Raw genomic sequence first — 57,671 nt, 5'->3', positions numbered from 1 at the left:
TATGAAAAAAGCGTGAAAATTAAATGTGCGTTTTCTAGAAGCCTTGTGTAAAAGTTCTATGCAACATTTCCACATTCTTTTCTAGAAATGTCTATTATCAACGAATTTTTACAGCAGTCCCTGTGGCAGTAATTAGTAATAAAACTCCAGATTGATCTACATTGATTGTGCCTGTATCAATTTCAATGCCGATAACAGCATCTGCGCCTAAACGTTGCGCTCTTTGTTCTAGTTCTTCTAGTGCTTTGCGTTGTCCTTGTTCAAATAAACGTTCGTAGCTACCAGTGCGTCCACCGACGATATCACGAATACCAGCTAAAAAATCTCGTAGAAAATTGCTACCATAGACGATTTCTGCTGTCACAATACCCAAATAGGAATCAATTACAGCGCCTTGAATTACATCAGTAGTACTTAAAAGCATAGGTTTCCCTTATTAATAGCAATTAACTTGATATATTCTATTTTTGCATTTTTATGATGCCAATTGCAAGAATTGTCGGAACTTTTTGGATGTTCTCGCCATCTTAGTTTTGTGATGCTTCTACAATTCTAAATGTAACGTAGGCGGATGTGAATATTTTTTATGAGGATTAGATAAGAGACAACTATGCTGGAGACAGAGGAGAAGAGGGTTTAAACCGAGTTAATTTTTTCACATGGTTATGTTTCATTGTGCTGACTTACTTATCAATGATTGAATATTTTGTAAATGTGAATAAATACAGTTTTCAAATTTAAAGATTTTTGTTTTAATGTACAAACAAAAACTTAATTAAATTTTCAGGAAATTTACTGTGTACAAACAAACATCATTTTTAGTTACTGTTCTATTATTAGGAAGCTTCGTTACCAGCACTCCTTTGGTGGCTGAGGGTGCGGAAGTATTAGTAGCACAAGCTAGTAATGCCAGGTTAAAGGAACTGCTAGAGGAAGGCCGGAGACTAGTAGATGCGGGGGATTATAATCGAGCGATCGCAGTTTATCAGCAAGCTGCAACTATGGATAACAGAAATGCCAAAATTCATTCTGGGATTGGCTACTTATATGCTCAACAAGGAAATTTCCCATTAGCCTTAGCTGCTTACCGTCGTGCGATCGCCATCGACTCCAATAATAGTGATTTTTATTACGCTGTAGGTTATATCAAAGGTAACTTAGGAGACACCCCTGGAGCGAAGGAAGCCTATCGTCGTGCTATCCAGTTAAACCGGGGTAATCTTAATGCCTATCTAGGTTTAGGTGTCACCCAAACTGCGCTCAAAGACTATGAATCAGCTACATGGGCTTTTGAACAAGCCATTGAACTGAATAAAAACAATGCTCGCACCTATGAGTTAATGGGTTCGATGTTTCAACAACGACGACAAACCCAACAAGCCAGTAACGTATTAAGAAAAGCTCTGAGCTTATATCGCAGTAGCAATGACCCAGAAGGCATGAATCGGGTAGAATCCGTATTACGAGCAATTGGTGGATAACCCAATTGTGGCTTTGAGATTGGGAATGAAAAATATCAAGATCAAAAGCAACGGGTAATGAATTCTACTCATTACCCACTAGTACCGCAAGGCGGAAGTTAAAAGTCAAAACGAATACAGCATACGTTTTTCAGAAATTTGGAATGGTTGGTTTATTTACGCTGTGTTGTACTAGTTTAAACTTGCTCTTTATCCAGGAAATTGTTTGAGTAAATCATTGCCTGGAATAATTGTTGTATAGAAGACATAATTATTATTCGCTACATAACGGCGGTCTTTTTTCACAATCGCCATAAACTCTTTATGTCCGTCTATTCTTCGTCCCACTAGACAACCTGCACTGGCATTTTTGATATCATTGACAGGTGCATCATAGCCCCAGTGTTGATTGACATAAAAATTATTATTTGTGTCCAGTTTATCACCAGTCCGTTTAAAGTCTTTGTTGAAATCTCTACAAACAGTGATATTTCCAACTTGTCTCAATGCTTCATGGGGCTGTGCCGTGCCGTGCAGTCCTACAGCCCAAGCTTTGTATTGCCCAAACTGAATCCTAGCTGCTCCTTTGGGGTTCATGGGATTATAAGTATAGTACTTTCCTGGTTCAGTAGTGGCTTGCCAGTTGTTGACAATTTTGGGAACACCATCAACTACTTCAATGACAATCCGTTGGTCATTAAATTGATTGGGGACATCATTATTAAGAGTCCAATCTCCATCGATTCCTTCTATATAAACGATGTTATATTCTTTAGGATTTGTGAATACTTCATATTGTTTTGCCTGCATATATTTAATAATTCTACTGGCAATATCGTTCCCAAGTTTTAGGGCTGGTTGGGGTATCTCCTCTCTTTTTGTCTCAATCAGTTCTTTGGCTGTGATTGCTCCTAAAAATTCAGCCTCTCCGATCTTCATTAACTCTTGAAATTTTTTGAGTGCTGCTGTAGAAACAGGGCCAAATTGTCCATCGGCTGGGTGTTCAAGTAAACCCAAATCAATTAACCGTAGTTGAATCTGACGTGGTAATTCTGTGTCAAGAGCGATCGCTTCAAAGCCCCATTTTTCATCCGTACCTAAAAAAGCTTGTAGTTTCATTTTGTACCTAATTGTAATTAAGCTAATTCTGTATTCTAATCATGTCCGAATATATACGCTGAACTAGAAAATAGCTGCAAATTTTTACTTATTTTAAAGATTTAAAAAATCCCCATAAATAATGCTGTTTCCTCATATTGATGGAAAACAGCAAAATCTGAAAATTGGCTTGTTGTCTAATCAAAAACTTGTTTCCCCAACTTTCACGGTCACTTTTAAGTGGAAATACTAGTAGAGATACTTGTCTTGTGGTGAGAATTATTCACAGCCACCCAGTTAATTTTACTAGCAATAGGCATTCGCCAACCAGTACCAAAAGCGCGGTCAGTGATTTTCAGTCCGGGAGGTGCTTGTCGCCGCTTAAATTCAGACCGTGCTACCATTTGCAACACTCGGTTGACAACTTCTGCATCATGACCTGCTGCAACTATCTGTTCTGCTGATTGGTGGTCGTGAATTAAACGGCTTAAAATATCATCTAGGATATCGTATGCGGGTAAAGAATCTTGGTCAACTTGACCCGGTTTCAGTTCCGCGCTGGGTGCTTTAGTGATGATATTTTCGGGAATAATTTCCGTCTGGGTATGAACATTTAACCACTGACACAGAGAATAGACGCGGGTTTTAGGCACATCTGCAATCACCGCTAAACCGCCATTCATATCGCCGTAAAGAGTGCAGTAACCAACAGCCATTTCCGACTTATTCCCAGTAGACAGAAGCAAATGACCGAACTTATTAGCGATCGCCATCAATAAATTACCACGAATCCGCGATTGAATATTCTCCTCAGCAATCCCAAACTCAGTCCCGGTAAATAAATCAGCTAAAGTATGATCAAAACCTTGCATCAATTCCCCAATGGCTAAAAGATGAGTTTTAATTCCCAAATTTTCACCTAAAGCCAAAGCATCACTAATAGAATGTGGGGAACTATAAGGAGAAGGCATTAACACACCAAGAACATTTTCCTTACCCAGTGCAGCAGTAGCAATTGCCGCTACCAAAGCCGAATCAATCCCACCACTTAAACCCAAAACCACTTGAGAAAAATGACATTTCTGAATATAATCTTTCACACCCAAAATCAAAGCGTGCCAAATTTCCTCATCTTCTGATTCATAGACAGATGCAACCGCACCAAACTGTAAATCGCGTTTTATTTCATCAAAATCAACAACTAATAAATCAGCTTCAAAACCCCTAGCGCGACAGACGATTTCACCTTGACGATTTAAAGCAAAACTACGTCCGTCAAAAATCAAATCATCATTACCACCAACTTGATTCGTATAAATTACTGGCTGTTGAAAATTAACTGCACTATGTTGCAGCATCGCTTCTCGTAACTTTTGCTTACCGACAGTATAAGGTGAAGCAGATAAATTCACAATTAAATCAACACCTAAAGACGATAAATCAGCAATAGGATTAACCGGATAACTACGTTTACCCCAAAATTCCTCATCATTCCATAAATCTTCGCAAATAGTTACGCCAATCTTGATATCATCTAAATTGAAATAACTAGGTTTTAACCCTGGTTCAAAATAACGATGTTCATCAAAAACATCATAAGTTGGTAAAAGTCGTTTATGAAAAAATTGCTGAACCTTACCTGCTTCCAATAAAGCAATACTATTAAATAAACTTTTTCCCCCAGTAATCTGCGCGTCAGTATTTTTAACAACAGTTCCTACCAACACAGCTAAATTAGCAGGTAAATCCTGAGCTAATTGTTGTAAAGTAATATCCATAGCTTCCACAAAACTAGGATTTAGTAATAAATCCCTGGGTGGATAACCACACAAAGAAAGTTCTGGTGTCAACAGCAAACGCACACCTGAAGACACTACATTTTCAGCAGCATCAAGAATTTGTTTAGCATTTCCAGACAAGTCACCAATGATTGGATTAAGTTGAGCAATCGCTATTTTCATATTGGTAATTGGAATATTATAAATAATGACTTTCTTCTTCTCTTCCTTCTTCTTTCTTTCTTCGCGTCCTTCGCGCCTTCGCGGTTCATTTAATCCATATTCAAATCAAATAAACACCAAAGGCTTATCTTTAAAAGGTGCAAAAGCCTGAGCATCAAACTTATACAAACTAGCCGGACGACCAGCACCCCTAGAAACCTTAATTCCCGTATCGCACAAAAAACCCAACTTCAGTAAACGCGCCCGAAAATTAGAATAATCCGAGAAATTTTCCCCCAAAACAGTAGTATACAACTGATATAAATCATTCAAAGTAAACGTATCTGGCAAAACATCAAAAGCCACCGGACTATATTCCAACTTATTTTTTAATCGTCTGTGTCCATAGGTAATAATTTCATTGTGATCAAATGCTAACTGGGGTATTTGTTTAACCGGATACCAAGCAATCCCAGCCACCTTATCAGCAATTAATTCTGCTTCCTCAAATCGAACTAAAGCAAAATAACTAACAGATAAATAACGCACACCATAGCTATCAATTTGTTCCCTGGGGTCACGATTTGGCCCCCCAAAAGTATAAAGTTGTTCCAGATAAAGATTATTGACTTTTATTTTTTCTGCCATAATCCGATAAGCTGCATCCTCTAAAGATTCTCCTTGACGTACCAAAGTACCAGGAAGACTCCAAGAATTTAAAAATGGTTCTTGCTGTCGCATTACTAACAGCACTAGTAGCCGATTTTGAGCAGTATCTACAGAAAAAATGACATTATCTACACCGACTTTGAAATCAGCCAAAGGTTGTTGATTGATCTGATTTGGACTCTTTTTATGGTTGCGTTCTGGCATTTAAACGTACAAATGCTGTTGATGAATATAAGCAACGACGTGGGGTGTGAGGGTGTCGGGATCTTTTTGTTCACGAAAAGCTGTGGAAGAGACATCTAAACCGGTTAGACTAGCGATCGCAATTTTACCTCCTAACTGTTCAACTCCCTCTAAGCTAGAATTATCTATGACATAACCAGGACGAGGAATTACAAGCAGTCTGACTTGCTGTAATAAATCTTCAATATGATACCACCGTGGTAACTGATGCAATAAATCTGAACCAATTATCAAAGTATATTCAGCATCATCACCCCAACGCGATTTTGCTTTTTCTACTGTTTCCAGAGTTCTCCAGCTACTCAATTCTTGTTCTAAAGTAATATTCTGCCTGGGTGCATCTATATCTGTAATTAACAATTGTAACATAGCTGCCCGGTGAGGTAAAGGCGTTTGCTGAGACTTAAAAGGATTATCCGCAGCCCAAACTGCTACCCAATCATAACTCTCAGATAACCACTTGAGAATTTTTTGATGTCCCGCAGTTGGAGGATCTGCACTAGTACCAAATAAAGCGATTTGCATAAAAAAGGAGTTCAGAAGTTCAGGAGTTCAGAAGAATGAGGAAGAAGGAGTATGATATCAGGAGTGAGAATTAAGAATAGATTGTGAATAGCCAATTAGCAATCTACTAACTTCTTCTAGCTGGGAGATTAGGTATGTACTATCTCCATAATTGAGGTCTCTAGTAAGAATGAAGTAGTAACGACATTCTTCTAAAGACCCTTCTGCTATATTAAAAAACCTTAATTTATCGGCATAAGTTTTCTTTTTAAACCCTTCAGCTATATTGGCTGGGACAGAAACAATAGCCCTCCTTAATTGAGATGTTAGTCCATACATTTCAGATTTAGGAAAATTGTTACTGAAGTAATAGGTTTCCAAGACTAACTGATGTGCCTTTTGCCAAACAATCAAATCTTGAAAACTTTTAGCTGGTTCTCTTGTCATTTTTAACTCCTCCAACACCTTTTAGTCTCTTCTGTCAGCTTTTGCAATTCTTTAGATATTTCCACTTTTACAGAAACTGGATTTTCTAAACGTCTTGTTTCCTCTGGTAAACTGGCAACTGAAATGGAAGTTCGTTGACGAATTGTGGCTAAATTTTCATGCGGTTGTAATTGCTGACCTTGTTTCATTACTAACTGTAATAAAGGTTGTGAAGAAACTAGATTTTCATTAAATAATCCTAGTTTATCTGCCTGTAACTTACCTCCTACCAATGAGCGATAAATTTGCTTTCTGCCTGGATAAGTAAACTTACCACTAGACTCTTTCATCACAGGAATACCATCAATATCGACGAGTTTATAAACTCCATTCACGGGTGAACCTGTGACTAATTTGGTTCCTAGTCCATAACCATCAATTTCTGCACCTGCTTTGATTAATCTAGCTATTTTCCATTCATCTAAATCACCACTAGCGAAAATTGATATATCTGGTAAGAGCGATCGCACTGTTTTTGATAAACTAACTAAATCCCCAGAATCTAACCTGACTCCACTTAAAGTCATTTCTCCAGAATTTACCCTTTCAGCTAATCTTTGCGCCGCAGCAACCGTATCATAGGTATCAATTAATAATGGCGCACCAGGAAAATATTGATGAAATGCAGTAAACGCCTGTTCTTCACTTCCTTCCAAAGCCGACAAAGCCATAACTAAAGCGTGTGCCATTGTCCCACTAGGTTTTTCCCCTAGTTGTAGTGCTGCTAACACATTAGAAGTGGCATCTAAACCACCAGCCAAAGCTGCCCGTGCTGCCCACAAAGAGGCTTGAGGACTAAAAGCTCTCCTTGCCCCAAATTCTAAAAGTGTTGCCTTCTCCCCCGCAATATCACGCAATCTTGCGGCTCTAGTTGCTATTAAAGTTTGGTAATTAAGGGTATTTAAAAGATAGGTTTCTACTAACTGCGCTTGCCATAAAGGTGCTTCTACTCTTAATAATGGCTCATTGGCAAATACTGCTGTTCCTTCTGGAACTGCCCAGACATCACCCGTAAAAGCGCCTTTAGTTAATAATGACCAAAAACGCTCAGGTGCATGGGCAAAAATTCCCGTTGCCTGTAAAGCAGAAATTTGTGCGGAATTAAAGCGGAATTTAGTCAAATATTCTAAAACTTGCGCCAAACCCATCGCTATTAAATAACCAAAACCTTCAGGTAAGCGTCTCACAAATAATTCAAAGCTGGCCTGTTTTTGTTCTATACCTTCACCTGTGTAACAAGCTGCCATTGTTAGCTGGTAAAGGTCAGTTAGCAAGCTGTAATCCTCTACACTGAGATTTAATTCTGGGTTTTGGTAGCTTTTCTGTCCATAATCCATATGTGGAAAGGTTGTCATTTGAGAGCTTCCCCAAGTGCTGCTTTTATTATGGTAAGTTCTACCATAATTAATGTCAAGTATCTAATGGATATAGAGTAAAAAATGCCCGAAATCCCTACTTTTACAAGGAGAGTAATCTATAACTGGCTATTAATTCACATTTATTAATGGTGATTGTAGCAACTATCAGATATTTTTGGAGGTATATTCCAATAGGTTATTACCATAGATATATCCCATTGACTTGTTTGCAGTTATAATTAGAATTAAGGGGATTATTTTGACTATTAGATAAGATAAAGTATTGCAAATATATCTAAAAAATCATTGCATAACTTGTCAATATATTGCAAGTATGAGCAATTAGATAATAACAGAACTAAAGTATAGTTATCGCAGTTTATAGCGAATAAAAAAGGAGTTTCAATATTATGGCTATCTCTAGAATACTTGCTAGTATGGCTCAGTTTATATCTGAAGCAGCAATGCGGATTTTTTCTCCTAATGATGATGCCTATCCTGTGATTGGTTTCCAAGCTTTTACAGGTGATCCTTTTAAAAAGGGGAGAGCAGAATCTTGGTAGGTATCGTTTTGTTATGCGATCGCTTTCAGAAAGATATGATTAAGGCATCACCGTAGTTGGGTAGCAATATAGACCTGCAACCTGAATACGGTCATGCCTATCTATTCCAAGTAATTTACAAACCCATTGAGTATAAAATTAACTGATCATGCAAATGATCGGGCAAAATATACTTCAGTATCGCTCCGATTTTGGCATCTTTACCAACAAGATAGCGTGTCTTTGGCTGCTTTGCAGTCAGCGCATGGACAACAGCCTGAGCGACAATATCCGCAGAAATTCCCCCAGATGCGAGCATCTGCATTTTTTTGCGGACAATATTCATGGACTGACCATAGAGATTTTGTGCCGATTGCGGTAGATTTTGCTGTGCTATTTCCGATTGACTTAGAGACTTTTCCCAAATTGGAGTAGCGATCGCACCAGGTTCAATAATGGAAACCGAGATTCCCCAAGGTCGTAATTCCATCCGCATCACATCAGTGAGTGCGACCAGGGCAAATTTTGAAGCATTGTAAGCTCCCAAGTACGGAGTCGGACTTCTACCAGCAATAGAACCTATATTGATAATTCGACCGCGACTTTGACGTAATAGACCGAGGAATGCTTGTGTTACTGCTAATTGACCGGTAACATTAACCAGCATTTGTTGTTGAAATTCTGCGATTGGTAATAATTCCAAAGGTCCAGGGACGGCAATTCCGGCATTATTCACTAAACCTAAAATACCCGCACCACCTACTGCATTTGTGACTGTATCAACCGCAGATGCGATTGACTCTGCATCAGTCACATCTAAAAAAAATGGCATGAGCTTTTGAGATCCTTTCTGTTTAAGTATTTGAGCATCCATCTCTTGACGCACGCCAGCAAAAACAGAGAAACCCAACTGGTCTAAAAGCAAAGCACAGGCTTGACCAATTCCTGTTGAAGCTCCTGTAACTACTACTGTATTTTGATTTTCTGCAACCATGATTTTTTTTGATGATGAGAAACGAACCACAGAGGCACAGAGGACACGGAGAAATGAGTGTTTGAGAGATTTTTCAGGTGGTTGAGTATTTTTTTATTTGGTGATCCCTTCGACGTTGCTGATCAGATGGCTTCCTACTAACTTATGCAGATGAAAGCTCGAAAAACCGGACGGAAAAACAACAGTATCTTTAACAAGATTTATAGTAAGAAGCCTTCCCTGTCATTCTCTTTGTTTGGAAAAAGTATTGATAATGTTCTAATAATTTTTACTTTTTGTTCTCTTAACCAAACTGGGTAAACCTACTAGATAGGATACTAACCAATTATTTTGATGTGATTTCTTAAAATCGCAAGGAAGATTTGAATTATGGCAATTACTGCGGGCAATATCGCCTTTGTTGGGTTTAACGCAGATGGTAATGACAATATTGCTTTTGTGGCATTAGTTGACATTAATCTTAACGAAGTAATTATTTTTGAGGATAATGAGTGGAACGGTACTGCTTGGAATGATACAAATGAAGGTGCATTTAGCTGGACATCTAACAGTTTAATTTCCGCAGGAACTATTATCCGTATTGATAATATTGGTTCAGGAGAGATTATCGCCAGCACAGGAACAATTACCCAACCTGTAGGAGAACGAGGCAATAATAGAGGACTGAGCGCCAGTGGTGAAGTGCTTTATGCTTATCAGGGAGATGCAAGTTCACCCACATTTATTACAGCGATCGCAGGGGGTGGTTTTAGTGAAAGCAATGGAACACTCACCAATACAGGCTTAACGGCTGGAGAAACCGCTCTCGATTTATCATCTTTAGTAACTAATGGCGCGGATGTTGCTGCTTTTAATAGCGATAGAACAGGTGCAGCTAATTTTACTGACTATTTACCGATTATCAATAATCCTAGCAATTGGATTGCTCAAGATGGTTCTGGCGATCAGAGTATTGATACTATTGCCCCAGATGTACCTTTTAGTGACACAGCCTTTACATTAGCAACTACTGCATCTATTCAAATCACAGAATATCTTTATTCTGGGGGTGATGGTGAATTTGTGGAGTTGACTAACATCAGTGAAAATCCAGTTGATTTGACAGGTTGGAGTTACTCAGATAGCGATCGCACTCCTGGTACATTTTCCCTCAGTGACTTTGGTACGGTACAACCGGGAGAATCAGTTATTTTCACCGAAACTGCTGATGTAACTGCATTCCGCACAGCTTGGGGTCTGGATTCCACAGTTAAAGTGATTGGAAATTCTGCGCCAGGACTAGGACGCGGTGATGAAATTAATATCTACGACAATAACAATCAACTCGTAGATCGGCTTACCTATAATGATCAAGTGATTGGAGGGGTGCGAACTCAAAATGTCAGCGGTTGGACAGCAGTAGAGAATCTAGGTATTAATGACGCGACAAAATGGCAGTTGTCTACTATTGCCGATCTTCAAGGTTCTGTTGTTTCCACTGCTAATGATATTGGTAATCCTGGAAGCTATGCAACTGAAGTTGTCCCGACTATCATCCTCACTCAAACTGAGGGTAATACATCTGTCACAGAAAACGGTGCAATTGATACCTATACCCTGGCACTAACTACCGTTCCCGCCGCCGCAGTTAATATCAATATTGTCGTCTCTGATGGACAGACTCTCCTGAGTGCAGACGGGATTAACTTCTCTGCTAATCTGGCTTTAAACCTGAGTGATACTACACCCCAGACAATTACCGTCCAAGCTGTAGATGATGGTATTTTTGAAACTAAACCTCATAGTGGTGCGATCGCTCATAGCATTTCCAGCACTGATCCTATTTACAACAGTCTAACAATTCCTAACCTCACAGTTAGCATCACCGATAACGACACCGCACCAAATTCACCCGCAATTAGAATTACAGAATATCAAGACGGTGGTAATGGCAGCGAATTTTTTGAAATTACCAACATTGGCGATAATGCCATTGATTTAAACGGTTGGAGTTATGACGATGATTCCCGCATTGCTGGTACAGTTTCCCTCAGTGCTTTTGGCATAGTTGGCGCTGGTGAGTCGGTAATTGTCACAGAAAATAACGCTGACAGTTTCCGCACAGATTGGGGTTTATCCTCATCAGTAAAAATAATTGGAGAACTCACAGTTAACTTAGGTCGTGAAGATGAAATCAATATTTTTGATAGCAGCAATCAACTCATTGATAGTTTCTCCTATGGAGATACCACCAAATTTCCCGGTACATCAAGAGCAAATGGTGTCAGTGCTTGGACAGCAGCCGCAAATTTGGGTAAAAATGATGCGACTCAATGGACACTTTCAACCCTGGGAGATGGTTTAAATTCCTTTAATTCTCTCAGTGGTGGACTTGGCAACCCTGGCAGTTATAGCAGTGCAGCCGTTCCCAGTCCTGCGGTTTTAATCAGCCAGTCTGATGGAAATACAGCAGTAACAGAAGGTGGTGCAACTGATACCTATACGGTTGTATTGAGAAGTCAACCAACGGCAGATGTAGAAATTGCCATTAATCCAGATTCCCAATTGACTGTCAATAGCAATACTTTGACTTTCACCTCTGCAAATTGGAATATTGCCCAAACTGTAACCGTAGCCGCCGTTGATGATGCCTTATCAGAAGGAGATCACACAGGGTCAATTTCCCATTCTGCCACCAGTGCAGATGCTGGTTATAACGGAATTACAGTTCCCACAATTGCCACAGTTAATATTAGTGATAACGATGCAGCGGTAGGGGCAGTTCCCACAATTACAGAAAACACAACTTCACCTTTAATTAATCTCCCCGCTACAGGTTCAGGATTTTTAAGTGGTGCAATTGATGATCCCACAGATCCAGCTAGGACATTGGGTGTTGATTTAGTAATTACTGATGCTGATACACCTGTGGAAAATCTCACAGTTACAGTTACTAGCAACAATCAATCAGTTGTCCCCAATGCCAATTTAAACCTGACAGGCAGTGGTGGCACACGCAACTTGAAAATTAATCCCACTGGAGTTGGATTTGCAGATATCACCATATCAGTCAGCGATGGTGAGAATGTTGTGGAATACATGATCAACTATGGGGCTTCTGCTGCTTCCGTTGTTCCTGATACCACCCGCTTCCACTATGGAACAAGTGACGCTTCCACAGCGATAGCCATTGATGCTGATTATATGTTGGTAGCTGATGATGAAGACCAAATCATTCGTCTTTACGATCGCAATCAGTCAGGATCACCAATTACCAGTTTTGATTTCTCCACTTTCCCTGGTTTAGATGGGGAAGTAGACCTGGAAGGTTCAGTACAAATTGGCAATACAATTTACTGGATTGGTTCTCACGGTAACAACTCTAGCAACAATGACGCTCCTAATCGAGAACGGATTTTTGCGACTACAGTTTCTGGAACAGGTATCAATACAACCCTGGACTTTGCCGGATCTTACAGATTTCTCGAAGATGATTTAATTGCTTGGGATAACAATAATGGTCATGGACTCGGTGCTGGTTTCCTTGGTTTAGCAGCCAGTGCAGCAGGAGGGGTTTCTGTCAGTTCTAGCAATGGCTTTAATATTGAAGGTTTAACCGCTAGTCCCGATGGTAACAGTTTGTATATTGCTTTCCGTACACCACTAGAACCCACCAGTAACCGCACTCAAGCCTTAATTGTACCCGTTACTAATTTCTCCTCAATTCTCGATAATGCAGGTGGGACAACAGGTTCAGCTACCTTTGGCGCACCCATTCAGCTAGATTTAGGCGATCGCGGTATTCGCAGTATCGAACGCAATAATACAGGGGAATATGTGATTATTGCCGGTTCAGTGGGAGCAGCAACTGATACCGCTCCTAATGATTTCCGTCTTTATACCTGGACTGGTAATGCTGGAGATGCACCAGTATTGAGAACAGCAGATTTAACTGCTTTAAACACCAATGGTAGTTTTGAGGGCATTGTTACCGTTCCAGATAATCTCACAGGTAATACCAAGATTCAATTGTTAGTAGATAATGGTGACACCTTCTGGTACAACAACAGCACAGCATCTAAAGACCTAGATCAAGACAATTTCCAGAAATTCCGTACTGAAGAAATTACCCTTGATGCTATCAAAATTCATACTATTCAAGGAGCAGGTCACACATCACCGTTAATTGGGCAAATTGTTACGGATGTCCCCGGTATTGTTACTGCTGTTGACTCCAATGGTTTTTATCTCCAAGATCCCAACCCTGATGACAATATCGCCACATCCGAAGCCATTTTTGTCTTTACCGGTAGCGCCCCTACAGTGAGCGTTGGTGACTCTATCATTATTACAGGTACAGTCAGTGAATTTACCCCCGGTGGAGCTAGTACAGGCAACCTTTCCACTACCCAAATAGGTGGCAATCCCACAATCACCATCCTCTCCAGTGGTAATGCTTTACCCAGTGCGGTGATTCTTGGTGCGGGCGGTCGAGTGCCTCCATCCCAGGTCATTGACGACGATGGACTCACATCTTTTGACCCCACTACTGACGGGATTGATTTCTGGGAATCTGTGGAAGGAATGAGAGTCACAGCTACAGATTTAGTTGCTGTTAGTCCTACCAACAGTTTTGGGGAAATCTACACTGTTGTTGATAATGGCACGGGAGCAACTGGTCTGAGTCAGCGCGGCACAATCAATATTGCACCTAATGACTTTAACCCCGAACGCATCCAGATTGACGCAGATAATGGTGTGTTTGATTTTGCCTTCCCCAATGTCAATGTCGGCGATAGGTTGGGTGATGTCACTGGTGTAGTCGGTTATAACTTTGGCAACTTTGAGGTAATTCCCACGGAAGATTTTGTCAGTAATATTCAATTTGCTAATTTGCAACCTGAAGTTACTACTTTGAATCAGGATAGTGATACTTTAGCGATCGCAACTTACAATGTTCTTAACCTTGATCCTAATGATGGTGATGGTGATCAAGATATTGCTGATGGTCGTTTTCATGCGATCGCTAATCAAATTGTCAATAATCTCAAAAGTCCTGATATCATCGGTTTACAAGAGATTCAAGACAATAGTGGCAGTACCAATGATGGAGTTTTCAGTGCCAGCCTCACCTTACAAACTCTAATTGATGCCATAGTTGCCGCAGGTGGTCCCACTTACCAATTCATTGATAACACCTTCATTAGCAATAACAACAGTGGTGGACAGCCCGGTGCAAACATCCGTACAGCCTTCCTATACAATGACAGCCGCGTTGATTTGGTAGATGGTTCTGTTAAAACTGTTCCCTCTTCTGCCTTTCCTGCTTTCACTGACACCCGCTTACCACTAATAGCCAACTTCGCTTTCAATGGTGAAGAGATCACAGTAGTTAACAATCACTTCTCATCTAAAGGTGGTAGCAGTCCATTATTTGGTCAAAATCAACCTTCCGTTGGCGGTGAATCTGTTGGTAATGGACAGGAAGATATTACTATCAATGGATCTTTAGACCAGCGTCGCGCTCAAGCTCAAGCAGTAAATGATTTTGTAGATGGGATTTTGGCAACTAATCCTAATTCTAAAGTTGTTGTGGTTGGTGACTTGAACGAATTTGAGTTTATTTCCCCCTTGAGTATTCTGGCAGGTGGTAATAGTCCTGTTCTTACCAACCTCACCAATACCTTGCCAGAAAATGAGCGATATACCTACAACTTTGATGGTAACTCTCAATCCTTGGATCATATTTTAGTCAGCAATAACTTGAGCAATTCTGCCCAAATTGACATTGTTCATATCAATAGCGAGTTTGTAGATAATGCTGAACGGGCAAGTGACCACGACCCAATTTTAGTAACCCTGACAATAACCGATAGTACCCCTAGTACCCCTAACGTAACTTCCTTTGGTACACCTGGTAATGATGATATCTTCCCGGTTCAAGGTAGCAGCTTTGATGGGATACAAGATATTCTATTTACCGGAGCAGGAAATGACACTGTAGATATGCAAACTGTAGCTGCTTCTGTAAATGCCGGAAATAACCGCATTTATCTCGGCAGTGGTGAGGATATTATCGATCTCAATCGCAATGATCGCGCTTTCGGTAGCAGTGGCAATGATAAATTTGATGCTACTGATGCTCAAGGTGGAAATCGGATGTCCGGTGGTGCTGGCGATGATATCTTCTATTTGGGAAGCAATGACCGCGCTTTAGGTGGTGATGGTAATGATCAGTTCTTTGTGCAAGCAGGTGGTGGTAACTTGCTTTCTGGTGGTGCTGGTAATGATCAATTTTTAATTGTGAATGTTGAACTACCACAAGCTGCTAATACCATTGTTGACTTCCAAATTGGTGCTGATGTGATTGGTATTAATGGTGCTGTTAACTTAGGTATTACTACCTCAACACTCCAGTTAAATCAAGTAGGTGCTGATACTCAGATTAACTTTAACAATCAAACTCTCGCAGTTCTGACTGGCATTCAAGCTGTGAGTTTGGATGTGACCAACTCTAACCAGTTCGTATTGGTGTAATATTTGATTCTTGTATCCCTTCCGGGAGACAGAGCTATCAAGATACGTAGGGTGCGTTACGCTATCACTCTCAGGGTAGCCCGCACCCTAAACTTGATTAATGGTAATGGTGCGTCAATACTTGTCGGTTAAGCTAAAAACATTAAATTAGGTAGGTTGGGTTGACGCTAGGAAACCCAACATTTACGGACTTTTGTTGGGTTGCGCTGTCGCTACAAAAACTCTTAACTGAACAGTATTGAATGGTGTATCACCTTCCTATCCCTGTTTAAAAGGAAATTGTTAAAATCTAATTCAGAAAGTGCCTGATATCTTAGATGGATGGTACAAAATATGGTACAAGAGATAAACTTGTAAAATTAAGCACTTTGATATTCTCAAATTATGAAAGCATCTGCTAAGTTCGACTTTGAAGACGAAAAATTTAACGCCCCTCCTTCCCAAGTCCTTCCTTGGGGGTTGATGATCAATCCTCGCTATGGTACTGATGGTTTACAAAGCTATGGTTTAGCAATTGGCCAGGATAATGCCCAAGCTGTTGGTTTTAAACCAGATGAAAATTGGCAACAGGTGGAACATGAATTTAGTTCGGGAATGGAAACTGTTTTTATTAGCACTACTCCCAGATTAGTAATTGTCCGTCGGGGTCCATTATCTGTTAAAGATAGAGAAACTGGGATGAAATTGGGTACTTTTAAAGATAATTATGATGCTTTTTTAGCTGATAAAGTTAAATTTAAAACTTTTACTCGCCATCTGATTTTTTTAATAGGTGAAGATAAAAAGTTTTTACATGAATCACCTCTGCAATTAACTCTTAGTGGTTCAGCAGGAGCAAGTTTTGGTAAAAATTATTCTGAATATCAACAAGGTAGACCTATCGGTGGTTTTGTCGCGGAATTAGAAAAGGCTTATGCTGCCTTCCAAAAGAAACCTGTAACCCCAAAGGGTCCTTTATTCCATGCTCATGGAATTTTCTGCCCAATTATTGAATGTGAAGAAAGAGGAATTGAGCCAAATACGGCTTTGGTGGCTTCAACTGTGGATTACAAACATCCCACGGTTTCAACTTTAACTGATTATATGATTGCCTCAGATTCTCCTGAGTCGGCAATTATTTGTAAGGCTTTTGAAGAACACAAGGATTTTGGGAAGGAAGTTATTAAACCAGAAGTTTCTAAGGTGGAAATGGCTGGTGTTACCAATTCTTATGTGTATGCAGATGATGATGAATTTGGTTATCCACCATATTAGGGACTGTTAAGAGGAAAGGGAGCAGGGTGCAGGGAGAATAATATTTATCTTTTTTCTGACTCCTGACTCCTGACTCCTGCCTCCTATTATTTAAGTAGTAAATAATACAGTGAACCGTTGCCGCCTGTAATGCCGGCGCGATCGCCTGCTAGTTTACCAGTTCCCATAAAATAATCTACTCTTCCTGGCCCTTTAATCGCACTGCCTGTATCTTGATCTAAGACAAAACGACTAACTCTCCGAGGTTCCAATTTTCCTCTACCGGTAGGATAAGGAAATGAGTTGTTAATTAGTGCTAGTGCGCCAGGAGGCATGAGAGACTTATCTGTGGCAATGGAACGTTCTGCTGTTACAGGGACATTCAGACTACCTGTTGCTGCATCACCGTTAGTTTCCTGAAAGAACACAAATCTTTCCCAGCGTGGTAGATAATTATTCATCTCCCTGGGATTTTGACGGAAATAACTCAGTAACTTGGGCATTGTTAAGCCGCTAAGTGGCAATTTACCATCTTTCGCTAGTTCTCCTCCGATGCTAGTCCAAGGATAATCTGTTCCTCCAGCAAAGCCTACAGAGGTTCTTTTGCCGTTTGTTAATTTAATTTGGGCAGAACCTTGGATATGGATCATGTATGCATCCATGCGATCGCGGAACCAAAGCATTTCTAACCCACGTAACTTGCTCTTATTTCCTTGTAAACCATCTTTACCTTCCAAATCAACTCGTTTTGGATGAGGTTTAGCCCATTCTTTAAAGTTTGCTGGTGCTTTATACAAGGGATATTTATATGTTGAAGTTCTCACGCGGCTGGCGGTATACTCCGGCTCATAATAAGCTGTGAACTTAACAGTACCCTTGCCATCGTTGCCCACAGACTGATAAAAAACAAACTCCCGACTCACAGCGGCTTGTAGTTCGGCCGCTGACTTGGAACTAACAACAAGTTGCCGGAAGCGTAACAAACTCCGACGGACACGATCTAGGGTAATCTCTTTAATTGGATAATTTTGATAAATAGCGATCGCTTTACTCGTTCCCAAGTAACGCAAACTATGATCAATGGAAGTTAACAGTGCTTGTCTATCTCCTTGTTGACCCCAAAGTTGCTCATCCCAACCCAAGCAATTTTGGGTGTTACAAGCATTTTCCACATTTACAGGTTGGAGTGGTGGTAAGACTTCTGGAGTAGTCGGTATTGGTATCGGCAGTGTAGTTGGAACTTGAGCAACAACTGACCAAAGTGGATTTACAAGAGCAATTCCCAGACTCAAAGACAGCAAAGCAAAGGTTTTTCTCATCATCTTTCAATACTAGAGCTAAAAATCGGTTCTACCCGAATACCAACAATCCGGGATGGACGTACCACCATATATTCGCCTTGAATATTTTTAATCGGTACGCTAATAAAATCATTAGAAGCTGACTTTGGCACAAGCTCCCCACTATACCACTTCTGAAACTCTTGAATCGTAGGAAAACGCACTTCTTCCCGATGTCCGCTATCCAAAAGAAGGAAAACGGCATATTCGTTTGGAGTTCTAGGCATAAATTCACATCATTTTAAATACATCCAACCTATTGTTAACTACCTCAGTCCTAATGAAAAGGGTAAGCACACGGGAAAAGTATCAGATGTATCAAAATCAGCAAAGTTCTGAACTTTTACTTTCGCCTCACGACGCTTGCTTCCCCAGAAATGGTTCCCAAAAAGTTGGAGATTGGGCGGAAGAGGCAGAAGAGGCAGGGGGCGGGGTGCAGGGAGCAGGGTGCAGGGGGCAGGGAGCGGGGTGCAGGGGGAAAGATAAATACTCTCTAGTCCCTAAAATAATTTAAATCGTGCTAACTGGGTTTCAATAGCCCCTGTGAGGATTTTATTTAATTCTGCACTGTCTTGAAATTGTAAAATTTGCTGCAACGGTAAATCAAAGGGAAATTGCCCTTCTAATTCTGGACGTTGCATTTGTGCTAATAAAATTTGTTCAGCCCGTTTAGTTGCGATCGCATAGCCAATTTCTACGCAGACATTGGGACTAGGAATTAATTGATGGGTTTCTTTGCTATCAATGCTTGTAATAGGTGTGGTATCGGCAATAAATAATAAACTCTTACGAATTTTCCGCATCATGGCACGGTTCAGCCGCAGAGGTGCATTGCTAGGGCGAGATGATTCTATTAATGTTAAGGGCAAACGCGATTGTAAGTTTAAAGTTTTCAAACTTGCTTGCAGTTCTTCTCTGAGCAAATCACTTGCTGAGGCATACTCTGTTTGATAGCAGAAAAAAATCGTTGGTTCTAACTGAGCTAACAACGCTTGCTTAGTAAAATAAATTTCATGACTAATCAAATCAATGTTAGCTACACAATAACCACCGCTACCCTCAATATAAAATTCAGTGTTTTCACCTTCCAAATAGCGCCTAAACCAAGTTGAAGATTTTACTTCATCACTCTCTTCCAAAAAATCCGCACGCAGTCCGGTTTTGAGTAAACTTTTTTTACTCAAACGAATGTCCGGGGGACGTTTTTCCAATTCTGTAATTGGCTCATAATCTTGTAGATACCACGCTCTGAGCGCAATAATTGACATAAGGCGCTATTTTAAGTGTCTGTTGCTATTCAATTGTAGTACAAACTTACGCCTAAGGCTGGGGACTGATACCGTTTCACTTTAAAGTTGATACAAATAGGGGGCAGGGGGCAGGGAGCAGGGAGCAGGGAGCAGGGGGGAAAGAATTAAACACCAATGATTTGTATCCGGCTTTTCGTGAAATGGTGTGAAAAGATAGGATTGAAGCTCTTTGGGCTAAAGCCTCTTTTTTCTTGCCTTTTGCTTATTCCCTGTTATACACAACAACACCCAACATCTACTAACTTGATTTTCCCTACTCATTACTTCTAAATAATATCTAGGGATGTATTACCTTTCATCACTTTGATAAAAAAGGAATGAAAACCACATACATTGCCCCCTGATTTTAAACTTTTGAGGGAATATTAGCGTTCGCGTTGGGTGTTGTGTTGTTTTGACGAGACAGATAAGAATTTAACAGCGGTTTTGACCTCTTTTTATTTTTCAACTCTAGCTGTTTGATCTGCCAGGGAAGCTAGTTCCTTTTGCTTCTATATTTAGAGTAGCACCTGTAGATAGAGATGCTAATTTTCTTCATTAAACTTTACTTTTTAAGCAAATATATTATTGATTGAAATAAGATGATCTACCATTTTTTTCCTTCTGACTCCTGACTCCTGACCTAATTAACTATTTACGTAAGTTGCTAGTTAGGGAAAATGTCTGATATGGCTAACGTTCCCGTAAGGGATACAGGATATCCAGGATTTAAGGATTTACAGGATTAAAACAGAAAATTATTCACTAATGACCAATGACCAATGACCCATTACCGTTCTCAACTAGATAACTAGCAACTTGAGTTATTTTTTTCTCTTGTTAATTTCAGGGGAATTTCAATCCAGAATTCTGTACCTTTGCCTGGTGCTGAGATACACTCCATTAGTCCACCATGTTTTTCGACAACGATTTGGTAACTAATTGCTAATCCTAGTCCTGTACCCTTGCCTACAGGCTTAGTCGTAAAAAATGGGTCAAATATCCGCTTTTTTACTTCTTCATTCATGCCGGGTCCATTATCTGCAATGCTAATTAACAGATAGGAATTTTGTGCTGAGACTCTGGTGGAAATACGAATAGCGGGTAAAGGTTGAATTTCGGCGGATTTTGGACTTTCTTCTATTTGATCAGTTAAGACATCAATAGCATTGTTAATCACATTCATAAATACCTGATTCATTTGTCCGGCATAGCATTCTACCTTGGGTAAGTCACCATAGTCTTTTACGACTTCAATGCCAGGAAAATGACTGTGTGGTTTAAGTCGATGTTGCAAAATCAGTAAGGTGTTATCAATGCCTTCGTGCAAATCAACACGCTTGTTTTCAGCTTCATCAAGACGGGAAAAGTTGCGTAATGATAGGACTATGGAACGGATGCGATCTGAACCTAGTTTCATTGATGACATGATTTTTGGCAGGTCTTGGATCACAAAGTTAAAGTCTATGGCTTCCATCGTGTCACGAATCTCACTTCCAGGGTCAGGATAGTGGGATTGGTAGAGTTGTAAAAGCTTGAGTATATCTTCTGTGTAATTACTGGCATGACAGAGGTTGCCGTAGATAAAGTTAACAGGGTTATTGATTTCGTGGGCTATACCTGCAACTAACTGTCCTAAACCGGACATTTTTTCTGTTTGAATTAATTTGGATTGGGTTTCTTGGAGTTGATGCAGTGTATGCTCTAGTTGTGCAGCTTTAGCGATCGCTTCAGCTTCGGCGCTACAGCTTTGTTGGTAGAGTTGGGCTTGGTGAATTGCGATCGCAGCTTGGTCTGCTAACTGTTGTAATAAATCAATTTCTGCATCTTGCCAATTTCTAGGATATTCACACTGATGGGCAACGAGTAAACCCCAGAGTTGGGTTTCCATTTTGATAGGTACAATTAAATTGGCTTGGACTTGTATACTTTCCAAGAATTCTCGATGACAAGGACTTAATACATCTGTAAATATATTGTCTATTGCTCTGACTCTGCCTCGTAAGTAGAGACGGGACAATTCTTCAGAAAAGCATTCTGATGGAAACTTTATACCCAAAACCGATGGCCAATTACCATTGGCTTCTTCGACGATTACTTCACCATTACCTTCATCTAGTAATTGATAAATCAGCACTCGGTCAGAATTGAGTAGAGGACGAACTTCTTGGACAATGGTTTGTAGGGTTGTATTCAAGTCCAAAGTTCTCCGAATCTGATCTGTAACTAACTTGAGTGCTTTAGTCAGCAGTAGGGTTTTTTCTATTTCCGCAGTTTGTTCTTTCACTCTCACTTCTAGGTTAGTATTCAGCAAATGTAGTTCTTGGTATGTTTGCTGCTGCTGAATCGCCATGGCAAAGTTATGAGACAAAGCTTGTCCTAGTGCTATTTCTTCCGGTTTCCATGCAGGTGCTTGTCCTTTTTTTTCCTCTCGCCAAAGTTCAAAGGAAAGACGCGGTAATTCTTGATGCTTATTGGGGTCTAATTTTCCAGCCCAGAGAACTTCACTATCGAATTCTGGGCGAAAAATGCTGAGTACACCAATGAAGTTTTCGCGGTAGTGGAGGGGAATGATCATTAGTCCCCGAATCCGAGTGGACTTAAAGGCTAAAGCTAAAACTCTTAAATGAGGTTGTTTATAAAGGTCAGAAATTGCCCAAATTTGACCGGGTTTGTACTCAGTTATTAAGTTTTGCCAGACAGGATGTTGTTCAATGGCAATATTTTCTAGTTCGTAAGTTAGTTGTGGTTGTTCACCACAGATATATATTTCTTTACTCTGTTCAATATAAAGCCTGCCACCAATACTATTAAAGGATGTAATTGTTGCTTCTAGTGCTTCTTGTAGTTGGATTGTTGGCAGTTGATGTAAGAGAGTTGTAACTTGATTAATGATGGCTTCTTGCTTTTGCTTGGCTCTAGATTCGCTGAGGAGGTTACTTTGGGAAATAGCGATCGCGACTTGATCGGCAACTTGGGTTACTACTTTGAGTTCTTGGTTTAAAATCGTTCGCGTTTGACTGTTGTGGGATACCAGCAATCCCCACAGTTTTGGTTGTGTCGATTGTCCTGTGGGATCGTATTCTAAAATTGGGACTGCAAAGGAAGATTTTACACCCATGGCCTTTAAATATTGAAGATGACATGGGTCTGCTTGTCGATAGTTAATATTCTCTGTAGGTAATGGTTTACCATTTTTTGCTGATTTTAGCGGAGATAAGCCAATTGTTCCCGCATTTACATCTACTATTGAGCGTTGTCTTGTTAATAAGAACATCTCTTTAGCTGATGCTGGAATGTCAGTAGCAGGAAAATGAAGTCCTAATAATGATGGTAGGCAATTGTTATGAATAGATTCAGCAATGACTTCACCGCTACCATCAGTATCAAACCGATATATCTTGACTCGATCTGTTCGCAAGAATAAACGCACTTCTGTAACAGTTGAGGTTAAAATTTCTTGGAGATCCAGCGATCGCCGAATCTGCTTCATCATTTTGTGCAATAAATTTTCTTGCTGCGAACCATCTGGCTGATCTTCACTAAAAGTCATTACTAATATTCACCTTCTCAAAAATATATTTTTCCCAAATTTTCCCCTGATGTAAAGTTATGGCTGAAATCTTTGTAGATTTATTACCTTTTTTTACCAAACTTTATCTTAATCTACATAGTATAACTAAGAAATTTCAAATCTAAATTTTTCTATAATATTCCGTAATATCACTTAAATTATTCTGGCTTTTAAAGTGGTGATAGACAAAAGGTAAGAATTTAGGATACAGAATATTTGATATAGCAGGGAATAGGGAACAAAAGAGAAAAACATTCTTCTTCTTTCTTCCTCCTCCTAACTCCTGAATTCTTACATTTAAAAAACTCATATAGCTAACTTTTTGTGTAAAACTACTTGTTTTAATTCCTACTTAGTTCATAAAAGGTCTATTACTTATTAAGTTGTGTATTGCCAAGTTGTGTATTGAGTTTTCAATAAATTAAGATTTTTATAGCACTTACGCAAAAAACCGTTCGACTGAAACTTTGGTGTGAGATCAGTCAAGGGAAGCCTTTCAAACCCACATTTTGCACCCTGACGGAAAGTTTAATGTCCTCTCAGGGTTGTCAGTGATTAGTTGTTTCTAAATCTTGTTGTAATAAGCTTATAAATATTTCAACAGTAAGGTTGATGCTATTTCCGTAAACTGCAACCCCATGATAATTGTAAATCTTTTTACTTATGAATTGGTGATAACTGGCAAAGATAATAATTGACGGATTTCTTCACGTACACTCATGAGAATTATCCCCAGATGATTTTGACCAGTTTTATCGGCACCACAGCCCCAAAAATAATCTGTGGGTGAATTTTCCACCAAAATTTCATCACCTGTTACCAAAAGAACTTTCCGAATCTCCGGATGATTAGTAAACTTTTTGAGTACAGCTAATCGCATCACATCAATTTTGACTATTTCCCAGTCTGGACGAAGTTTACGAGTGCGGCAACGCCCCAAGGCAGCTGCTTCTTCAGGGGTAGCAGATGCATGGATTAATGGTATAATCACCTCATCTTTACTGCCAATAAACTTTTGTGCTTGATAATAATGCTCAACTGTTGGCCAGTGAGTATCTTGCACTTCGATAGGGTGGGGAGAGAAGTTAGAAAAACAGCCATATGGCTGCCAAACCTTGTAAAAGTAAATGGTCATATCAAAAGCAACCTTAGCAACCGGGAAGCGTCCCAATAGCGATCATCGCACAACTGCTGCTATTGCTGATCTATCTATCAGAGTATGAAAGGCTGCTGTTAAATGCCAGAAATGGGTAGATCAGCCCACACCTATTTATTACTGGTAAATTTGCGTAGCTTTGAGCATATGATAAGTAATAATTAACTGTGTAAGTGCGAGGGGATAACTTTGCAAAGTTTCTCCGGTTGTTCCTGCAATTTTTCCAAGTTCTGGATTAATTTCGCGATCGCATATATTTTTTAAGTAAGGCATATCCGAACACATAATATGCTCTATCTTCGTCACCTGTTCCAAGGTAGCATGACCATCAACTTCCAACACATCCACCGGTTTACCCATATCTCTGTCTAACCCCAAACGAATCGCTGATTGAGAATCACCATTACCAGTGTCAAGAATTTGGGTAAAATCGGGATGGGGAATAGATGGACGTAGTACTAACCGCACATTTAAATGACCATTGGTTCCATCTTCATTTTCGTTAGCAGGATAAAAACTCACCACAATATCCGACCATTGACGCTGGGGACGGATAAAAGCTTCTGAATCGGGTTCCCGTTTTTCTAATTCTGCTAATACTTGTTCTGCGGTATAACCGCGTTTTTGCGTATCTCGCTTAACTTTCCAATCAGCACGGAGTGATTCAGGCGGTGCTAGGTAAACTTTTACATCATAAGCATCACGAGCAGCACGGGTAGAATAACCCAATAAGCCCTCAATAATTACGAATTTATTCGGTTTGATATATTGTGGTGCTTCAAATGTCCCAGTTTTGTGGCTGTAAACTGGTTTGAGAATAGGCTGTCCTGTGCGTAGCAACGATAGATGCTGCTGCATAATATCTAAATAGTTGCAGTCAGGATGGATAGCAGTTATGCCAATTTCTGCCCGTTGTTGGCGATCATAACGATGGTAGTCATCCGTACAGATGAGGGTAACATTCTCTGGGCCAAGTACCTGAGCAATTCCTCTAGTCAGTGTCGTTTTACCTGCTGCGCTGTCACCAACAATACCAAGAATAATCGGACGGCTCATTTATCTCCCCCTCTGCCAACAGCTATATTTCCACAGATTAAGCTTTTATTTTAGAAGGGAAATTGACAATTAATTCAGGCCGGGACTATGGATGAAACATCTCTACACAATCACAACAGCCGTGAGAACAACGAAAGTTCTCGTTATACTAAAACGGAGTGGGGTTTAAAAGCAGAACTAATCAAGCAAAATAAATTATGGGAAAGCAAACAATTGGCTTAGAACAAGATGTGTATAATTATTTACTATCAGTTTCTTTGCGAGAACCGGAAGTTTTAACTCAACTGCGTCAGGAAACTGCCCAACTGCCAATGGCTATCATGCAGATTTCGCCGGAACAGGGACAGTTTATGGCGTTGTTGGTGAAAATTTTAGGAGCTAAAAAGACTTTAGATATAGGCGTATTTACTGGTTATAGTTCTTTGGTGGTGGCGTTAGCATTACCAGCAGATGGGAAAATTGTCGCCTGTGATGTGAGTGAAGAATATACAAGCATTGGTAGACGTTATTGGCAACAAGCAGGGGTAGCAGATAAAATTGACCTGCATATTGCTCCAGCTTTGGAAACTTTAGATCAGTTGCTGGCAGCAGGGGAAGGGGAAACCTTTGATTTTGCGTTTATTGATGCTGATAAGGGCAACTATGAGAACTATTATGAGCGATCGCTCCAATTAATTCGACCAGGTGGAATAATTGCCGTTGATAATGTCCTCTGGTCTGGAAAAGTCGCAGATCCCGAAATTCAAGATAATCAAACTCAGAAGATTCGCGCCTTTAATCAAAAGCTACATCAAGACTCGCGGGTTGATCTTAGTTTAGTACCTATCGCTGATGGTTTGACTTTGGCTAGGAAGATTTAAACGCAGAGGCACGCGGAGGTTAGCGCAGAGGAAGAGGAGGGAGGTTGCGTGAGCTTGTCGAAGTGCTGACTCCTGCTCTATCAATTATTTCATTTTGAATTTTCTAATTTGTAATGTTTCCATTTTTGTTGCAGTCGCTTTCTTTTTTCTGGAGTTATGCTATCAAAACAGTGGAAACAAGAAATGCCTTCTTCATATTTGGGTGAGGTTTTGTCGTCTTCAGAAAGAGGATGACCACAACAGAAACATAATTCATAAGTTCCCTCTTCTAAGCCATGACGAACAGCTACGCGGTCATCAAAAACGAAGCATTCCCCTTCCCATAAACTTTCTTCGCTGGGGACTTCTTCTAAATATTTGAGAATGCCGCCTTTAAGGTGATAAACTTCCTCAAATCCTTGGGAAAGTAGATAAGATGAGGCTTTTTCGCAGCGAATACCACCGGTACAAAATAAAGCAACTTTTTTGTGTTTACCGGAGTCAAGTTCTTTACTCACATATTCCGGGAATTCTCTGAATGTTTTCGTTTGCGGATTTTCTGCCCTTTTAAAACTCCCCATTGTCACTTCATAATCATTGCGAGTATCAATTACTGTCACTTCTGGGTTAGAAATCAAATCATTCCACTCATGAGGACTGACGTAAGTACCAACTTTTTCATTTGGGTCAACTTCTGGTAGTCCTAAAGTTACAATTTCTCTTCTTAACCGCACTTTCATCTTTTCAAAAGGTGGGGTGTCGGTGTAAGATTCTTTATGTTCTAAATCTGCTAAACGCGGGTCGGTACGGAGAAACGCCAGAACAGCATCAATTTCTTGACGTGAACCAGCAATAGTACCGTTAATGCCTTCCTGAGCAAGCAAAATTGTTCCTTTAACGCCTTGTTCCTGACAAAAAGACAGTAGCGGTGCTTGCATTTCGGCAAAATCGGGTAAACTAACAAATTTATACAGTGCAGCAACAACTAAAATATTTTCTGGTGTCATCGGTTCGAGTCTGCTAATCTGCATTAATTACGTCGGAAAACTAGTGATAGGTTATTTGCTGGCATTTGATAAGTTTTGTGTAAGGTCAAATTTTGGGTGTTCGCTACTGCGATCGCATCTTCTAAATTACGGACTCCCCATTCTGGATTTTGTGCCTGTAATGACTCATCAAAAGCTTCATTACTCGGTGCAGTATGTTTACCATTTTGTTTGTAAGGCCCGTATAAATAAAGAACACCACCTGATGGTAGAATCCGCCCAGCACCAGCCATGAGTCCTAAACAGGCTGACCAAGGGGAAATATGAATCATATTAATATTGACAATGGCAGTAATTGGTAAGTCTGGTATTTGATCTTTCTCCACTGGCCAAATTGGCTGACTAGCATCAAGTTCCAAAGGTGGGTGAAGATTATCACTCTTAGATTCTTCTGACCAAGCAATAATACTGTCGCGTAATATCTGGTTAGGGTCAGAAGGTAGCCATTGACGAGGTTTGAGACTAGGCGCAAAAAATACAGCGTGTTCTCCTGTGCCGCTGGCAACTTCCAAAATAGTCCCAGTTGCAGGTAATACTTGTAAAAGTACCTCTAGGATGGCTTGGCGATTACGTTCGGTTGCTGGTGCAAATTGTTTTTGGTTTGGTGATGTGTTCATCATAAGTTTCTAAACAATGTCAAAATCAAGTAAAGTCATATTCTTCACTACATCCTAGGGAGAAAAAATTGCCTAAATCAATTCATTCCATCCAACCACCACTCAAATTCATTCCTCAACGTTTTCACCCCTTAATACTCAAGATTACCTCTTGGGTTCTTCCCTTCGTTCTCCGAGTCAGAACTAGACCTTGGCTAACTGCTGGTATTGTGAAAATTGAAGCCAAAAATGCGGAGGGATTAGCTAAATTATACCAAGAATTTCAAGGGGGAAAAATTCGATTTTTGATTGCATTTCGTCATCCAGAAGTGGAAGATCCTCTCTCTATGTTATATCTACTATCACGGATAGTTCCCCAGGCGGCTCGAAAAAATGGGATTTCTCTACAGTACCCAGTACACAGTCATTTTATGTATGAACGAGGAATGACGCTATGGGCAGGGAAGTGGTTAGGTTGGTTATTCTCTGGACTGGGTGGTGTACCTGTTCGCCGAGGGAGACGAGTAGATAGAAACTCTATTCAAATGGCGCGGGATTTATTTGCTAATGCTCAGTTTCCGATTGCGATCGCACCTGAGGGTGGTACAAATGGTCATAGTGGTATAGTCAGCCCCCTCGAACCAGGTGTAGCACAGTTGGGTTTTTGGTGTGTGGAAGATTTACAAAAAGCTAACAGAGAAGAAACAGTTTTTATTATTCCTATAGGTATTAAATATAGTTACGTTAATCCACCTTGGCAAAAAATAGATTGGCTGTTATCTAAATTAGAAGCTGATAGTGGTTTACCAGTTACAGGAATTAGTCAAACTGAAAATCAATCAACAGAAATATTATATCAACGTCTTTGTAATTTAGCTGCATATTTAATTGCAGAAATGGAAGAATTTTATCGCCGTTTTTATCATCGGGATTTACCAGAAATTATCCCTGAACCAACAGCAACTCCTAATCAAGTCTTAATTACTAGATTACACCGTTTAATGGATACGGCTTTACAAATTACAGAACAATATTTTAATATTCAAGCGCATGGTAACTTTATTGATAGATGTCGCCGTTTAGAAGAAGCGGGTTGGAATTATATTTATAGAGATGATATCGCTGATATTCAAAGTTTATCTGCTTTTAAACGTGGTTTGGCTGACTGGGTAGCAGAAGAAGCCGATTTGAGAATGCAACACATGAGAATTGCTGAGAGTTTTGTGGCTGTGACTGCTAATTATATTCAAGAAAAACCGACTGCGGAAAGGTTTGCAGAGACGGCATTATTAATGTTTGATATGTTGTCTCGGATTCAAGATTCTACTTTACCAGGCAGACCGCGTTTAGGTTTAAAACAAGCCATGATTATTGTTGGTAAACCCATTTCTGTCAGTGAACATTGGCAAAGTTGTCAGGGAAATAAACAAGCCTTACGAAAGGGTGTAAGTGATTTAACAAAAAATTTGCAGGTCGCTTTAGAGGAATTAATTAAGGACTAAAAAGTAGATCATAGCCCTCTCCTAGCTTGCGGGGAGGGGGTTGGGGGAGGGATTCTTGCATTTCACTCAAACAAAAAATGCTATATTAATGCTGCCAAACAATCGCCAATTCCCTTAATTCAAATTAGCACTCTCAGCCAGCAAGTGCTAATTTATGAATAAATTTTAAAACCGATAATTGATGTTGTAATTCTATATTTTTGTGGTTATACTTGAATGTAGTAGACCAATATTACCGTAGTAATTTCTTCCTAAAATTCAGATTTCTGTGCCATTAAACAACACGTTTGGAGCGCTGAAATGACATATTCTTTTGACATTGTAGGGGTATCTCCAGTTTTGTACTTTTTCAATCATCAACAGCAGAGTTGGGAACAAACCCAGCCGGCAGGTGTGGAATATTTGGGAACCCAAGTTTGTACACTAGATGCGTTTCTAAAATCTGTCGAATCGGTTCCACCAAATGAGAGTTGGAATTTATCTCAAGTGCTAGATACTGTGATTCAGTTTTGGGTGAATAATGCAGAAAGTATTCAATATTGGCAAGCAAGGTTAAAAGATGCAGGGAGAGATAATATAATCGTTGCTAGAGTTGCAGATATCAAAGCTTTACAAGCTGAATTTGAATCTCTACTGCGTAAGAATTGGTGAACTTATGCCAAGTTAATATGAAGCTGCATAGAATAGAATATCCAGAATAATTAAACGCAGATAGACGCGGATAAAGATGGATTAATCAAGGGATTTTATAGTCATTTTTTGTAGGTTGGGTTGAGGCACGAAACCCAACGTATTTAATACATTTGTTGGTTTTCGTGCTACCCCTTGCCTTATCCCAACGATAATTTCTAGCGCCTTGTTATACTAATCATTTTCCAAGGCTTGGAGAACTTTTAAATATAAGTTTTCTACTTTTTTGGCTTGCATTTCACCACTAGCAGCATAATTAGATAATCCCGGAGAACCATTTACTTCCAGCAGTGTATAATCTACTATTGGCTGTGTTATGTCACTAGTAATGATATCCACACCGGCTAATCTTAGTCCCATATCTTTGGTTATATTGATAGATAATTGTTGAAAGTCTGGGTGGATAGTTTCAGTGCAATCTATTGATTCACCACCACTTGATAAATTAGCGTTATCTAAGAGATATACAATTTTGTTTTGTGGGATAATGCTGTCAAAGCTTAAATTCTGTTTTTGCAATTTTTGATGAATGCGAAAATCATTAAAATCAATGATTTTTCTTCTGCCATCTTTGACAAATTTTTCTTGTTTATGGTGAATAAGTTCTAGAATATTAGATTTACCATCTCCGGTGATAGATAAAGGAATTCTTTGATAAGCTGCCATGATTTCATGATCTAAGACTACAACTCGATAGTCATTGCCACTACAAAATCTTTCAACAATTAATCCTGAGTTTTTTGCTAATATCTTTTCAGCTACTTCATAGTATTCTACTTGATTATCAATCTTGGTGACTAATATTCCTTGACTGAGATTTAGTGGTTTGACAATTAGTGGAAATCCTAGTTTTTGAGCATAGTTAAAGCCATCATCAATATTTCTAGGGTTTGATAATTTATTACATATTTGCTCATTAAAAAATGTTTGTCCTTCTGGAACATTATATCCAAATTGCCTGAGAAAAAAGTTAGAGAATGCTTTGTCTTTAGCTAGAGATGCTGAACCGAAGCCATTAATATTTAATTTTGTGGTACTAAAGCATGATTTTTTGCCATTTTTAAATGTAATATGTCCAACTAATTCATATTCTGGTTCTACTAAGATTACTGCTTCTATTTGAGATGCGACTTTTTGCAGTATTGATGTGATTAATGGCATTTTCAATGACCAAATTTATGAGTATCTAGTTATTTTACACAGAAATTATCCTAATTTTTCACGTCATTACAAACGAAACGTTCACGAAGTGTGCCGAAGGCATAGTGGAGTGGATTTTTCGCGCAAAGAAGAAACCCGTGCGATAATTAAGTAGGGCTATAACTAAAAACAATCTTTTATATTGTCGGTTTTTTTGCGCCTTTCTACTTAATAGACAATAAACAGGTACTAAAAATAAAATGCCAAAAACAAACATTATTAATCCAGATCAGTCTTATACTTTCGCTGATTATTTTAAACTTAACTTTGCTCCACAAGATATCTTAGCTTATTTTAATGTTTCTGTTCAACGTCGCTCTTTAAAATTACCCCAATCTACTCATACTTTTGATCGTTTGACTGATCTCAAAGCACGTATTGAAGAAATTTTACCTCGTCTTAGTCTAACTAGTGAAATGGCGCGAAGAGAATTTCTGATTGCTCCAGTTTTAACGGATGTGCTGCACTATACTCAAGCTACGCTTAATATTGAATATCCTATTGTTGTTAATCATCAATTAAAGGGTTCTTTAGATTATTTAATGCAAAATTGCCAAGTTTTTCTAGTTGTTGAAGCTAAAAATGAAGATTTAGAAAAAGGTTTTTTACAATTAGCAATTGAATTAATTGCTCTTGATCAATGGATTGAATCAGGCAATAATATTTTATACGGTGCAGTTTCTACAGGCAATATTTGGCAGTTTGGAAAATTTGATCGTCAGTCTCGGACAGTAACTCAAGACCTTGATTTATATCGTGTTCCGGCTGACTTGGAGGATTTATTGCGAATTTTAGTGGAGATTTTGGAATCTGAATGATATTTATATTACTTGACTTAAAATTTCATTGTGATGTGAGGTCGTTGATTCTTTCTTCACGGACAAATGAAACCCAATCAATATCCGGTAAAGAACCTTGTGCTTTAATTACCATGAAGCCATCAATGCAATTTAACAGGTTTTCATCTGTTTCAGTGATTGAGGAAGATAATTGTGGTTGAAGTTGGAGAAGATGTAAAAAATTGAGTAATTGTGAAACTACATTTTCTGGTACTTGCTCAATTTCATGAATCAACTGCTCTTTTATAGTCATATACTTTCCTCCTGTTATTTTCAGATTAACACTTTGTCTAAAATAATAAGCTAATGAGATATTAAACAGTTTTTATGTATTTATTGTTATCGGATGCTGATTGAATAATTGTCTGAATCAGGATATCCAGGATTTAAGGATGTACAGGATTTTATCTCGACTTACTTCGACAAGCTCAGTACAAGTCCCTCGATAACCACCTGATTCGGACAACGTTAGGACTTACGCACTATACAAATTGGAAATGATATGAATCAACGATAATTGGTTATTTCAGGCTTTTAGGACAAAATATGATTAAGGTGCGTCAGATGTAGAAAATCGGTTAATTGTGCCAAATTATCGAGTTTGACGCACCCTACAAGAGACTGAAACCCATACTCTATATTTAGAGTATTCTGTCAATGCGTAAGTCCTATAATAATTAAATGCCAAAATAAATATCCTATTTCAGGAGAAGGCCCTATGTCTCTGACTATCAAAGAACTAGAAGAAATACAGGTAGCTTATCCCGACTATCGCATGGAATTAGTAGATGGGAGCATTATTATTATGAGTCCTTCCGGGTATGAATCAGAAGAGGTTGGTACTGAGTTTGCAGCTATATTAAGAAATTGGGTGAGGCCACGAAAACTTGGACGTATAGTTGGTTCAAGTGCAGGTTTCAAATTGCCAAATTCTGATTTACGTGCGCCTGATGTCTCTTTTGTCCGGGCTGATAGACTCAAACAATCAACAGAAGATTATGCAGAATTAGTTCCTGATTTGGTAGTTGAAGTAAAATCTAAAACTGATTCTTTAGAAAAACTGCGGAAAAAGATTCAAGAATTTATTAGCTTAGGTTCACAAGTAGGAATTTTAATTAATCCGAAAACGAGAACTTTAGAAGTTTATCGTTCTGGGAAAAAAAAGATATTTAAAGATGGTGATATTTTAACTCTTCCTGATTTATTACCTGGTTTGGAAGTGGCAATTTCTGAAATTTGGTCGCCTGTGTTTGAATAATTTATATCCTGATATCAATTTTGCATAAAGATGCGTTCAATTTGAAGATAAATACAGCAGGAGTCAGGAGGAAGAAGGAAGAAGGAAGAAGGAAGAAGAATATTTTTCTCTTCTGTTCCCTGTTCCCTGCCATATCAAATATTCTGTATTCTGAATCCTTATCAAACTGCTGTATATAGCAATTCCCATTCAAGTGAGGTACAAGCAGTAATAATTAAACGCAGATGGACGCAGATAAACGCAGATGATTTTGTACTTCACTAGACTGATAAAGGCTATATCCTTAGAAAAAGTTAAAAAAGGTGCGTCAAAGATTAAACATCTGTTTGTTTGCAGGATTGATAAAGTTTGACGCACCGTACTTCAGTTGCGTAAGTCCTGATTATGTTTCTGTATCCTGACAATTCTCTAAATTTCATTCTTCTCAGTTTTGTTGCTTAATACTCAGTCATGTTGTTGCACTAAGTATTGACAATTAAAAAATTATGTAATAACAAGGTGGCATCGACAATTAATTAAAGGCGCTAGTCCTATCCCCCCTAAGAGAAGTACTAACGCCAGTCACTCAATTTCATACGGATAATATAATAATGCCACAAAACACAGATTACAAAGATACCAAATCAGAAAATCAGGCTATTACTTACAAAAATCGTTTGAATGGTTGGGCTATAGCTCGTTTGGCGGCAGATCAACCGCGAGTAATTGTGTCCAGATTCCGTAGTCGTTCAGATGCTGACGGTTATATTCGTCACTTACGTGAACTTTCACCTCATGCTTCTTTTGAGATTGTTTTTGATTCCCAACGTGACGAAGTTGTGATTTAAGCTTTGAGTTCTTGATACCGTTGGCGAGTTCAGAAAGGCTTGATATTTAGTCGATGAAGTCGGTTGATATACTAAAAACGGGTTAAAAGTGTCATTCTGTAGCTTGCTTCCCGTAGGGTACGAAGTGAAGAATCTCCGAGATACTAGAGCCTACGGCACGCTACGCGAACGCTGCACTACGTTACGCTCAGTATGACATAAGTCCAAATTTCACCCGTTGGCAGTATAGTAATGACAACATCAGGCTTTGAGACTTTTTAGATATTCGTCAACGGTGTTAACAGAGTAGTAATTTCACGCAGTGACTAAACGGGAAGCTATTTTTTCTAAGACGTTGAGTGCTTGTAAGGAACCGCGAATCAGTCGAGTGGCTGCTAGGGGTTGGCGGATTAATGCCCAGGTGAGGGGCAAGGGTTTGAGGGAACCATCTTCGGAGAAGGCTGATGTGAGGTTGGGTATGTCATGGAGACAATCGTCGCTGACGACTCGTATCATGGCTACTGATGCACCCAGTGGTAGGAGAAATTCTAATGCGGTTGATCCTTCCATATCGACAACATCAGCTTTTTGGTTTAGGTGACGTTTTTCTGCTGCTAGGCAAATTATACGATCGCTTGTTAGTCCTTTTACAAAAGATATTTTACCCTTAATTTGGCTATGTATCTCTCTCGTGTAGGTAAAGTCGCACTTGCGGATTATATTTTCTTGATCAACACAATCTCGATAACCAACAACATCACCAACTCTGTAAAGCTCATTGAGACTGCCACATAAACCCATCAGCAGCACTCTCTGATTGAGATGTTGACAGTTCTTTTCTAAAAATTGCCGTAGTGGTTGCATCCCCATTGGAATTGCGATCGCTTGAGGTGGAGAACCAGTCACACGACTTAAACCGCGACAAACGGCTTGGTATTCTGCTCCTTGGGGTACTAAAATTGTGTGAATCAAGTGCATATTTTCAATTATCGGGAAAAAGGTAAATCTATATCCGATGCTATTTAATTTTTTTAAACCGCCTAAATCTGCTATTTCAGATGTAGAAATAAAGTCTAGTTGGTGTGTAGGATGGGGCAGGTTAGAGAGTTTAACAGAAGATGTAATTTGGCAAGATAAGCAATTTGCAGTTATTTCTGCACCAGCACACTTTGCAATTAGTCCGACAAAAAGATTTGTAGTAGTTGGGGATGTGTGGTTAAGTAACCGGGGTGAATTACTGCGAAAATTGGGAATTGAGATTAATGATCATTGCAGTAATCAACAACTGGTTGCTCAACTGTGGGAAAAATACGGTTCTCAGTGCTTAACTCTATTGGTGGGGATGTTTGGGCTAGTAATTTGGGATTGTGAACAACAGATATTGTGGTTAGGGCGCGATCGCATCGGCAGCCGCACTCTATATTACACTACCACCGGTTTAACTCGCTGGATAGCCCCAAAATTAAGAACTTTAAACCCCTTTCACTCCCATGATTTAGATTTAGTAGCATTACGAGATTATCTCTGTTGCGCCTTCGTTCCCGGAGAAAGAACACTTTGGCAAAATGTCCGAGAAATGCGTCCCGGAACCTTATTGCAAATGCCAACAGAGCGAATTTATCATTATTGGCAACTACAAGAACAGATAACAGATAGCAATCAACCTTTAGAATGGTATAGCACAAAACTGCGTTCTTTACTTGAGCAAGTTGTACAAGAATATTTACCACAAAATGAACCTGTAGGAGTATTTTTGTCAGGTGGTTTAGATTCAAGTAGCATTACTGCATTAGCCGCAAAACTTCATACTGCACCAGTTCATACTTATTCAATTCATTTCGGTACAGAAACTGCAAATGAATTAGAATTTTCTAATTTAGTCGCTCAACATTGCCAAACCCAACACCACATTTTAGAAATCACCTTCCAGGATATGTGGGAACGTCTACCGGAAACAATGGCTTATTTAGATGATCCTATCGGTGATCCTTTAACAGTGCCAAACCTATTATTAGGAATAATGGCAAGAGAAAATGTACAGATTACCCTCAATGGAGAAGGTGGAGATCCTTGCTTTGGTGGACCCAAAAATCAGCCAATGTTAATTAATAGTTTATACGGTTCTATTAATCAGCAAGATTCTTTGCAAGCATATTTATTTTCCTTTCAAAAATGTGCATTAGATTTATCACAACTTTTAAAACCAAAATTTTGGCAAAGTCTCAAAAATGAACCATCTATATTTTCTGCTGACTTAAATTCCAATGCAAACTACTTGAACAGATTAATGGCATTGAATATTAAATTTAAAGGTGCAGATCTGATTTTAACAAAAGTCAATAACTTAACTCAAGCCGCAGATTTACAAGCATTATCACCATTATTTGATCAGCGAGTAGTAGAATTAAGTATGCAAATTCCCCCTGAATATAAACTTTCAGGAGTAGAAGAAAAAGCCGTACTCAAAAAAGCCGTTAGCGATATTTTACCAGATACCATTATTCATCGTCCTAAAAGCGGCATGATGGTTCCAGTACAACTAGGATTTAAAAAATATTGGCAACGGGAAGCTAGACAATTATTGTTAAATAGAAATAGTGAAATTTCACCTTATATTAATCGGGATATTTTGCGTAACTGGTTAGATTTTAAAGGTGATGTTTGGGGAAGATATGGTGTTAAATTATGGTTATTAGTAAGTTTAGAAATTTGGTTACAGGTAAATAAATCTACATTAAAGAAGTAGTTAAATGCTAAAAGAACTTCATTTAAGGTCTGTAAGACCATCACCTAAAATTTCGGGGTAAATTTTGAAAATATACTGTTACATCTGAACAATAAAATCCACGCGCAAAATAAATCTTGGAATCCTGGTGGTGCTGTGGATTCGATGTGGGGGAATGTTAGGGCTAGGTTTTGTTATCTGTGCGGTATGCCTCCGGCACGCTACGCGAACGTATTCATAAATAATCCTTTCAAACACAAGTATCCCCAAAATTAACCCAACCACAACGAAAATGCTACAATTCCATTCATGCTAGGGGTGCTTGAGAAACCAAGCTGAGATCAAACCCTTAACACCTGAGTCTGGGTAATACCAGCGGAGGGAAGCTGTTTATTTAAGGAATGTAATATGCGTACAGAATGGGTAGCCAAGCGACGTGGACAAGATAACGTATCGCAAATGCACTACGCCCGTCAGGGTGTCATCACCGAGGAAATGCAATACGTAGCCAAGCGGGAAAATCTGCCAGATGAACTTATTCGCGCAGAAGTGGCACGGGGAAGAATGATTATCCCTGCGAATATTAATCACACTAACTTAGAACCGATGGCCATTGGTATCGCTTCTAAATGCAAAGTTAATGCCAATATCGGTGCTTCTCCCAACTCCTCCAACTTGCAAGAAGAAGTTGATAAACTCAATCTGGCGGTAAAATACGGTGCTGATACCGTCATGGATTTGTCCACAGGTGGCGGTAATTTAGATGAAATTCGTACCGCAATTATCAACGCTTCACCTGTTCCCATTGGCACAGTTCCAGTTTACCAAGCTTTAGAAAGCGTTCACGGCACAATTGAAAATCTTACCGCTGATGACTTTCTCCACATCATCGAAAAACACGCCCAGCAAGGGGTAGATTATCAAACTATCCATGCGGGGATTTTGATTGAACATTTACCTTTAGTCAGAAACCGAATTACAGGTATTGTCTCTCGTGGTGGTGGAATTTTGGCACGGTGGATGTTGCATCACCACAAACAAAACCCCTTATATACCCATTTCAACGACATCATTGAGATTTTTAAAAGATATGATGTTTCTTTCAGTTTAGGCGACTCCCTGCGCCCAGGATGTACCCATGATGCCTCCGATGAAGCCCAATTAGCGGAACTGAAAACTCTGGGAAATCTTACCCGCAAGGCTTGGGAACATGATATCCAAGTGATGGTAGAAGGGCCAGGCCACGTACCTATGGATCAAATTGAGTTCAATGTCCGCAAGCAAATGGAAGAGTGTTCGGAAGCACCTTTCTATGTTCTCGGTCCTTTGGTTACAGATATTGCTCCTGGTTACGACCATATTACCTCAGCGATTGGCGCGGCTATGGCGGGTTGGTATGGAACAGCAATGTTGTGTTATGTGACTCCTAAAGAACATTTAGGTTTACCTAATGCTGAAGATGTGCGTAATGGCTTAATTGCTTATAAAATTGCGGCTCATGCTGCGGATATTGCTAGACATCGCCCTGGTGCTAGAGACAGAGATGATGAACTGTCTGCGGCTCGCTATAATTTCGACTGGAATCGTCAATTTGAGTTATCTTTAGACCCAGAAAGAGCGAAGGAATATCACGACGAAACTTTACCCGCAGATATCTATAAAACGGCTGAGTTTTGTTCCATGTGTGGACCTAAATTCTGTCCAATGCAGACTAAGGTTGATGCTGATGCTTTGACTGAATTGGAGAAGTTTTTGGCAAAAGAACCTGTAGCACAAAGCTAACATAATTATCGTTAAACATCGTTACTGGGTTGAACCTGGTAACGATGTTATAGCGATTTTTATGAACCATATTTTTATATCTCACGCAAAGGCGCAAAGGCGCAAAGGAAGAAAGAAGATAAGATTATGAGAGTTATTTAAGCTCAAGTAATTATTTACCGACTATTACTAATTTCCACAATTATTTCTCCTTGCTGTAATTGTTGCAAAGCATTAGGTAAAGTAATTGTCAGAAGTTGACGCAAATTACGATTCGTCACATTTTCACAAGTCAGCCAAAGAATTTGAGGAGGGATTCCTAACCGACAAACCAAATCAACGAAATCACTGTCTTTCGTCATGATGATGACATTAGCGATTTTTGCAGCTTCAAAAATTTCTATATCTTTAGCATCACGTAACCCAATATCTCTTAATGAAAATGCTTCTATAGCAAAAGTATCTGTTATCCAGCTTGCCAATGTCGGGGGTAACTGTGCATCAATCCAAATTTTCATGCTGTCAATCGTACAAAATCAGTCCGTCGTGCAGCAAACACAAGACAAGCTTGAATATCTTCCGGTTCTAAATCGGGAAAGTCTTCTAAAATTTCGCTAACGCTGACATTTTCGGCTAACATTTCTAAAATGTCACTAACTCTAATTCTCATTCCGCGAATACAAGGACGACCCCCACATTGACCAGGTATTTGTGTAATACGAGTTAATAGTTCGTTCATTTAGTTAATAAATGATAGGCATAAAGAGTATTGTAACATAATTTTTGATATAATAAAATGACTCGACAATCTCATGATCAATTCGCCAAAGAATATCTAGAGGAATTATTAACACCTCTAGGAACAATTAAAAAAAGCGAAAAGGTAAAAAGTGAAGTTCAAGAAATTGATGTTTGGTTTGAACCATTTTCTTCTCAACCTCAAGAAAATCTACCTTTGGGTTTATTAGGGAAGATGGCGAAAACTCAATGTTTAATTGAGCCTTTTCGCAACCCACCATCAGAAACAGAAATTCGCAGTTGTTTACTCAAATTATATGCTGTTCATGGTGATGTAGTTAGGAAAGCGAAACGAGAAAACAGAAATATTGCAGAATCAGATTTACCGATTTTATGGATTTTAACACCAACTTTTTCATCTCGGATGATTGCGGGTTTAGGTGCAGTTGAAATTGCAGAAGATTGGGTTCAAGGTGTTTATTTTCTACCGAATATTCTGAAAACAGCAATAGTTGTGATTCATCAGTTACCTGAAAATGAGGATACCTTATGGTTGAGAGTTTTGGGAAAAGGAGGAACACAAAAAAGAGCAGTGGAGGAGTTAACTGAGTTACCAGAAAATAACCCTTTTCGCGAGAATTTGTTAGAAATTTTAGCGGACTGGCGCAAGAATTTAGAATTGAGAGATAATTTAAGTATGGAAGAAAAGGAAGTAATTATGAACTTATCACCGGCTTATTTACAACAAATAGAAGACTGGAAGCAAGAAGGACAAGTTTATTTGATAACTTCTCTTCTGGAAGGGCGTTTTGGTAGTTTGGATGCTGAGTTATCTGGTTTGGTGGAAAAGATTGCTAATATTCCTATTTCTGAACGCACTCAGTTACTTCTTTCTTTGGGTAATTTATCCCGTGAGGAATTGTTGCAAAGATTGGGGAATGAGTAAGTTTAGGATATATTGGTCAAGGGATTTTTGATATAGTCCTCAGATTATAAATCTGGGGCTATACAGACAGAGCCTACTTGTATAGGCTATTTTTATTGATAATTTTTATTAGATTAATCTTTAAAATATCTTGCTTTAATTTCTGGATGTTCTGCTAAGAAGCGTTCTATTTCTAAATATGACCATTTTTCTATCTCAATAGCAGTTTTCTCCTTCATATTATCTAGCTTGTCATGTAAAGTAGCGTCAATTATACCACTTGTCATCACACAGAAGCCACCTGCATTATATTCATCCAACATATCCCGAATATTATCAACTTTTTTTCCTGTAAGAGACTTTCCATTTCGGATTAATTTACACTGTACTATCCATTTCACAGGATTATTATTAATACCTATAGATTTGTAAAATACAATATCTCTACCACCATCACGGGAGCGAGATTTACCGATTTTATGTATCTCAATTGGATTATGTTTTTCTTTAATAAGATCGTAGCAAAGTTCCTCAAATTGCTCATCATCAAGTTGAGTCCAAGGACATGATATATCATATGTTGAAAATTTGGCTCTTTCCTTCTTAGTGGAGGTTAGGTCTACTTTTTGTAAATTCCCGCAAGGAAACAACGTAATATTTTTATCTTCACAACCAGCAGCTAAAGTTTCACCATTTGGGCTAAACACAACAGAATACACTGAACCATCAAGTCCTGTAAAAGTAGAGATTGCTTGACGGTTGTTCAAATTCCATAATTTTACGGTTTTATCTTTACTACTACTGGCTAAAATTTGACCATTGGGACTGAAAGCCACAGAACAAACATCATCGGAATGTCCAGTTAGAGTATATATTTCTTTACCTGTTTCTAATTTCCATAACTTTACTGTTTTATCTTTACTACCACTAGCTAAAATATTACCATCTGGACTAAAAGCAAGAGAATTAATTCTCGCAAACCAATCAGAATGTCCAGTTAATGTCTGCACTTTTTTTTCAGCTAAATACCAAATTTTAATAGTTTTATCATTCCCACCACCACCACTAGCTAAGATTTTACCATTTGGGCTAAAAGCAACGCATAAAACATCATCTAAATGTCCCTTAAATGAGGATATTTCCTTTCCTAATGGAATCGACCAAAACTTGATTGTTTTATCTTTACTAGCACTAGCTAAAATCTTACCGTCTGGACTAAAAGCAACACAGTAAACCTTTTCTTCATGCCCTGTAAAAGTCTCAATTTCTTGTTTAGTGTTTACATCCCACAATTTAATAGTTTTGTCATCACTAGCACTTGCTAATATCTTACCGTCTGGACTGAACGCAACGGAATTAACACCTCCAAACCAAGACGATTCACCATGTCCTTCGAGAGTATAAGATTCCTTGGTAACTAAATTCCAAATTTTAACGGTTTTGTCATCACTAGCACTCGCTAATATCTTTCCATCAGGACTAAAAACAACAGATAGAACCTTATTTGAATGTCCTTTAAAAGTGCGTACAGATACCAATTCTTGCATCTTGTTTTAAAATAGATATGTATTTATAACTAATATAGCAAGACATATTAGGTAATTGCTACTCAGCATAGTTTTTTCTATATTTCTCCTGTTTAAATCAGAATGGACATAGACACAATACGAAGCTTGTGAGTGGTGCGCCGTAGGAATCGCTTATAGGGTGATTTTGGGAAGTGCGATAGCGAAGCGCACCAAAGGTATCGCCTATAGTGTGATTTTGATGAGAGCGATCGCTGTAAAATAAAGAGATAAAATAGAATAATCCCCATTCTTGCTACCAAAACGAGGTACAGATGACTTATTTAGAACTACATCAAAAGATTGAACAACAGATATCCCAACTACCACCAGAACAGCTTTCCTTAGTTAGTGATTTCCTTGACTCTATCCAGGAAAAAAGCACCGCAAATCAACGCCCCTTACGTCGCATTTCCCCCATTAAGCGAGGTAAAAAAGCAGGTGATTTACTACATTATGCCGGAACTTGGCATGGTGATGATCTTGAAGATTGTCTGCGTTTAGTTGAAGAAAACCGTTCCATAAAGCCATAACTCATACTAAAATTTAACTAATAGTCTTTGTTAAAATAACCTATATGTCCCTACAAGAACTGAAAGAGCAAGCCTTTCAACTACCTGAAAGCGATCGCTTAGAACTCGTCCGTGCAATCATCGCACCCTTTCCGACAGGAATCGCTATAAAATAGAATACAACGAGGTGAAAAGGGCTTGACTACCGTGGATATAACTTCTCTTCAAAAGTTGGCACGGACGTTTGCAGTTTTAATTGAAGATTGATATGAAGTGGTAGAAGACTAGAGTATAGCAGGTTAATAACCTCTTCCTCTATTCCTAGTCACCAATCACCAGTCCGCAATCTAGTGCGATCGCTGACGGTATTAGGGACGGTGGCGCGATAAAATTCTAAAACAATAAATTGTGATAAAGGTCTAAATGGCAGAAACACTATTTTTTAACGCCCTGCGGGAAGCCATTGATGAAGAAATGGCACGCGATCCTAGTGTATTTGTTCTGGGTGAAGACGTAGGACAGTACGGTGGCTCCTATAAAGTTACCAAAGACCTATACGAAAAGTATGGTGAACTGCGAGTTTTAGATACCCCCATTGCCGAAAATAGCTTTACTGGTATAGCTGTAGGGGCAGCGATGACGGGGCTAAGACCTATTATTGAAGGCATGAACATGGGCTTTTTGCTCTTGGCTTTCAATCAAATCTCTAACAACGCCGGGATGTTGCGCTACACTTCCGGTGGTAACTTCAAAATCCCAATGGTGATTCGTGGCCCTGGTGGTGTGGGTAGACAGTTGGGTGCAGAACATTCTCAACGACTAGAAGCTTATTTCCAAGCTGTTCCAGGTTTGAAAATTGTGGCCTGTTCCACACCATATAACGCCAAAGGACTACTCAAAGCAGCAATCCGCGATGATAACCCGGTGTTATTTTTTGAACACGTTTTGCTTTATAACTTAAAAGAAAATCTGCCAGAAACAGAATATGTACTACCACTGGATAAAGCTGAAGTAGTACGTCAAGGCAAAGACGTGACAATTCTTACCTATTCCCGGATGCGGTATCACGTCCTGCAAGCCCTCAAAACTCTTGAAAAAGAAGGATATGATCCAGAAGTTATTGACCTAATATCTCTCAAACCCTTAGATTTTGATACTATTGGTGCATCCGTGCGTAAGACCCACCGTGTAATTATCGTCGAAGAGTGTATGAGAACTGGGGGTATTGGTGCAGAATTAACAGCTTCTATTAATGACAGGTTGTTTGATGAATTAGATGCACCTGTGTTAAGACTTTCTTCCCAAGATATTCCCACACCTTATAACGGTAATTTGGAGCGGTTGACAATTATCCAACCAGAGCAAATCGTGGAAGCAGTCCAAAAAATGGTAGCTTTGCGAGTTTAGTTGACAGGTGACAGTTGACAGTGAAAAGAGAATAGGGCAAAAGGTAAAAATTGACTTCTGACTCCTGACTCCTGACTCCTGACTCCTGACTCCTGACTCCTGAACTCCTGAACTCCTGAACTCCTGACTCCTGTTAAAACTTCTACTCACAGCTGGCTAAAAGAACGCTATTATAGCCTTTGTCAGTTGTGAGTGATGGTATGCAAAGACAGCGATCGCTATTAGCATTAATTATAGTTTTGGTAATCGCCGCAATTGCGGTGATTGCTAATATTCCCGTACCCTTGGGACTGGACTTGCGAGGAGGCTCACAGCTTACAATTCAGGTGAAACCGACAGAAGATATTAAGGTAATCACCGACCGCGAATTGGAAGCCGTGAAGAAAGTTGTAGAAGGTCGGATTAACGGACTCGGCGTTTCTGAGCCAATAATTCAAACTGTGGGTACAGATAAAATCTTAGTCCAACTGCCGGGAGTAAATGACCCAGAGCAAGCAGAAAGGGTACTAGGAGGTACAGCGCAATTAGAATTTAAGACTCAAAAGCCGAATACAGAAACTCAACTATTTGCTCTGCAAGTATCACGAACAGAACTAAAAACCAAGCAGGGAGAGTTGAGAACTGCCAAAGACCAAGCTGCAATTGCTAAAAATCAGGAACAGTTGCAAAATAATCATCAAGCAATTTCAGAATTATTTGAAAGCACCAAACCACCACTCACAGGTAAATACCTCAAGGATGCCTACGGTGAACCCACTCAAGGCAACAATTGGAACGTTGCTATTCGCTTCGATCAAAAAGGTGGTGAACTATTTGCCGACTTGACCAAAACACTGGCCGGAACAGGACGCGGCATTGGTATTTTTCTTGACAATGAACTGATTAGTTCCCCCACAGTAGGAGTAGAATTTGCCGCTGCTGGGATTACTGGAGGTTCTGCTGTCATTACAGGTCGCTTTCAAGCTGAAGAAGCCAATAATTTAGGTGTGCAATTACGTGGTGGCGCGTTACCCGTACCTGTAGAAATTGCTGAAAGACGAACAGTAGGGGCAACCTTAGGTAAAGATAGTATTCAAAGCAGCATTTACGCTGGTATTGGTGGTCTGATTTTAGTATTAATCTTTATGGTAATCTACTATAGACTACCAGGAGTTATTGCTGATTTTTCACTAGTGATTTACTCCCTTCTCACCTGGGCTACCTTTTGTTTGTTAGGCGTTACTCTCACACTACCAGGAATTGCCGGTTTTATTCTCAGTATCGGCATGGCTGTGGATGCTAACGTATTGATTTTTGAACGCACAAGGGAAGAATTGCAAGCGGGTAAATCTTTATATCGTTCCGTAGAGTCTGGTTTTTACCGGGCATTTTCCAGCATTTTAGATAGTAATGTCACTACATGGATTGCTTGTGCTGCCCTATTTTGGTTAGGTTCTGGGTTGGTTAAAGGTTTTGCCTTAACTCTGGCTTTAGGAGTAGCAGTGAGTATGTTTACCGCAATTACCTGTAGTCGCACTTTGATGTTTTTGGCTATTTCCATTCCCTCCTTGCGGAAAACAGAATTTTACTCTCCCAATGTAGGAGCAGCAAATAAGGCAGAGGTTGCTAAATGAAACTAAGTATTAATAAATCGCGGAGTCTTTGGTGGGCTATTTCCGCTGCTATCATCCTCAGTGGTATCATCTCAATGGTGATTTCTTGGCAAACACCAGGTATTAAAGCACCCCTACGTCCCAGTTTAGATTTTATTGGTGGGACAAGATTGCAGCTAGTTAGGGACTGTAGCCTACCTAATAATTGTGACCAACCCATAGATATCAACGCCGTAAGAGAAGTCGCTAAAGAACAGGGACTTGGAGATAGCAGCATTCAATTAATCTCCGAAGATGGTAAAGAAAATGGCATTACCATTCGCACAAAAAACTTAGAAACCGACCAGCGTAGCAAGTTGCAAAACGCCTTAAGCGAAAAAATTGGTACTTTCGACCCGCAAAAAAATCAAATTGATTCAGTAGGCCCCACACTAGGACGAGAACTATTTACATCTGGAGTCTTAGCTCTGGTAGTTTCCTTCGTGCTAATTACTGTCTACATGACCTTCCGCTTTCAGTTAGACTTTGCACTGTTTGCGATCGTTGCTCTGTTCCATGATATCTTAGTCACAGTGGGGGCATTCTCAATTTTAGGCTTAGTTGCAGGTATAGAAGTTGATAGCCTCTTTATTGTTGCTTTGCTGACTATTACAGGTTTCTCTGTTAACGATACGGTAGTAATTTATGACCGCATTCGGGAAACTCTCAAAATTAATCCAGAGAAACCAATTGCAGAAATTGTTGATGATGCTGTCAACCAAACCTTATCCAGGTCAATCAACACTACTTTAACAACGCTGTTGACATTAACTGCCATTTTCCTCTTTGGTGGAGAAACGCTGCATTATTTCTCTTTGGCTCTAATTATCGGCTTTCTTATGGGGGCATATTCAAGTATTTTTATTGCCAGTACACTTCTAACTTGGTGGCGAGAACGCACAGAAAAATCCACACTTTCAGCAATTGATACTTCTGTGAGTTCCCAGGATAGTTAGGTTAGAGATTAGTCCAAAATGGGATTAAAGCATCTTGTCAAATTTTGAATTGCTTTTCCCATATATTGTAATTTTATTTTCCTATGGCTCAACAGGAAGAACCACCAATTAATGACTCAAGCTTTGACAACTCTGATGCTTCTTTTATTCACCAAGTACAGAGGTTACACCAGCTAACAGTATATGGCAGATGGTTATTTTCTGGCTGTCTGTGGCTCCTGATTGCGCCTATTTGTATGTGGGATTTACGTACAGAAATTGCATTATGGAAACAATATTTTACCTGGGTAGCGGTGCGATATGGACTATTTTTTCATCCACTAGCTACTCTAGGTTTAGCTTTTTGTATTGGAATGACTGTTTCTGTTTTAGTTTGGCAAAGTCGAAATATTTTAATAGGACTACCGGAACCGGAAAAGCAACGTTTAGAAAAGCAGGTTTATCGCATACGTCAACAGGGTCCTAGTCATCCTTTGTGGAAGTGGGTTTGTCATTAATTCTTTGTCTGAATCAGGATTTACAGGATTTAAGGATTTACAGAATTTTGTCAGAATTCAGGAGTCAGGAGGAAAAAGAAGAAAGAAGAAAGAAGAAAGAAGAAAGAAGAATATTTTTCTCTTCTGTTCCCTGCTATATCAAATATCCTAAATCCTTACAGAATTTTTATTGATTGATTATGAAAAAATAGTCAGATTTTTATGATCAGAATTAGACAAAATTTTCAACAATTTTGTTACACTAAAAACACCTTGTGTATAGGATTCAGGAAAAATGACAACGGCAATTACTCAATCCCTGACCCTAGAAGAATTTCTCAAACTGCCAGAAAAAAAACCTGTCAATGAATATATTAATGGTGAAATTATTACCAAGCCAATGCCAAAAGGGAAGCATAGCCGATTACAGTTAAGACTATGTAATAGTATTAATGATATCACGGAAAGCGAAAAAATAGCTTATGCTTTTCCTGAGTTGCGTTGTAGTTTTGGTATCCGTTCAGTAGTACCTGATATAGCGGTTTTTAATTGGTCACATATTCCCTTGACTGCTGATGAGGAAGTCTATAATGATTTCCTTCTTCCTCCAGATTGGACAATTGAAATTCTTTCTCCAGAACAAAGTTCAATTCGAGTGATAGATAATATTTTATATTGCTTAAATCATGGTTGTTTATTAGGTTGGTTAATAGACCCAGATGACCGTTCTATTTTGATTTTTCGTCCCCATCAGCAACCGGAACTTTTACGAGGTGATCAGCATTTACCAGTGTTAGCGGGGATAAATTTGCAGTTAACAGTTACTCAAATATTTGGTTGGCTGAAAATGAGTGGTTAGAGGATGTATAAATTTTGTCTGAATCAGGATTTACAGGATTTAAGGTTTTTCAGGATGTTTTCTGAATCAGGATTTGCGGGATTTAAGGTTTTTCAGGATTTTGTCTGAATCAGGATTTACAGGATTTAAGGATTTGCCGGATTTTGTCTGAATCAGGATTTGCGGAATTTAAGGTTTTTCAGGATGTTGATGATGAATATTGAAAATTGGGAGTTTCACTCATTAACGGCATGAATAATTACACAAAAAATCTTGTTAATCCTCTAATCCTGTAAATCCTGATATGGCTTGCGCCACGCTACGCTATCAGACATTTAAAATTTAAATGTTTAGTTGCATACATAGCATATATATACATTTACAGTAATTTCCAGAAAAATATGGCATAACAGAAGCGAAGATACTGCCACAATTGGGTGTCTATACATGAACTATTCTCATATTCATTTTAGGGAATGCTATGCGGAAATTGATCTTTACCAACTCCAGAATCTATTTAATATTGCTGCTTTTTGGGCGCAAGGACGTAGTATAAAAGATTTAGGCATAGCTATTGCTAATAGTGACCCTGTGATTTCTGTCTGGGATGGAGAGAAGCTGATTGGCTTTGCTAGAGCCAATTCTGATGGGATCTATCGCGCTACGATTTGGGATGTTGTTATTCACCCGGAGTATCAAGGTAACGGACTGGGAATCAAGTTAGTAGAAACTGTTTTAAGTCATCCTCGGATGCAGGTAGAACGTGTTTACTTGATGACTACTAACCAACAAGCCTTTTACGAAAAAATTGGTTTTCAAGTTAATAGTACAACGACAATGGTTTTATACAATCAATCTAATCTGGGTTCGCTTCCGGCTGGAGAAATTCAGCTTCAGGAGTCGCTAGGGGCATAGATATTTGCAATCTGGTGGAATCTGTGGTGGGAGAGGGTAAAATCTCTAGCTTTCCTCCCATTACTGCTAATAACGTTTGATTAAGTAATAACTTCATTCCTGATGATAGATCGGTATTTTCTTGATTTGTCGTCTGTTCAGATGCAATCAAGTCTACTGGTTCACTGGATATGACAGCATGAGTGGGGACATCTAGCCAGATATGAATAGTATTATTTGTAGATACAATACTAGTAGCGATGCAAATACTGCCTTCTTCTATTTGAGAGATTGTGGTGTCTACTAAATTTACCAATATTTGGCGTAACCAGCGCATATCTGCAAGAACATAAATTTCTGGTTTGGGAAGTGAGACGGTAAAGGGATAATTCCGATTTGCCGCTAACATATAAGTTAGTTGATGAACTTCGTGTAAAACTTGGGTGAGTTGTAGAGGCTGAATATTTAATTTATTCGTACCGTGTTCTGTTCTGGAGACGCTGAGGATTTCATCTATCATTTTTAGCAGTTTTAGCGATCGCTCATATGCTTGGGCGACAAATTCCCTCTCTTCTGCTGGATTTTCACACAAGTCGTGCAAAATTAACTGATGTAGTCCGATTAAACCATTGAGGGGCGATCGCAATTCGTGGGTAATCCGTGCCAAAAAACCCGCTTTAAACTGGCTCATTTCCTGTGCCATTTGGTAGGCCAGTTGGCTTTGCTTCACCTGTTCTTGTAAAAGTAGGGGGATATCTTGTATTTCGGTTTCTGGGTTTGCAGGTGTTAATAACCGCGCTAATAAAGAGCCTATAAGCAATCCTAGTACTATTCCTATTCCCAAATATAGCCAGTTATCTAAATTCATATTGCGGCAGTGTTTCACCTGTACAGTTAAGTACCTGAATTATCTAACTTAATGCCACCTTGTCGCAAAATTTGCCAATTCAGCCCTGTCCATTTAGCAACAGTGGAAGGTACACTCAGCCCTTGATATGCAGTCGATTCTAGAGTTATCACCCCTGGAAAGGCAGCTTGAATTGCGGCTACTGTTTGTAATGGTGGCTGACCTGATAAATTGGCGCTAGTAGTAGCTAGTGGTCCGGTTTGCGCCAAAATATTTTGAGCGATCGCATTATTTGGTACTCTAATCCCAATGGTTGTGGGGTCAACAGGATTCATAACTGTAGGAACTTTGTCACTGGCTGGTAATACTAAAGTCAACCCACCAGGCCAATATTTAGCAACTACCTCTTGCCAGATTTGATGTTCTATCTCGCTACCTTGCACATAAGCCCACAAATCATCAGCCCTAGCAGCCATCAAAATTAAAGGTTTATCTAAACTGCGTTGTTTAGCCGCATAAATCAACTCTGCTTTTTCTGGGATAGTAGCTAATGCGGGAACTGTGTCTGTCGGAAAACTCACTAAATTCCCACTTCTAGCACCATTTATCAAGATTTCTAGACAAATATTCATAAATTTATGATTGAGACTTTTTCTATTCCCACCAGCTGTCTATTATAAATTGAGTAAGATTAGTCATGCCTTCTGCCTTTTTAAGCATCTACCTGGGAATATAAAAGCTACCCACCTGCGGACAGATATTTTTTGATATATTTTTATGAAAAAACTGTACTGGCTGTTACAATCTTGTTAATAAAAGTTGCCCGTTACAATTTGGGAACGCGCAATTTGGTTTTGACTCTATTGAGAAGACAACGCGAACAACATTTTTTTTAGCAAGACTAGCTGTGGGAGGCTAGTCTTTTTCTGTTAGGATCTACAACGAAAACTTTCAAACTCTTATTTAGCTGTGGTTAGGTTTTCCCTAAAAACCTTTGTAGAGACGTTCCGTAGAAAGTCTCTACCCTTAAATTTTTTGTGATCTTGGAACTTAGAAACTGAAGGTGGTTCTCAGCGCCCCAATGAACACATCATCATTATTATTGTTGTGATCTGGTGCTGTTAGCCAAATCACACCTGGGGTAATGGTGATATTGTCGCTAATTTTGTATTGATAAAATGCCTCAATATGATATGAGGTATCGCTATCTTCTACTCCAAAGCTGGAACTTGTAACTTTCGGTTCCATACCGACTATCACACCAGCCAAGTTACCTTTTTTGCCCAAGTCGGGGAAACCGAGAGTAACAGCATAGTTCCAAATGTCAATATCTCCCTTTGTACCTGTTAAGACCTGACTCTTGGTATATCCAGCCCAACCACCTAAAACAAATTTTTCACTAATACCTACAGATGCTTGCACACCGTAAGAATTACTGGAAAATGCTTCTGAATTGCCATCTAGATTTGTATCCAAGTCTTGGAAGGTTGCCAGATTACTACCTGTGACTAATGGCTGTTTGTAGGAATTGATGTATGTTAGACCAAGGGAAATGCGATCGCTTGGTTTAAATGTCAACTGCGCCAAAGCACCATAGGGACCATCAAATAAACCATTTCCCGCACTAGGGTCATTAGCATTACTACTCAAATAGGCTAAACTTAGTAATGCTTTCTTGCTAAACTGGTGATTTATTCCCAGTCCTTTACTACCTAGTTGTCCATAAATCGGGTTGCGTGTACCAAAAGTGGACAAAGCACCAAACGCCCCATCACCATCAAAGATATTAATTGTATTGGTAACATCGTCAGCTGCACCACCTTCAGCAATAGCTATTACCTGTGTCTTTTCACCTATGGGGAATTTGTACCAAAGTGTACCTAAGTAAGCATTGGTATCACCATTAGGACCTTGAAAAAACAAATTGCCCTCTGGTGTATTAATATTAGGGCTGTTAATATTATTGGCCTCAATTCTGGTAAACAGCGTATCTTTACCAGTAAAACTGCTGACAAACTCAATCCGCGCCCTGACACCCAGAGTTGTATTTTTGTCTGTAGTTGATCCGTTAACATTGTCACCAGCAAAAACATCGCTAATAACTCCGACAACTTGCCCTTGCAATTTACTAGTAGTAGAAAATTGATTAGCTTCTAACTCACTAGCCCTCGCTTCTAGTGCATCTACACGACCTCTTAAGGTTGCTAATTCAGCAGCAAAATCTTCTTGCAGTTTTTGAATTGTCGCTAAATCTTGTTTTGTCGCCCCATCAGCAGTTGCTGTAGCAATTAGTTCATTCACCCGATCTAAACAAGCATTCAAACCGGCTGCAAATTCATACCTTGTCATGGCACGATTACCACGATAAGTACCGTTGGGATACCCTGCAATACAACCATAACGCTCAACCAAAGATTGTAAAGCTTGGAATGCCCAATCTGTGGGTTGTACGTCCGATAGCTGGGATACGGAGGTAACTTGGGACATTAAATCTTGTTGAGAAGATTTATTAACTTCTTTTTCTAAACTAGAAACGGCTAATGCTTCACTAGGTTCTGTTGTTACTGGTGCTTCTCCAGCCCAAACAGATGTATTCACACATAGCATTACACCGCAAATCGCTGGACTAGCAAGATTATTCAATATTTTATGCATTTTTCCACACACCCATTTACATTTCACATCAGTATCAAATTGATCTAAAACCCCAACGCCATAGAGAATATTAAGAGTTGTGTCAAGATGGTTGGCAACAAGACACAAAGCATCTTTTTCTCTCTCGTTTCCCTATGGGTTACTTAGCACTCCTGAACAAAAACGATTTTAAGTATATTAGCAGAGACAAGCAAAGTTTTTAACTTTGTAGTAAAAAAACTCCTAGCACTTAAGAAACGTACTATAAAGTAGTATGCCTGGAAAAAATGTATTTTAGATTACTTAAAATTAAGGCATTTTGCAAATTTTGCATCATAGTGATTGTCAGTATTGAATGATAATGATTATTATTCTAATTATAATGTATAATGAGTAGGATTTTTAATCAAAACTATTGATACAAATGCGTCAAATATCCTTGATACCGACAAGCAAAATGACTAATACTGGTATAAAATTTAGAGGAAGTAGCCCAAAAAGGCAAATTCTGCTTATAATCACGCTATTTATATTATCAATTGCCTCTGGTTGTAGCCAAGCACGGACTAATACAGATAAACGCGCTGAAGAGTTGGCAGTAAAACAGTCAGAAAAAACCAAAGTTGTGGCAACATTTTTACCTGTGTATTTGTTTACTAAAGCAATTGCTGGGGATGTGGCAGATGTAGCAATTTTAGTACCACCGGGGACTGATATACATGATTATCAGGCCACACCGGATAATGTAAAAGCGATCGCAACTGCTAATGTGTTGGTAAAAAATGGCTTAGGGTTGGAGACATTTCTCACAGATACAGTTAAAAATGCCCAAAATCCTCAATTAGTTGAAATTGATGCCAGTAAAAGTATTAAAGTTATAAATGAAATTTCTCCAGTAGAGGAAATAAAAGATCAAGACCATGACCACGATGACAAACATGACCACGCAAAAGGTAATCCTCATGTTTGGTTAGATCCAGTTTTGGCTAAACAGCAGGTAATTAATATTCGAGATGGATTAATTACTGCTGATCCTGGAAATAAAGAAGCTTACCAAACCAATGCTGCGGCTTATATTCAGGAATTAGACAACTTAAATAATGAATTTCAGCAGACTTTACAACAAACTCCTAATTGCACCTTTATCACTTTTCATGATGCCTTTCCTTACTTAGCCACACGCTATAATCTTAAGCAAGTAGCAGTTGTAGAAATTCCTGAAGACCAACTTTCACCAGCGGATGTGCAGAAAGCTATCAATGCAGTGAAAAAATATCAGGTGAAAGCCTTATTTAGTGAACCAGGAGTAGATAACAAATTACTGACCAGCCTTTCTCAAGATTTAAAATTAACTTTATATCCTCTAAATTCTTTAGAAAATGGTGACACAAATCCGCAATATTATTTTCAGGCAATGAAAACCAATTTACAAAATTTATCAACAGGGTGTAAATAATTCGTAAGAGTGCAGACCGCAGGCTGCACTAACGTAATTTAATAATTAGACATCTGGGTATTTGGGTTCAAAATCAGTGTGAGTAATTTCTAATAATTTAAAATTCGATGACTGACGACCAGCAAGCAATGACATTGCCGATATTAAGAGTAGAAGGGTTAACTATCTATCAAGGGAAATTTCTAGCTGTACGCGATGTTTCCTTTGAATTATTTCCAGGAACAGATACAGCTATAGTAGGGCCAAATGGCGCAGGTAAGAGTACTTTAGTTAAAGCTATTTTCGATTTGATTCCTCGCACTGCTGGGAAGATTGAAATCTTTGGTCGCCCAATTTCCAGATTAGGAAGTTTACGTCATTTATTGGGCTATATGCCACAAAACTTTATTTTTGATCGTAGTTTTCCTATTTCTGTAAGTGAGTTAGTAGGATTAGGAATAGATGACAGTAAACATTCCTTATTTGCAAATTTTTGGCAAAATCACCGAGAAAAAACTACAGCAATAGCAGCAGCTTTACAGCGGACAGATATTTATCGTTTGAGAAATCAAGCCATTGGGACTCTTAGTGGTGGTCAACTGAAACGGGTATTGCTGGCTTATTGTTTGGTAACACCACGAAAATTGTTGGTACTTGATGAAGCTTTTGCTGGGGTAGATATGCAGGGTGCGGCTGATTTTTATGCTTTGCTAAATGAATTAAAGCGGGAAGAGGGTTGGACTGTCTTACAGGTTTCCCATGATATTGATATGGTAAACCGTCATTGCGATCGCGTCCTTTGTCTTAACCAAACTCTTGTCTGTACTGGAAAGCCAGAAATTGCCCTTTCACCGCAAAACCTTTTAGCAACCTATGGGCCAGGTTTTAGTCGTTACCAACATCATCACTAAATTACAGCAGAATTCAGGAGTCAGGAGTCAGGAGTCAGGAGGCAGGAGGCAGGAGTCAGGAGGCAGGAGTCAGGAGTCAGGAGTCAGGAGAAGAATTACCAATTACCAATTACCAATTACTAATTACCAATTACCTAATCTTTTTCATCTAAATGTTCAGCCACAGACTGATAAAGATGAAAAACATGACTATCATGGAGACGATAAAATACATTACGTCCTTGTTTGCGGTAACTAACCAAACGCATAACGCGTAAGTTTCTCAGTTGATGTGAAACAGCAGATTCACTCATTTCTAGTAATGCTGCTAAATCGCTCACACAAAATTCTTTATTAGCTAATAAAGAGAGAACTCGTAAGCGATTAGCATCTCCTAGAAAACTAAAAAATTCTGCCATGCGTTGAGCTTTTTCAGTACTCAGAATTTCATCTGGCAAGGATTGAAGAATATTACTATCCAAGGTACTTTGCGAATTAGATTGAATCATGGGTTGTTGTTAAATCAATTTATTTATAGAGAAAATATAATTTTTAACTTTCCATATAGTTATTATGAACTAGAATAGAATGTTTATTGATGAAATAAAAAATAATCTGTTTACGCCACAGCCAAAAGAATCATAAAAGCGCAGATATGAATTTATTGACTGATGTTCAAAGCATCTTATTAGCTATTACGAATAGTGACGATTTGGTGAACTTATTACAGTTTCCCTTTATGCAACGTGCCATGATCGGTGCTGTATTAATGGGAATATTAGGGGGATTGCTGGGTTGTTTTGTCACTTTGCGCCAATTGTCATTTTTCAGTCATGCTGTGGGTCATGCAGCATTAGTAGGCGTAGCATTAGGTGTGTTATTAAATACAAATCCTACTTGGATGTTATTGCCGTTTACCTTAGTTTTTGGTGTAATTGTCCTCTACTTAATTGACAAAACAGATTTAGCTAGTGATAGCGTTCTTAGTATAGTCCTGTCAGGGGCATTAGCAATCGGTGTCATCCTTACCAGCATGATTAAGGGATATCGCGGTAACTTGATGGCTGTACTGTTTGGCGATATTTTAGCGATTGATGCCACAGATTTAATTTTGACACTGGTAGTACTTGTAGGTAGCAGTATTTTTTTATTATCAACATTGCGATCGCAAATTTTGTTAACCCTTAACCCCGATGTTGCCCAAGTACAAGGCGTTCCCGTTCAATTGTATCGTTATGGGTTTGTCGTTTTACTATCTTTAGCCGTCGCAGTGGCAATTAAAGCCGTTGGTGTTTTACTCGTGAATGCCTTTTTAGTGATTCCTGCTTCCACCGCTAAACTGATGAGTCACCATTTTATTAGCTTTCTCATCCTGTCAGTGATTGTCGGTTCTAGCAGTAGCATCGTGGGAATTATGGTTTCTGGCGTGTTTAACCTGGCTTCCGGCCCCAGTATAGTTCTCGTTCAGTTCCTAGTGTTCGTCCTAGTTTTCTCCTGGGTAAAGTTAGGGATAAAAGCAGCTTAAAAGTTTCTTTTATAATCTACTTGACAAATTCTTATTACTTTGCTATTGTTAGTAATCGTGGCGAACATAAAAAAAGCCCGCGCCGGGATAGCTCAGTTGGTAGAGCAGAGGACTGAAAATCCTCGTGTCACGAGTTCAAGTCTCGTTCCTGGCATATTCAATAAAATAGCTGAAAGCCTTGTAAGCAAAGGTATTTTGATAAATCCTACTGGAATTAAGTAAATTTCTAGTGGGATTTTTTGCATTTTTGGGCTTGACTTTGACTATGAATTGACTATGATGATATAGAGCAGAGGACAAAGCATAGTCAGAAGGATGGAAAGATATGGTAATGAAGGTGGAACAAAAAGCATCAAAAGGTTCAGTCGGTGTCGAAACGTTCCAAGACAGACTCAGACTGCGTTTACCACGTCACCTGTTTGGGGGGAAACAAAAATACCTCACTTTGGGGATGTCAGATACATCAGAAAATCGCAAGCTTGCTGAGGCTAAAGCGAAACAGATAGAATCAGATATTGCATTTGAACGCTTTGACCCGACGTTAGCTAAATATAAACCTCAAGTTCATTTAACCCTTATTACAACAACAGAAATTCAACAACAACCAACATTGATTGAGTTATGGGATAAATACACAACTTATAAGTCTAAGACTTTGAGTATCACCACGATTAATAAGGATTTTAAGAAGACTAGAAACCATATTGCCAGTTTACCAACACATAAGCTTTCTGAAGCGGTAATAATCAGAGATTTCTTGCTGGAAAAATTAACGCCTAATGCAACAAAGCGTGTTTTAACTCAATTAAAAGCTTGTTGTGATTGGGCAATAGATTCTGAGTTGATTAGTAATAACCCATTCGTGGGGATGTCACAGAAGGTAAGAGTAGCTGTAAAAGATGAAGATGAAACAATTAACCCATTTAATAAAGGTGAGCAAGAACAGATTATTGCAGCTTTTGAGAGGAATATGTACTACAATCACTACACAAATTATGTCAGATTTCTGTTTATGACGGGTTGTAGGACTTCTGAAGCTATAGGGTTAAATTGGGGACACATAAATAATAATCTAACATTAATTACTTTCAGTGAAGCAGTTGTAGAAGGTAATCGTAAAGATACCAAAACTCATAAAAGCCGTAAATTCCCTATTAATCAATCACTCAAAGAGTTGTTACTTTCTATCAAACTAAGTAATCCTAATGCAGATACACCAGTCTTTAAAGCTCCCAAGGGCGGTTTAATTGATGCTCATAACTTCCTTAATCGAGCCTGGAAAACTGTATTATCTGAGTTAAATGTTCCTTACCGTCCCCAATACCATACACGACATACGTTTATCACAAATTGCTTAGAAACAGGTGTGAGTGTGGTACAGGTTGCTAAATGGGTAGGTAATTCACCTGAAATAATTATGAAACATTACGCAGGTACAATAAGACAGGTTCAAGTACCTGAGTTTTAACTGCATTATCAAAATGCAAATAACACCACTTCAAATAAATACAGTAAGAAAAAGGGGTAATAATGAATTTTATTATCCTTTTATTTTGCACCATTTATTTATGCACACAATAACTCACTTTAAAATAACGTCATCAAGTTAGTTACAACTAAATGCAGGGGAAACGCATCTAAATTATCTTGACAAAATAATATATTAGTGCATCAATAT

50 protein-coding genes, 1 tRNA gene, 1 pseudogene and 1 riboswitch are annotated in these 57,671 nt (G+C 39.0%); of the genes and pseudogenes, 26 read left to right on the top strand and 26 right to left on the bottom strand.

What is annotated here, in order from left to right; translation table 11 throughout:
- Nucleotides 1–97: 97 nt before the first annotated feature.
- Nucleotides 98–424, bottom strand: coding sequence for a YbjQ family protein (locus VB713_RS04005; RefSeq protein ID WP_015213825.1), 327 nt, complete (start codon nt 422–424; stop codon nt 98–100).
- 373 nt (nt 425–797) lie between these two features.
- On the opposite strand from VB713_RS04005, the gene VB713_RS04000 reads away from it, so the two are divergent.
- Nucleotides 798–1,481, top strand: coding sequence for a tetratricopeptide repeat protein (locus tag VB713_RS04000; protein ID WP_323310288.1), 684 nt, complete (start codon nt 798–800; stop codon nt 1,479–1,481).
- 189 nt (nt 1,482–1,670) lie between these two features.
- Here VB713_RS04000 and VB713_RS03995 read toward each other — a convergent pair whose 3' ends face one another.
- The 6 genes and pseudogenes from VB713_RS03995 to VB713_RS03970 all read right to left on the bottom strand — a co-directional run bounded on the left by VB713_RS03995 (nt 1,671) and on the right by VB713_RS03970 (nt 7,755).
- Nucleotides 1,671–2,579 carry a peptidoglycan-binding domain-containing protein gene (locus tag VB713_RS03995; protein WP_323310287.1) on the bottom strand — a complete coding sequence of 303 codons (909 nt, stop codon included), beginning with the start codon at nt 2,577–2,579 and terminating at the stop codon, nt 1,671–1,673.
- A gap of 215 nt (nt 2,580–2,794) precedes the next feature.
- Nucleotides 2,795–4,519: an NAD+ synthase gene (locus VB713_RS03990; protein WP_323310286.1), complete on the bottom strand. Its 1,725-nt coding sequence runs from the start codon at nt 4,517–4,519 to the stop codon at nt 2,795–2,797.
- 105 nt (nt 4,520–4,624) lie between these two features.
- Complete coding sequence (locus VB713_RS03985) at nt 4,625–5,371, bottom strand: NUDIX hydrolase (protein ID WP_323310285.1); 747 nt, start codon at nt 5,369–5,371, stop codon at nt 4,625–4,627.
- Nucleotides 5,296–5,935, bottom strand: a pseudogene (locus VB713_RS03980) (nicotinate-nucleotide adenylyltransferase). Before VB713_RS03980 ends, VB713_RS03985 begins: the two are co-directional and overlap by 76 nt.
- A gap of 57 nt (nt 5,936–5,992) precedes the next feature.
- Entirely contained in the window at nt 5,993–6,361 is a 369-nt protein-coding gene (locus VB713_RS03975) for a four helix bundle protein (protein ID WP_323310284.1), read from the bottom strand.
- A 2-nt stretch (nt 6,362–6,363) separates the two neighbouring features.
- Nucleotides 6,364–7,755, bottom strand: coding sequence for a nicotinate phosphoribosyltransferase (locus tag VB713_RS03970; RefSeq protein WP_323310283.1), 1,392 nt, complete (start codon nt 7,753–7,755; stop codon nt 6,364–6,366).
- 413 nt (nt 7,756–8,168) lie between these two features.
- On the opposite strand from VB713_RS03970, the gene VB713_RS03965 reads away from it, so the two are divergent.
- Entirely contained in the window at nt 8,169–8,321 is a 153-nt protein-coding gene (locus VB713_RS03965) for a nicotinate phosphoribosyltransferase (protein WP_323310282.1), read from the top strand.
- A gap of 115 nt (nt 8,322–8,436) precedes the next feature.
- On the opposite strand, the gene VB713_RS03960 is transcribed toward VB713_RS03965, so the two are convergent.
- Nucleotides 8,437–9,294 (bottom strand): SDR family NAD(P)-dependent oxidoreductase, encoded by an 858-nt coding sequence (locus VB713_RS03960; protein WP_323310281.1) that lies wholly within the window; start codon nt 9,292–9,294, stop codon nt 8,437–8,439.
- A 369-nt stretch (nt 9,295–9,663) separates the two neighbouring features.
- Here VB713_RS03960 and VB713_RS03955 point away from each other — a divergent pair, with 369 nt between their 5' ends.
- Nucleotides 9,664–15,810, top strand: coding sequence for a lamin tail domain-containing protein (locus tag VB713_RS03955; RefSeq protein WP_323310280.1), 6,147 nt, complete (start codon nt 9,664–9,666; stop codon nt 15,808–15,810).
- Between the two features lie 384 nt (nt 15,811–16,194).
- Nucleotides 16,195–17,064, top strand: coding sequence for a DUF5895 domain-containing protein (locus VB713_RS03950; RefSeq protein ID WP_323310279.1), 870 nt, complete (start codon nt 16,195–16,197; stop codon nt 17,062–17,064).
- An 86-nt stretch (nt 17,065–17,150) separates the two neighbouring features.
- Here VB713_RS03950 and VB713_RS03945 read toward each other — a convergent pair whose 3' ends face one another.
- From VB713_RS03945 to VB713_RS03920, 6 genes are all read right to left on the bottom strand, one after another.
- The gene (locus VB713_RS03945; protein ID WP_323310315.1) at nt 17,151–18,362 is read right to left on the bottom strand and encodes a murein transglycosylase A; all 1,212 of its coding nucleotides are present in this window, start codon (nt 18,360–18,362) and stop codon (nt 17,151–17,153) included.
- A complete protein-coding gene (locus VB713_RS03940; protein WP_015214059.1) occupies nt 18,362–18,610 on the bottom strand; it encodes a hypothetical protein in 249 nt (82 codons plus the stop codon). Before VB713_RS03940 ends, VB713_RS03945 begins: the two co-directional genes overlap by 1 nt.
- Before the next feature lie 273 nt (nt 18,611–18,883).
- Nucleotides 18,884–19,651, bottom strand: a complete 768-nt coding sequence (locus VB713_RS03935; RefSeq protein WP_323310278.1) for a hypothetical protein — start codon at nt 19,649–19,651, stop codon at nt 18,884–18,886.
- Between the two features lie 832 nt (nt 19,652–20,483).
- The gene (locus VB713_RS03930) at nt 20,484–23,225 is read right to left on the bottom strand and encodes a GAF domain-containing protein (RefSeq protein ID WP_323310277.1); all 2,742 of its coding nucleotides are present in this window, start codon (nt 23,223–23,225) and stop codon (nt 20,484–20,486) included.
- A 682-nt stretch (nt 23,226–23,907) separates the two neighbouring features.
- A complete protein-coding gene (locus VB713_RS03925) occupies nt 23,908–24,381 on the bottom strand; it encodes an NADAR family protein (protein ID WP_323310276.1) in 474 nt (157 codons plus the stop codon).
- A gap of 138 nt (nt 24,382–24,519) precedes the next feature.
- Complete coding sequence (locus VB713_RS03920; RefSeq protein ID WP_323310275.1) at nt 24,520–25,458, bottom strand: phosphoribulokinase; 939 nt, start codon at nt 25,456–25,458, stop codon at nt 24,520–24,522.
- A gap of 87 nt (nt 25,459–25,545) precedes the next feature.
- Here VB713_RS03920 and VB713_RS03915 point away from each other — a divergent pair, with 87 nt between their 5' ends.
- Both VB713_RS03915 and VB713_RS03910 read left to right on the top strand, forming a co-directional pair.
- On the top strand, nt 25,546–25,680 hold the full coding sequence (locus VB713_RS03915; protein ID WP_323310274.1) for a hypothetical protein: 135 nt from the start codon (nt 25,546–25,548) through the stop codon (nt 25,678–25,680).
- On the top strand, nt 25,656–26,318 hold the full coding sequence (locus tag VB713_RS03910) for a class I SAM-dependent methyltransferase (RefSeq protein WP_323310273.1): 663 nt from the start codon (nt 25,656–25,658) through the stop codon (nt 26,316–26,318). Before VB713_RS03915 ends, VB713_RS03910 begins: the two co-directional genes overlap by 25 nt.
- Before the next feature lie 89 nt (nt 26,319–26,407).
- On the opposite strand, the gene VB713_RS03905 is transcribed toward VB713_RS03910, so the two are convergent.
- Together VB713_RS03905 and VB713_RS03900 are read right to left on the bottom strand one after the other, a co-directional pair.
- On the bottom strand, nt 26,408–27,304 hold the full coding sequence (locus tag VB713_RS03905; RefSeq protein ID WP_323310314.1) for a rhodanese-related sulfurtransferase: 897 nt from the start codon (nt 27,302–27,304) through the stop codon (nt 26,408–26,410).
- 23 nt (nt 27,305–27,327) lie between these two features.
- Nucleotides 27,328–27,960: a class I SAM-dependent methyltransferase gene (locus tag VB713_RS03900; RefSeq protein ID WP_323310313.1), complete on the bottom strand. Its 633-nt coding sequence runs from the start codon at nt 27,958–27,960 to the stop codon at nt 27,328–27,330.
- Between the two features lie 68 nt (nt 27,961–28,028).
- Here VB713_RS03900 and VB713_RS03895 point away from each other — a divergent pair, with 68 nt between their 5' ends.
- Both VB713_RS03895 and VB713_RS03890 read left to right on the top strand, forming a co-directional pair.
- Nucleotides 28,029–29,441, top strand: a complete 1,413-nt coding sequence (locus VB713_RS03895; protein WP_323310272.1) for a lysophospholipid acyltransferase family protein — start codon at nt 28,029–28,031, stop codon at nt 29,439–29,441.
- Between the two features lie 300 nt (nt 29,442–29,741).
- Nucleotides 29,742–30,092 carry a hypothetical protein gene (locus VB713_RS03890; protein ID WP_323310271.1) on the top strand — a complete coding sequence of 117 codons (351 nt, stop codon included), beginning with the start codon at nt 29,742–29,744 and terminating at the stop codon, nt 30,090–30,092.
- Nucleotides 30,093–30,305: 213 nt separating this feature from the next.
- Here the strand turns inward: VB713_RS03890 and VB713_RS03885 are convergent, their stop codons facing one another.
- Nucleotides 30,306–31,292 (bottom strand): cyanophycin synthetase, encoded by a 987-nt coding sequence (locus VB713_RS03885; RefSeq protein WP_323310270.1) that lies wholly within the window; start codon nt 31,290–31,292, stop codon nt 30,306–30,308.
- Between the two features lie 239 nt (nt 31,293–31,531).
- Between VB713_RS03885 and VB713_RS03880 the strand changes: the two genes are divergently transcribed.
- Nucleotides 31,532–32,149 (top strand): hypothetical protein, encoded by a 618-nt coding sequence (locus tag VB713_RS03880; protein ID WP_323310269.1) that lies wholly within the window; start codon nt 31,532–31,534, stop codon nt 32,147–32,149.
- Between the two features lie 25 nt (nt 32,150–32,174).
- Here VB713_RS03880 and VB713_RS03875 read toward each other — a convergent pair whose 3' ends face one another.
- The gene (locus VB713_RS03875; RefSeq protein ID WP_323310268.1) at nt 32,175–32,423 is read right to left on the bottom strand and encodes a hypothetical protein; all 249 of its coding nucleotides are present in this window, start codon (nt 32,421–32,423) and stop codon (nt 32,175–32,177) included.
- Nucleotides 32,424–32,888: 465 nt separating this feature from the next.
- Between VB713_RS03875 and VB713_RS03870 the strand changes: the two genes are divergently transcribed.
- Together VB713_RS03870 and VB713_RS03865 are read left to right on the top strand one after the other, a co-directional pair.
- Nucleotides 32,889–33,428, top strand: a complete 540-nt coding sequence (locus VB713_RS03870; RefSeq protein WP_323310267.1) for a Uma2 family endonuclease — start codon at nt 32,889–32,891, stop codon at nt 33,426–33,428.
- 590 nt (nt 33,429–34,018) lie between these two features.
- Entirely contained in the window at nt 34,019–34,255 is a 237-nt protein-coding gene (locus VB713_RS03865) for a hypothetical protein (protein ID WP_323310266.1), read from the top strand.
- 294 nt (nt 34,256–34,549) lie between these two features.
- On the opposite strand, the gene VB713_RS03860 is transcribed toward VB713_RS03865, so the two are convergent.
- Nucleotides 34,550–35,212 carry a phosphorylase gene (locus tag VB713_RS03860; RefSeq protein ID WP_323310265.1) on the bottom strand — a complete coding sequence of 221 codons (663 nt, stop codon included), beginning with the start codon at nt 35,210–35,212 and terminating at the stop codon, nt 34,550–34,552.
- A gap of 37 nt (nt 35,213–35,249) precedes the next feature.
- Between VB713_RS03860 and VB713_RS03855 the strand changes: the two genes are divergently transcribed.
- Both VB713_RS03855 and thiC read left to right on the top strand, forming a co-directional pair.
- Nucleotides 35,250–36,980, top strand: coding sequence for an asparagine synthetase B family protein (locus VB713_RS03855; protein WP_323310264.1), 1,731 nt, complete (start codon nt 35,250–35,252; stop codon nt 36,978–36,980).
- 283 nt (nt 36,981–37,263) lie between these two features.
- Nucleotides 37,264–37,360: riboswitch (TPP riboswitch) on the top strand.
- Nucleotides 37,361–37,367: 7 nt separating this feature from the next.
- On the top strand, nt 37,368–38,741 hold the full coding sequence (gene thiC, locus VB713_RS03850; RefSeq protein WP_323310263.1) for a phosphomethylpyrimidine synthase: 1,374 nt from the start codon (nt 37,368–37,370) through the stop codon (nt 38,739–38,741).
- 155 nt (nt 38,742–38,896) lie between these two features.
- Here thiC and VB713_RS03845 read toward each other — a convergent pair whose 3' ends face one another.
- Together VB713_RS03845 and VB713_RS03840 are read right to left on the bottom strand one after the other, a co-directional pair.
- Nucleotides 38,897–39,238: a DUF5615 family PIN-like protein gene (locus VB713_RS03845; protein WP_323310262.1), complete on the bottom strand. Its 342-nt coding sequence runs from the start codon at nt 39,236–39,238 to the stop codon at nt 38,897–38,899.
- Complete coding sequence (locus VB713_RS03840; RefSeq protein ID WP_323310261.1) at nt 39,235–39,459, bottom strand: DUF433 domain-containing protein; 225 nt, start codon at nt 39,457–39,459, stop codon at nt 39,235–39,237. The genes VB713_RS03845 and VB713_RS03840 overlap by 4 nt, the downstream gene beginning before the upstream one ends.
- A 57-nt stretch (nt 39,460–39,516) precedes the next feature.
- On the opposite strand from VB713_RS03840, the gene VB713_RS03835 reads away from it, so the two are divergent.
- Entirely contained in the window at nt 39,517–40,404 is an 888-nt protein-coding gene (locus VB713_RS03835; RefSeq protein ID WP_323310260.1) for a hypothetical protein, read from the top strand.
- A gap of 113 nt (nt 40,405–40,517) precedes the next feature.
- Here the strand turns inward: VB713_RS03835 and VB713_RS03830 are convergent, their stop codons facing one another.
- Entirely contained in the window at nt 40,518–41,930 is a 1,413-nt protein-coding gene (locus VB713_RS03830; protein WP_323310259.1) for a restriction endonuclease, read from the bottom strand.
- 293 nt (nt 41,931–42,223) lie between these two features.
- Here VB713_RS03830 and VB713_RS03825 point away from each other — a divergent pair, with 293 nt between their 5' ends.
- The 7 genes from VB713_RS03825 (at nt 42,224) to VB713_RS03795 (ending at nt 48,683) form a co-directional block, all read left to right on the top strand.
- Nucleotides 42,224–42,481 carry a hypothetical protein gene (locus tag VB713_RS03825; protein WP_323310258.1) on the top strand — a complete coding sequence of 86 codons (258 nt, stop codon included), beginning with the start codon at nt 42,224–42,226 and terminating at the stop codon, nt 42,479–42,481.
- A gap of 402 nt (nt 42,482–42,883) precedes the next feature.
- Nucleotides 42,884–43,867, top strand: coding sequence for an alpha-ketoacid dehydrogenase subunit beta (locus VB713_RS03820; protein ID WP_323310257.1), 984 nt, complete (start codon nt 42,884–42,886; stop codon nt 43,865–43,867).
- Nucleotides 43,868–44,067: 200 nt separating this feature from the next.
- A complete protein-coding gene (secD, locus tag VB713_RS03815) occupies nt 44,068–45,480 on the top strand; it encodes a protein translocase subunit SecD (protein ID WP_323310312.1) in 1,413 nt (470 codons plus the stop codon).
- Complete coding sequence (gene secF, locus VB713_RS03810; RefSeq protein WP_323310256.1) at nt 45,477–46,454, top strand: protein translocase subunit SecF; 978 nt, start codon at nt 45,477–45,479, stop codon at nt 46,452–46,454. The genes secD and secF overlap by 4 nt, the downstream gene beginning before the upstream one ends.
- Nucleotides 46,455–46,537: 83 nt before the next feature.
- The gene (locus VB713_RS03805) at nt 46,538–46,951 is read left to right on the top strand and encodes a hypothetical protein (RefSeq protein WP_323310255.1); all 414 of its coding nucleotides are present in this window, start codon (nt 46,538–46,540) and stop codon (nt 46,949–46,951) included.
- 274 nt (nt 46,952–47,225) lie between these two features.
- Nucleotides 47,226–47,789: a Uma2 family endonuclease gene (locus VB713_RS03800; protein ID WP_323310254.1), complete on the top strand. Its 564-nt coding sequence runs from the start codon at nt 47,226–47,228 to the stop codon at nt 47,787–47,789.
- A gap of 426 nt (nt 47,790–48,215) precedes the next feature.
- Entirely contained in the window at nt 48,216–48,683 is a 468-nt protein-coding gene (locus VB713_RS03795; protein WP_323310253.1) for a GNAT family N-acetyltransferase, read from the top strand.
- Here the strand turns inward: VB713_RS03795 and VB713_RS03790 are convergent.
- The 3 genes from VB713_RS03790 to VB713_RS03780 form a co-directional block, all read right to left on the bottom strand.
- A complete protein-coding gene (locus VB713_RS03790) occupies nt 48,625–49,530 on the bottom strand; it encodes a HAMP domain-containing sensor histidine kinase (protein WP_323310252.1) in 906 nt (301 codons plus the stop codon). The two genes, VB713_RS03795 and VB713_RS03790, sit on opposite strands and share 59 nt — an antisense overlap.
- A gap of 26 nt (nt 49,531–49,556) precedes the next feature.
- A complete protein-coding gene (locus tag VB713_RS03785) occupies nt 49,557–50,141 on the bottom strand; it encodes an L-threonylcarbamoyladenylate synthase (protein WP_323310251.1) in 585 nt (194 codons plus the stop codon).
- A gap of 418 nt (nt 50,142–50,559) precedes the next feature.
- Nucleotides 50,560–52,164 (bottom strand): iron uptake porin, encoded by a 1,605-nt coding sequence (locus VB713_RS03780; RefSeq protein ID WP_323310250.1) that lies wholly within the window; start codon nt 52,162–52,164, stop codon nt 50,560–50,562.
- Nucleotides 52,165–52,600: 436 nt separating this feature from the next.
- Here VB713_RS03780 and VB713_RS03775 point away from each other — a divergent pair, with 436 nt between their 5' ends.
- Both VB713_RS03775 and VB713_RS03770 read left to right on the top strand, forming a co-directional pair.
- A complete protein-coding gene (locus VB713_RS03775; RefSeq protein WP_323310249.1) occupies nt 52,601–53,599 on the top strand; it encodes a metal ABC transporter solute-binding protein, Zn/Mn family in 999 nt (332 codons plus the stop codon).
- 128 nt (nt 53,600–53,727) lie between these two features.
- Nucleotides 53,728–54,489 carry a metal ABC transporter ATP-binding protein gene (locus VB713_RS03770; RefSeq protein WP_416242408.1) on the top strand — a complete coding sequence of 254 codons (762 nt, stop codon included), beginning with the start codon at nt 53,728–53,730 and terminating at the stop codon, nt 54,487–54,489.
- 134 nt (nt 54,490–54,623) lie between these two features.
- On the opposite strand, the gene VB713_RS03765 is transcribed toward VB713_RS03770, so the two are convergent.
- On the bottom strand, nt 54,624–54,887 hold the full coding sequence (locus tag VB713_RS03765; RefSeq protein ID WP_371834367.1) for an ArsR/SmtB family transcription factor: 264 nt from the start codon (nt 54,885–54,887) through the stop codon (nt 54,624–54,626).
- Nucleotides 54,888–55,123: 236 nt separating this feature from the next.
- Between VB713_RS03765 and VB713_RS03760 the strand changes: the two genes are divergently transcribed.
- The 3 genes from VB713_RS03760 to VB713_RS03750 all read left to right on the top strand — a co-directional run bounded on the left by VB713_RS03760 (nt 55,124) and on the right by VB713_RS03750 (nt 57,461).
- Complete coding sequence (locus VB713_RS03760; RefSeq protein ID WP_323310246.1) at nt 55,124–55,993, top strand: metal ABC transporter permease; 870 nt, start codon at nt 55,124–55,126, stop codon at nt 55,991–55,993.
- 81 nt (nt 55,994–56,074) lie between these two features.
- Nucleotides 56,075–56,147 (top strand) — tRNA-Phe (locus tag VB713_RS03755).
- Between the two features lie 177 nt (nt 56,148–56,324).
- On the top strand, nt 56,325–57,461 hold the full coding sequence (locus VB713_RS03750) for a tyrosine-type recombinase/integrase (protein ID WP_323310245.1): 1,137 nt from the start codon (nt 56,325–56,327) through the stop codon (nt 57,459–57,461).
- Nucleotides 57,462–57,671: the final 210 nt, after the last annotated feature.

This window comes from Anabaena cylindrica UHCC 0172 (assembly GCF_034931625.1).
GTDB lineage: Bacteria > Cyanobacteriota > Cyanobacteriia > Cyanobacteriales > Nostocaceae > Anabaena > Anabaena cylindrica_A.
The sequence above is the reverse complement of the archived record's forward strand: the minus strand, read 5'-3'. Positions and strand labels throughout refer to the sequence as shown.

Excerpts from the sequence above, each read along its gene's own strand:
- VB713_RS03930 (WP_323310277.1), bottom strand. The coding sequence starts at position 23,225 with ATGACTTTTAGTGAAGATCAGCCAGATGGTTCGCAGCAAGAAAATTTA.
- VB713_RS03935 (WP_323310278.1), bottom strand. The coding sequence starts at position 19,651 with ATGTCAATTATTGCGCTCAGAGCGTGGTATCTACAAGATTATGAGCCA.
- VB713_RS03950 (WP_323310279.1), top strand. The coding sequence starts at position 16,195 with ATGAAAGCATCTGCTAAGTTCGACTTTGAAGACGAAAAATTTAACGCC.
- VB713_RS03765 (WP_371834367.1), bottom strand. The coding sequence starts at position 54,887 with ATGGCAGAATTTTTTAGTTTTCTAGGAGATGCTAATCGCTTACGAGTT.
- VB713_RS03965 (WP_323310282.1), top strand. The coding sequence starts at position 8,169 with ATGGCTATCTCTAGAATACTTGCTAGTATGGCTCAGTTTATATCTGAA.
- VB713_RS03985 (WP_323310285.1), bottom strand. The coding sequence starts at position 5,371 with ATGCCAGAACGCAACCATAAAAAGAGTCCAAATCAGATCAATCAACAA.
- VB713_RS03760 (WP_323310246.1), top strand. The coding sequence starts at position 55,124 with ATGAATTTATTGACTGATGTTCAAAGCATCTTATTAGCTATTACGAAT.
- VB713_RS03945 (WP_323310315.1), bottom strand. The coding sequence starts at position 18,362 with ATGAGAAAAACCTTTGCTTTGCTGTCTTTGAGTCTGGGAATTGCTCTT.
- VB713_RS03910 (WP_323310273.1), top strand. The coding sequence starts at position 25,656 with ATGGGAAAGCAAACAATTGGCTTAGAACAAGATGTGTATAATTATTTA.
- VB713_RS03960 (WP_323310281.1), bottom strand. The coding sequence starts at position 9,294 with ATGGTTGCAGAAAATCAAAATACAGTAGTAGTTACAGGAGCTTCAACA.
- VB713_RS03770 (WP_416242408.1), top strand. The coding sequence starts at position 53,728 with ATGACATTGCCGATATTAAGAGTAGAAGGGTTAACTATCTATCAAGGG.
- VB713_RS03860 (WP_323310265.1), bottom strand. The coding sequence starts at position 35,212 with ATGCACTTGATTCACACAATTTTAGTACCCCAAGGAGCAGAATACCAA.
- VB713_RS03805 (WP_323310255.1), top strand. The coding sequence starts at position 46,538 with ATGGCTCAACAGGAAGAACCACCAATTAATGACTCAAGCTTTGACAAC.
- VB713_RS03915 (WP_323310274.1), top strand. The coding sequence starts at position 25,546 with ATGGATGAAACATCTCTACACAATCACAACAGCCGTGAGAACAACGAA.
- VB713_RS03990 (WP_323310286.1), bottom strand. The coding sequence starts at position 4,519 with ATGAAAATAGCGATTGCTCAACTTAATCCAATCATTGGTGACTTGTCT.
- VB713_RS03790 (WP_323310252.1), bottom strand. The coding sequence starts at position 49,530 with ATGAATTTAGATAACTGGCTATATTTGGGAATAGGAATAGTACTAGGA.
- VB713_RS03785 (WP_323310251.1), bottom strand. The coding sequence starts at position 50,141 with ATGAATATTTGTCTAGAAATCTTGATAAATGGTGCTAGAAGTGGGAAT.
- VB713_RS04005 (WP_015213825.1), bottom strand. The coding sequence starts at position 424 with ATGCTTTTAAGTACTACTGATGTAATTCAAGGCGCTGTAATTGATTCC.
- VB713_RS03885 (WP_323310270.1), bottom strand. The coding sequence starts at position 31,292 with ATGCCATTAATCACATCAATACTGCAAAAAGTCGCATCTCAAATAGAA.
- VB713_RS03955 (WP_323310280.1), top strand. The coding sequence starts at position 9,664 with ATGGCAATTACTGCGGGCAATATCGCCTTTGTTGGGTTTAACGCAGAT.
- VB713_RS03890 (WP_323310271.1), top strand. The coding sequence starts at position 29,742 with ATGACATATTCTTTTGACATTGTAGGGGTATCTCCAGTTTTGTACTTT.
- VB713_RS03820 (WP_323310257.1), top strand. The coding sequence starts at position 42,884 with ATGGCAGAAACACTATTTTTTAACGCCCTGCGGGAAGCCATTGATGAA.
- VB713_RS03905 (WP_323310314.1), bottom strand. The coding sequence starts at position 27,304 with ATGACACCAGAAAATATTTTAGTTGTTGCTGCACTGTATAAATTTGTT.
- VB713_RS03830 (WP_323310259.1), bottom strand. The coding sequence starts at position 41,930 with ATGCAAGAATTGGTATCTGTACGCACTTTTAAAGGACATTCAAATAAG.
- VB713_RS03970 (WP_323310283.1), bottom strand. The coding sequence starts at position 7,755 with ATGACAACCTTTCCACATATGGATTATGGACAGAAAAGCTACCAAAAC.
- VB713_RS03780 (WP_323310250.1), bottom strand. The coding sequence starts at position 52,164 with ATGCATAAAATATTGAATAATCTTGCTAGTCCAGCGATTTGCGGTGTA.
- VB713_RS03900 (WP_323310313.1), bottom strand. The coding sequence starts at position 27,960 with ATGAACACATCACCAAACCAAAAACAATTTGCACCAGCAACCGAACGT.
- VB713_RS03920 (WP_323310275.1), bottom strand. The coding sequence starts at position 25,458 with ATGAGCCGTCCGATTATTCTTGGTATTGTTGGTGACAGCGCAGCAGGT.
- VB713_RS03750 (WP_323310245.1), top strand. The coding sequence starts at position 56,325 with ATGAAGGTGGAACAAAAAGCATCAAAAGGTTCAGTCGGTGTCGAAACG.
- secD (WP_323310312.1), top strand. The coding sequence starts at position 44,068 with ATGCAAAGACAGCGATCGCTATTAGCATTAATTATAGTTTTGGTAATC.
- VB713_RS03845 (WP_323310262.1), bottom strand. The coding sequence starts at position 39,238 with ATGAAAATTTGGATTGATGCACAGTTACCCCCGACATTGGCAAGCTGG.
- VB713_RS03865 (WP_323310266.1), top strand. The coding sequence starts at position 34,019 with ATGCCACAAAACACAGATTACAAAGATACCAAATCAGAAAATCAGGCT.
- VB713_RS03940 (WP_015214059.1), bottom strand. The coding sequence starts at position 18,610 with ATGCCTAGAACTCCAAACGAATATGCCGTTTTCCTTCTTTTGGATAGC.
- VB713_RS03840 (WP_323310261.1), bottom strand. The coding sequence starts at position 39,459 with ATGAACGAACTATTAACTCGTATTACACAAATACCTGGTCAATGTGGG.
- thiC (WP_323310263.1), top strand. The coding sequence starts at position 37,368 with ATGCGTACAGAATGGGTAGCCAAGCGACGTGGACAAGATAACGTATCG.
- secF (WP_323310256.1), top strand. The coding sequence starts at position 45,477 with ATGAAACTAAGTATTAATAAATCGCGGAGTCTTTGGTGGGCTATTTCC.
- VB713_RS03875 (WP_323310268.1), bottom strand. The coding sequence starts at position 32,423 with ATGACTATAAAAGAGCAGTTGATTCATGAAATTGAGCAAGTACCAGAA.
- VB713_RS03855 (WP_323310264.1), top strand. The coding sequence starts at position 35,250 with ATGCTATTTAATTTTTTTAAACCGCCTAAATCTGCTATTTCAGATGTA.
- VB713_RS03880 (WP_323310269.1), top strand. The coding sequence starts at position 31,532 with ATGCCAAAAACAAACATTATTAATCCAGATCAGTCTTATACTTTCGCT.
- VB713_RS03835 (WP_323310260.1), top strand. The coding sequence starts at position 39,517 with ATGACTCGACAATCTCATGATCAATTCGCCAAAGAATATCTAGAGGAA.
- VB713_RS03795 (WP_323310253.1), top strand. The coding sequence starts at position 48,216 with ATGAACTATTCTCATATTCATTTTAGGGAATGCTATGCGGAAATTGAT.
- VB713_RS03995 (WP_323310287.1), bottom strand. The coding sequence starts at position 2,579 with ATGAAACTACAAGCTTTTTTAGGTACGGATGAAAAATGGGGCTTTGAA.
- VB713_RS03975 (WP_323310284.1), bottom strand. The coding sequence starts at position 6,361 with ATGACAAGAGAACCAGCTAAAAGTTTTCAAGATTTGATTGTTTGGCAA.
- VB713_RS03870 (WP_323310267.1), top strand. The coding sequence starts at position 32,889 with ATGTCTCTGACTATCAAAGAACTAGAAGAAATACAGGTAGCTTATCCC.
- VB713_RS03825 (WP_323310258.1), top strand. The coding sequence starts at position 42,224 with ATGACTTATTTAGAACTACATCAAAAGATTGAACAACAGATATCCCAA.
- VB713_RS03775 (WP_323310249.1), top strand. The coding sequence starts at position 52,601 with ATGACTAATACTGGTATAAAATTTAGAGGAAGTAGCCCAAAAAGGCAA.
- VB713_RS03925 (WP_323310276.1), bottom strand. The coding sequence starts at position 24,381 with ATGACCATTTACTTTTACAAGGTTTGGCAGCCATATGGCTGTTTTTCT.
- VB713_RS03800 (WP_323310254.1), top strand. The coding sequence starts at position 47,226 with ATGACAACGGCAATTACTCAATCCCTGACCCTAGAAGAATTTCTCAAA.